This window comes from Stenotrophomonas rhizophila (genome assembly GCF_001704155.1).
Taxonomy (GTDB): Bacteria; Pseudomonadota; Gammaproteobacteria; order Xanthomonadales; family Xanthomonadaceae; genus Stenotrophomonas; species Stenotrophomonas rhizophila_A.
Genome location: NZ_CP016294.1, coordinates 729989 through 786096, shown reverse-complemented (window position 1 = coordinate 786096; position 56108 = coordinate 729989). Strand labels below are relative to the sequence as shown.

Here is a 56108-nt window from a genome sequence, read left to right as displayed (position 1 = left end):
CGCACGCTGGCGCGGTGAACTCCGCACGCGCTGCCACTGCAGGTCGGCATGGCGTGCGCAGATCAGATCGATGCCCTGCACGTCCAGCGGCGGATCGGTACGCCCATCCAGGTGGTCGTCGCGGCCAGTGGCCGCGTGCCGGATCAGGTCCAGGATCATAGGGACTGCAACCACGTCAAAAAGCGAGGCGCATTCTAACCGCTGGCGTCGCACCGCCCGTGCCGGCATTGCGCCGGCCGCCGGGCTTTGCTCTACACTGCGCCCACTTTCAGGTGACCTGCGGTGCAAGCCGGCAGGTTGAAACGGGAAGCCGGTGACGCAACAGGTCCTGCCTGCTGCCATTCCGGCGCTGCCCCCGCAACGGTAAGCGTGGAAGCCAGGCACATGCCACTGTGCGCAAGCATGGGAAGGCGCCTGGCGCGATGGTCCGCCATCGGCCCGCGAGCCCGGAGACCGGCCTGGAAGACGACTGGTTGCGATGCGGCGGGCATGGCGGCGGCAAGCGGCGCCGTACCTGCGCCCGCCCACCGTCCCTGCCCCCGTTGACCGCCTCCCACAACCTTGCCGCGCGGGCGTGCGCGGTGTTTGGAGTCAACGATGAAGCTGCAGATCCGCCTTCTTTCCCTGGCCGTACTCTCGGCGCTGCCCGGTGTGGCCGCCGCACAGGACGATGCCATCGCACTGGACCAGGTGCTGGTGACCGCCACGCGGACCCCGATTGCCCTGCAGGACAGCATCTCGCCGGCGCAGGTGATCGACCGCGCCGAGATCGAGCGCAGCCAGGCGCCGTCGCTGCAGGACCTGCTGCGCGGCCGCGCCGGCATCAACCTCAACAACAGCGGCGGACTGGGCAAGCAGAGCTCGCTGTTCCTGCGCGGCACCAATTCGGCCCACACCCTGGTGCTGGTCGATGGCGTGCGCATCAACACCGGCGACCTTGGCCTGGCCATGCTGCAGGACCTGCCGCTGGCGCAGATCGAACGCGTGGAAATCGTGCGCGGCCCGCAGTCCAGCCTGTACGGCGCGGACGCGATCGGCGGCGTGATCCAGATCTTCACCCGCCGCAATGCCGGCGACTTCGCCCCCCACCTGCAACTGGGCGGCGGCAGCAACGGCCTGCGCGAAGCCAGCGGCGGCTTCGGTGGCACCGGCGCACGCGGCTGGTTCGGCACCGACATCGCCTACCAGCACACCGACGGCATCAACTCCTGCAACGGTGATCCGGTCACCTTCGCCGGCTGCGGCGCCAACGAACCCGACCGCGACGGGTACCGCAACCTGTCGATGAGCCTGCGCGGCGGCTACACGCTGACCGACAGCCTGAGCGTGGAAGGCACCGCGCTGCGCGCCGAAGGCGAGAACCACTACGACGGCTACTACAACTACTCCGAAACCCTGCAGCAGGTGCTGGGCGGCAAGGTCCGCTACACGCCGAGCGAGCGCTTCACCCTGACCGCCAACGTCGGCCGTGCCGACAACGAGTCGGACAACTACAACGACGACACCTGGCTGGGCGCCGCGCAGACCCACCGCGACAGCGCCTCGGTGCAGGCCGACGTGGGCATCGCCGACGGCCAGCTGCTCAGCGCCGGCGTGGACTGGAGCCAGGACAACCTGGACGGCAGCAGCGCCGGCTATCTGGTCGACAGCCGCGACAACACCGGCGTGTTCGTGCAGTACCAGGGCCGCTTCGGCGCGCACCACCTGCAGGCCAGCGTGCGCAACGACGACAACGAACAGTTCGGCAACCACACCACCGGCAGCCTTGGCTGGGGCATGGAACTGGGCGGCGGCTTCCGCCTCAATGCCAGCTACGGCACCGCGTTCAAGGCGCCGACCTTCAGCGACCTGTATGACCCGTGGAGCGGCGTGCCCGGGCTGGACCCCGAGAAATCCAAGAGCGCCAACCTTGGCATCGCCCAGCAGGGCGACAGCTGGCGCTGGGGCCTGGATGTGTATGAAACCCGCATCGATGACCTGATCACCTACGACGCCACCACCTTCATGATGTCGCAGGTGGAAAAGGCGCGGATCCGCGGTGCCGAGCTGACCGGCTCGCTGACCGTGGCCGGCGTTGACCTCAGCGCACAGCTGAGCCACACCGACCCGCGCAACCGCACCGACGGCAGCGCCCAGTTCGACAACTGGCTGGCCCGCCGCGCGCAGGACACCGCACGCCTGGACATCGACCGCCGCTTCGGTGGCTTCCGCGCCGGCGTCACCGCCTTCGGTGCCGGCAAGCGCTACGACAATGCCGACAACAGCGTGCGCCTGGCCGGGTATGGCACCGTGGACCTGCGCCTGGAATACGCGATCAGCCGCGACTGGTCGGTGCTGGGCCGGGTCAGCAACGTGTTCGACCGCGATTACGAAACGGTGGCCTGGTACAACCAGCCCGGCCGCGAGTACCGCCTGAGCGTGCGTTACCAGCCGAAATGATCCGGGGTTGGCCGGCATCGCGAGGTGCCGGCCAACGGCCGGCGCTACCGGGTGCACGAGCACGGCTCGGCGTCACCGCCGCTCTACGAGCACGGTACGGCGTCATGGCCGCTCCACGAGCACGGTAGGTGCCGACCGTTGGTCGGCACGGCGCCACCGCCGCGCTACAACCCGGGCAACGACCGCAGGTCGTCCACCACCGCCACCGCGTCCACCGTGTTCAGATCCAGCCCGCGCGGATACCCGTAACGCACCAGCGCCACCGGCATGCCTGCATCCACCGCAGCGCGATAGTCGGTGATCGAATCCCCCACCATCAAGGCGGCCGTGGGGGCCACCCCGAACGCAGCTGCGATATGCCGCAGCGGCACGCCACTGGGCTTGCGCTCGGGCAACGAATCGCCGCCCAGTACCATCGCGAAGAAGTCCTGCACGCCCAGGTGGGCGAGCAGCGGCGCGACCATGGCCGACGGCTTGTTGGTGCAGATCGCCAGGGTCACGTTACGCGCGCGCAACGCTTCCAGCGCCGGTACCACGCCGTCGTACAGCCGCGGGCTGCGCAGCAGGCACGCTTCGTAGTGGCGCATGAAACCGGGCATCACCCGATCCAGGTCGATGTCGCTGCGGGCCGCAGTGAAGGCCTGCTCAACAAGGCGGCGCACGCCATCACCGATCCAGGTCAGCACCGTCGCCTCGGGCACGCGCGACAACTGCCAGTCTTCCAGCGTGCGGTTGAGCGCCTCGGCGATATCGGCCGCGCTGTCGACCAGCGTGCCGTCCAGATCAAAAATCACCAGCGGGTAGGGATAGGACAAGGCAAGGATCGCTTCTGAACATGGGGGACCACCGATTGTAGAGCCACGCCCTGCGTGTCCCACGCGAAGTCAGATCGAGATGCATCAGATCCGCGCCAGGAACTCCTCCCCCGCAAACCGTTCCACCAGGAAATCCAGGAAGCTGCGCATCACCGCCGGCAACTGCCGCCGCGACGCATATACCGCATGGATGCCCATCTCCTCCACCTGGTACTCCGGCAACACCTCCACCAGCGCACCCGAACGCAGCAACGGCGCGATCTGGTACGTCGGCAACATCGCAATCCCCGCCCCCGCCCGCACCGCCTCCAGCAACAGCGACGCCTCGTTCGCACTGATGTTGCCGCCCACCGCCACCGAAATCGCACGCCCCTGCCGCTGCAACTGCCACACGCTTTTACCCACGTAGTGATGGGTAAGGCAGTTATGCCCCGCCAACCCATCGGCACTGACCGGCGTGCCCCGCTCGGCCAGATACGAAGGCGCCGCGCACAACACCGACCGGCACGGCGCCAGCCACCGAGCGATCAGGCTCGGATCAATCGCCCGCGAAATCCGCACCGCCACATCCACCCGCTCCTCCACCAGGTTCACCACCCGGTCCACCAGCAACAGCTCCACCCGCGTCAAGGGATGCCGACGCACGAACTCCGCCACCGCCGCCGCCAGGTGCAGCTGCCCGAACGACACACTCGCCGTCACCCGCAACACCCCATGCGGCTCCGGGTTGTCGCTGGCCACCTCGCCCTGCAGCTCATCGCCGATGGCCAGCATCTGCCGGAACCGCAGCAGCGCCGCCTCCCCCGGCCCGGTCAGGCTGATCCGCCGCGTGGTCCGGTGCAGCAGCCGCGCCCCCAGCCACGTTTCCACCTCCGCCAGGTACCGCGTCACCATCGCCCGCGACATATCCAGCGCCTCCGCCGCCGCCGTCAGGCTGCCGCGCTCGGCCACCTCCACGAACACCTGCATTGCCGTAAGCCGGTCCATTTGATCGATCCGCGCAACAAATTAGGCCGTTATACGCGGTTTTTCGTCCACTTTCAGGCGCATATGCTGGCCTTCCTCCCACAACGGACCCTGCCCCATGAAGATCGCCCTCGTCGGTGCCACCGGCAACATCGGCCGTGAAATCACCCGCCAGGCCCTGGCCCGCGGCCACCAGGTCACCGCCATCGTCCGTCGCGACAGCGGCCTGCCCGCCGAACTCGACGGCGCCCAGCTCGCCGTCGCCGCCCTCGACGACACCGACGCCCTGGCCGCCGTGATTGCCGGCCACGACGTCCTGGCCAGCGCCTTCGGCCCGCGCCCCGGCGATGACCCGTCCACCGTCACCACCGTCACCGCAGAACTGGTCAAGGCCGCCCGCCAGGCCGGCGTCCCGCGCTTCCTGATGGTCGGCGGCGCCGGCACCCTCGAAGTCGCCCCGGGCGTGCAGCTGGTCGACACCGAAGGCTTCCCCGATGCCTACAAGCCGGTCGCCCTCGCCGCCCGCCAAGCGTTCAACCTGCTGCAGAACGTGGATGACCTCGACTGGACGTTCTATTCGCCGGCGGCTGAAATTGGCCCGGGGCCGCAGAAGGGTGGTTTCCGCACGCAGGCCAAGCAGTTCCTGGTTGGCGCCGATGGGCATAGCCGGATCAGTTACGCCGATTACGCCGATGCGTTCGTGAGCGAGATCGAGAAGCCGCAGTACGTGCGGACGATTGCGACCGTGGCGTATTGATCGAGAGTGGTGATGCGCGGCATGTGGTGATTTTCATGCCCCACCGCGCGTTGCATTGCGATCGGCGGTCGATTGGGATGCGACCCTACCGACCAGCCCGCCACCCACCCGGCATTCGGCCCGGTGACCGGTCACCACCGCGACAGTGCCGCGATCGGCCGGCTCGTCCCGCCGACCTGAGAACAGTGCGTTCAAGTTGCCGCCCGCCATCGGTTGCAATGCGCGGTTGCTCCCGCTGTTCATTGGGTGCCAGCCCAGCTTGGGCGGGCCGGCGGGGGCGGGTTGGCGGGACTGTAGAAAACATGGATGTTTTCTACAAGCCCCCAAGGATGGGTTCACGGCGTGTCCCGCCAACCCGCACCCGCCGGCCCGCTACCCGGAGCAATGAAACGTCGCAGTTGCTGTTGCTGTTGCAGTTGCTCTTGCTGTTGCTTCAGTCAAACAGCCCCATCTGGCTCACTGGTTCACGCTCGCGGAACCCGCCCAAGCCAACCCCCACCAACCGATAACGTGTCTCCGCCGGCAGATCCACGCGCGCGCGTAACGCAAGCGCGATATCGCGCAGCTCCTCCAGCGTTTCCGGCGGCGATTCCGGCGTGAAACTGCGCGTAATGATCCGGAACTGCGACGTCTTCAACTTCAGCACCACCGTGTGCCCCACCCGGTCCGTCTTGCGCGTTGCGTTCCACGTCTTGCCCGCCAGCTCCACGATCGCCGGCTCCAATGCCTCCAGTGGCAGATCCTCCGCGAACGTATCCTCCGACGAAATCGACTGCACCGGCTGGTCCGGTTCCACCGGACGCTCATCGATACCGCGCGCACGCCGGTACAGACTCGCACCGAAACTGCCGAAGCGCCCTTCCAGCTCCTCCAGCCGCAACCCACGCAGATCGCCCACCGTCACGACGCCAAGCTCCGACAGCTTGCCCTCCATCACCTTGCCCACCCCCGGCACCCGCTTCACCGGCAGCGGCATCAGGAACTGATCGATCCGGTGCGGTGGCACCACGAACTGCCCGTCCGGCTTGCGCCAATCCGACGCGATTTTCGCCAGGAACTTGTTCGGCGCGATCCCCGCCGACGCCGTCAACTGCGTCTCCTCCCGGATCTGCGCGCGGATCAACGCCGCGATCTCCGTCGCCACCGTCATCCCGCCCTTGTGCACCGTCACATCCAGGTACGCCTCATCCAGCGACAACGGCTCCACCAGATCCGTATGCCGCAGGAAAATCTCCCGCACCTGCCGCGACACCGCCTTGTAGCGCACGAAATCCGGCGGCACGAACACCGCATCCGGGCACAACCGCTCCGCCCGCATCGCCGGCATCGCCGAACGGATCCCGAACACCCGCGCCTCGTACGACGCCGCGCATACCACCGAACGCGCCCCCTTCCACGCCACCACCACCGGCAGCCCGCGCAGCGACGGATTGTCGCGCTGCTCCACCGACGCGTAAAACGCGTCCATGTCGACGTGGATGATCTTGCGTTGTGCGGACACGGCGGAAGCTCAAGGGCCCAAGCGGCGGGAATAGATGAACAAGATTACAGCCACACGCCTGAGTATGGTCTTTTCATAACAACAACATGCGTTTTTCAAGCTGAAAACACTACGCCGGCGTACGGTTAAAACGTTTGATTGAATGGAAATTACTCTGCACTCTTGGGTGCTTTCAACGGCAACAAACCGCCGCCCTCCATCTTCAGGATTGCGTTTTCCATGACTCGTCTCAACGCGTTCTCGCGCGAACAGCTGCTGGCCAGTGCCCGTGGCGAACTGTTCGGGCCGGGCAGCGGTCGCCTGCCCAATGACCCGATGCTGATGTTCGATCGCATCACCGACATCCGCGATGACGGCGGTCCACACGGCAAAGGCTACGTGCGCGCGGAACTGGATATCCGCCCCGACCTGTGGTTCTTCGGCTGCCATTTCATCGGCGACCCGGTGATGCCCGGTTGCCTCGGCCTGGACGCAATGTGGCAGCTCACCGGGTTCTACCTCACCTGGCTGGGCGCGCCCGGCCGTGGCCGCGCACTCGGCTGCGGTGAAGTGAAGTTCACCGGCCAGGTGCTGCCCGACGCAAAGCGTGTCACCTACGAAATCGACATCACCCGCGTCATCAACCGCAAGCTGGTCATGGCGCAGTCCGATGCCCGCATGCTGGTCGACGGCCGCGAAATCTATACCGCCAAAGACCTCCGCGTAGGTCTGTTCACTTCCACCGAGAACTTCTGATGCGTCGCGTCGTCATTACCGGAATGGGCATCACCTCGTGCCTGGGCAACGATCTGGACACCGTGTCCACCGCACTGCGTGAAGGCCGCGCCGGCATCCGCAACCTTCCCGACCACGCCGACGCCGGTCTGCGCAGCCACGTGGGCGGCAACATCGAACTGGACCTGGACGCGCAGATCGACCGCAAGCTCAAGCGCTTCATGAGCGATGCCTCGGCCTACGCCTACATCGCCATGCGCGACGCCATCGCCGATGCCGGCCTGGACGAAGCGCAGGTGGTCAACCCGCGCACCGGCCTGATTGCAGGCTCCGGCGGCGGCTCCAGCCAGTGGCAGGTCGAATCGGCCGACATCCTGCGCGCGCGTGGCGTGCGCAAGGTCGGCCCGTACATGGTGCCGCGCACGATGTGCTCCACCGTGTCGGCCTGCCTGGCCACCGCCTTCCAGATCAAGGGCCTGAGCTACTCGCTGTCCGCTGCCTGCGCGACCTCCGCGCACTGCATCGGCGCCGCCGCCGACCTGATCCGGCATGGCGCGCAGGACGTGATGTTCGCCGGTGGCGGTGAAGACCTGCACTGGTCGATGAGCGTCATGTTCGATGCGATGGGCGCGCTGTCCACCCGCTTCAACGACACCCCGGCCACCGCATCGCGCCCGTACGACAAGGACCGCGACGGCTTTGTCATCGCCGGTGGCGGCGGCATGCTGGTGCTGGAAGATTACGACCACGCCGTGGCACGCGGTGCACGCATCTATGCCGAACTGGTGGGCTACGGCGTCACCTCCGACGGTGCCGACATGGTCGCCCCGTCCGGTGAAGGCGCGGTGCGTTGCATGAACATGGCCATGCAGAACCTCAGCGGCCCGATCGACTACCTCAACACGCACGGCACCTCTACCCCGCTGGGCGACGTGACCGAGTTGAAGGCGGTGCGCGAAGTGTTCGGCGAATCGATTCCGCCGCTGTCGTCGACCAAGGCGCTGTCCGGTCATTCGCTGGGTGCGGCCAGCGTGCACGAAGCGATCTACTGCCTGCTGATGATGCGCGATGGCTTCATTGCCGGTTCGGCCAACATCGGCGAACTCGACCCGGCCGTGGAAGGTTTCCCGATCGTTCGCGAGAGCCAGGACAAGCAGTTGAACACGGTGATGTCCAACAGCTTCGGCTTCGGCGGCACCAACGCAGCGCTGGTGTTCGGACGGGTGTGATTCCGCGCGGCATCGACATGAAAAACCCGGCCACGTGCCGGGTTTTTTGTTGGTTTACGGGCGGAATAATGCGGGTGGAACGGCGTGAAATTCCCGGTAGAGCCGACTGTTAGTCGGCTGCCTTTGGCGGGGTCTATGATCGCGCTTCGCGCTTAGCCGACTAACAGTCGGCTCTACCCTTCAGCTCTACCCTTCGGCTCTACCGTCCGCTTTGCAGCAGCGGCAGCAGCAGTGCGTGGGCGTCGGTGAGCGATTCCACGATGCGGTGGCCGAGCGCGCGCAGGTCGGCATCCGGATGCACCAGGTCCGGCACCTGGATCGCGGTCATGCCGGCGCCTACCGCCGCGCGGATGCCGGCCGGCGAGTCTTCCAGCGCCAGGCAGCGCGCGGGATCCTTGCCCAGTTTCCGCGCAGCCAGCAGGTAGATGTCCGGCGCCGGCTTCGGGTGGGCCACGTCGCTGCTGGTGACCACGTGGTCGAAGTAACCCAGCAACCCCGCCGCCGCCAGTTTGCGCGACGCGCGCGGCTCGCGGGTGGACGTCGCCACCGCTCGCGGCAGGGCGTGTGCCTGCAGCAGCTGCAGCAGCGCCAGTATGCCGGGACGCAGCGGCAGCCCCTGCTGGGTGCGCGCTTCATACAGGTCGTGGCAGCGCGCATACAGCGCGGCCACCTGCCCGGCATCGATGTGGCGCAGCAGCCGCTGTTCGCAGTCGCGGTCGCCCAATCCGACCATGCCCAGCCAGAAGTCATCGGCGAACGGCAGCTGCAGTTCCCGTGCGGCCTGCGACCAGCACGCAATGGACACCCGCTCGCTGTCGATCATCAGGCCATCCATGTCGAAGATGACCGCTTCGGGCAGGAACGGCAGGGCGGCGATGGCAGTCATGACGCGTCGGTGAGGTGCCCGGTGAACAGCGTTTCCAGGTCCGCCGCATCCAGCATGCGCCACTCGCCCTCGGGCAGGTCGCCCAGCGACAGCCCGCCGATGCGGCTGCGGTGCAGTGCCTGCACGTGGTTGCCCACCGCCGCGAACATGCGCCGGGCCTGGTGGTAGCGGCCTTCATGCAGCACCAGTTCGGCCTCGCGCGCCGAGCGCACGTGCAGTTCGGCCGGCAGCAGCGGCTTGTCGTCCGCTTCCAGCATCAGCGCGCCACTGGCGAAACGTGCCACCTCGTCACCGCGCAGGTCTTCGGCCACGGTGACCTGGTAGGCCTTGTCCAGCCGCGATTTGGGCGACACGATCCGGTGCAGCAGCGCGCCGTCGTCGGTCATCAGCAGCAGGCCGCTGGTGTCGCGGTCCAGCCGGCCCACCGACGACAGCACCGGCGAACGCTCGCGGAAGCGCGGCGGCAACAGGTCGTAGATCAGCCGGCCCTTGTCCTTGGTCGAACAGGTGTAGTCACGCGGCTTGTGCAGCATCAGGGTCAGCCCCTGCGGCGGATCCAGCGGCTCCCCCTCGACCCGGATCGCTTCGTGGGCGACCTGGTCATCGGCGTACAGCACCTCGCCGTCCGCATCGGTGATGAGCCCCTCGCGGAACATGCCCTGCACCTGCTTGCGGCTGCCATAACCCAGGTTGGCCAGCAGTTTCACCAGCTTCATGCGCGGCCCCCGCGGCCCCACTTCGGCTCGTCGCTGCGCGGGGCCCTGGTGGGGGTGGGGCTCTTGCTGGCCTTGGTCGCCTCGATCAGCTTGAAGCCGTCGCGTTCTGCAGCCACGCGCACCTGGCCGAAGCTTTCGTTGAGGATCTGCTCGTACGGCAGGTGGCGGTTGGCCACCAGCCACATCCGCCCACCCGGGCGCAGCGCCTGCGCGGCCACGGCGATGAAGCGCTGGCCGATGTCCGGGCGGTCGGCACGCGAGGGAGTGTGGAACGGCGGGTTGGTGACGATGAAGTCGTACTGCGCCTCGATGCCGGCGGTGACGTCCTGCCAGTGGAAGCCCAGCTTGGCCGGCTTGCCCAGTGCCTCCAGATTGACCCTGGCCAGCGCCAACGCGCGGCCTTCTGCCTCGAACAGGTCCAGCGCGCTCACCTGCGGGCAGCGCTGCAGCACTTCGCTGGACAGGTAGCCGAAGCCGGCGCCCAGGTCCGCGCCGCGCCCGGCCAGGTCGGCCGGCAGCTGTTCCACCAGCAGCGCCGAGGCCGGGTCGATGCGGTCCCAGGCGAAGATGCCCGGGCGGCTCTGGAAGCGCCCGCCCAGGATCGCGCGCGGCGCGTCCAGCGCGGCCCAGCGCTGGGCCAGGGCGGCGTCATGCTGACCCTCCAACGGCGCGGTCCAGTACACCCGGCAGTGGTTCTTGGTCATCTTGCCGCCCAGCCCGGCCAGCTGCTGCAGGTCGCCTTCGCCGGAGCGGGCGCCTTCGTTGTTGTGCTGGCAGGCCACCACGATGCCGCCCGGGGCGGCCAGCGCCAGCGCGCGGGCAAACAGCGCGCGGGCTTCTTCACGCTGGCGCGGCGGCAGCACCAGCACCAGCGCGTAGCGGGTGCTGTCGTCGGCCAGCTGCTGCTCGTCGCGCACGGTCCAGCCGCTGGCTTCCAGCGCATCGGCGAAGGGGCGGAAGCTCTGCTCGCAGACCAGCTGGCCCGGTTGGGCGTGCTCGCGCAGCGGCCAGCCATCGCGGGCGCGCAGGAACAGCACCGGCCCGGCCGGCCAGGACAGCGCGCCGCCGAACGGCAGGAACAGGGTTTCCAGGGGGGCGTCGTGCTGGGCAGCCATGGGGGCACATCTTGAAAAGAGACCGCCATTCTACCGTTTCGGCCGATCGGCCCCGTTCGGCGGCCGATTTGCGTTTATTCAACGCTGCCTTGATGCCATCGCAACAGGCTGTCGGTCAGGGTGAAGGCTCATCCGCAACGGAGGTAGCTCATGCGCGCATTGTTCGTCGGTGGCGTGGTCGACAACAGCGAAATGGATCTGGAGGGCGCACAGCCGCCGGTGCACTACCCCGAGGACACCGGTGGTGGGCATTCGAGGTACCGGTTGCACCAGGTGGGCAAGCAGGCCGATGGTGCCGTGGCCTATGCGGTGTACGGCGCGCCCGACATGGCCGATGACGAAGTCGCCCGGATTGCGGATGAGCGCGCCTATGCGCGCCGCTTCGAAGCTGAGCCGGAAGTCTTCACGCATTGAGGAAAGGCGCGTGCCGGGCAGGGCCCGGCACGGCCCGGAGGGTCATTCCACCGGGGGCAGCTGGCGGACCGTGCTGATCTCATCCAGCCACAGCACATGCTGCTGCACCGGGGCATCCAGGTCATCCAGACGCAGCTGGCCATTGCTGCCTTCGTTCTCTTCCGCATTTCGGTACTGCTGCACGGTGGGCTGTACCGCCACGGTGCCGAGCAGGCGGCGGCCGTCTTTCAGCGTGACTTCGACCTGGGTCTGGCCTTTGAGCTGGGGCAGCAAGGCCTCGAGCTCGGCAATGTCGGCCGGGTTGGTGTGGATGCGGGGGGCGATGCGGGACATGCGGTTCCTTTGATTCAATTCCGTCCGGCCAGGACGCTGCGTACCGCGGTGACCAGCTGGGCGACCGAATAGGGTTTGGCCACGTGTTCCTGGAAGCCCGATGCCAGCGCGCGCTTGCGGTCGTCGGCACGGGCCAACGCGGTCACCGCCACGATCGGCAGCGCGTTGGCATCCAGGCCGAAGTCCTGGCGCAGCGCACTCACCAGCCCATACCCGTCCATGCCCGGCATGCCGATGTCGGTCAGCAGCACATCCACCGCCTCATGGCCGCCGGCATCCAGCAGTGCCAATGCTTCGCCGGCCGAAGCCGCCGCGGTGACCTGCGCGCCCTGCTCTTCCAGCAGCCGGCGCAGGTATTCCAGCACTTCGGGTTGGTCTTCCACCGCCAGCAGGCGCAGGCCCTTGAGCGGGTACGGCTCGATCAGCTGTTCGCGGATCGGGCCACTGAACACTTCGCGCAGCGGCCGGCCATCGGCCTGGGGCTGGTAGCGCGGCAGCTGCACGGTGAATTCCGCACCCTGGCCCTGGCCTTCGCTGTTGGCCGTGACCGTGCCGCCGTGCAGTTCCACCAGCTGCTGCACGATCGCCAGGCCCAGGCCCAGCCCGCCATGGCGGCGGGTGGTGGTGCCATCGGCCTGGCGGAAGCGGCTGAACAGATGGCGCAGGAACTCCGGCGCAATGCCGTCGCCCGAATCGGCCACGGTCACTGTCCAGTGATCACCGTCGGTGGCCAGGGTGACCGTGACCGAGCCGGCGGCAGGGGTGAACTTGATGGCGTTGCTGAGCAGGTTCCACAGCACCTGCTGCAGGCGCGTGGCATCGCCCAGCACCAGCGCCGGTTCGTCAGGCATGACCAGCCGGGTTTCCAGCGCCTTGCCTTCGGCTACCAGTTCCTGGGCGCGCATGGCCTCGGTGAGCTGGACGCGCAGGTCCAGCACTTCCACTTCCAGCTGCACCTTGCCCAGCAGCATGCTGCTCAGGTCCAGCATGTCCGAGATCAGCCGCTTCTGCGCCATGGCGCTGTTGGCGATCACGCCCAGCCCCTTGAACAGCGGGCTGGTGCTGTCCACGCGCTGCAGCAGCAGCTCGCTCCAGCCCAGGATGGTGGTCAGCGGCGTGCGCAGCTCGTGCGAGAGCGTGGCCAGGAATTCGTCCTTCAGCCGCGCCATGCTTTCAGCGGCATTGCGCGCGGCGCGCTCGGACTGCAGCAGCTCTTCGCGCGCCATTTCGATTTCGCGGCGGTCGGTGACGTCGGTGCTGCTGCCGGCCAGGCCGATGAACCGGCCCATGCGCGAGAAGCGTGGCTGGGCGCTCATTTCCAGCCAGCGCCACTGGCCATCGGCGCGCAGCCCGCGCACCAGCACCTGCATGGAGCGCTGCGCCTTGATCGCGGCCTGCAGCTCGTAATCGAACACGGACACATCGTCGGGGTGGACCACGCCGCGCCAGACATCTTCCGGCACGCGCTGTTCGTCACCGCCGAAGAATTCGCTGAAGGCGCTGTTGACGAAGCGCGCGTGCGCGCGTTCGTCCAGCACCCACACGGGCATGGGCAGGCCATCGGCCAGCGCGCTGAAACGCGCCTCGCTTTCGGCCAGCTCCACTTCGATCTGCTTGCGGTTGGTGATGTCGAAGAAGAGCACAGCGACGCGATGTTCGTGCGGCTCGCCTACCCGCATCGCCTCGACCGCATACCAGCGGCCCAGCGCGCGTGCTTCCAGCTCGAACTGCTGGGAGCGCCCGGTCAGGGCGATCTGGCCGTACACCCGGTACCACTCCGGCTCGTGGGTCGGCTGCAGTTCGCTCATCAGCCGGCCCGAGGCCTCGTTCAAGCCGGTGTTGCGCTCGAAGGCATCGTTGACTTCCAGGAACCGGTAGTCGACCCCCACGCCGTCTTCGATCATCACCTCGATGATGCAGAAGCCAGCGCTGAGGCCTTCCAGCACGCTGCGGTGCAAGGAAGGATCGGACGCCGAAGGCACGTACGGGGCGCGTTCCAGGGTTGAGGCGGGCAGGCTGGGCAAGGGCGTCAAGAGGGGCAACTGGTGGAACGGAGGGAGACAGCATCTTCCAGAGCGCGTATTCGTAGCGTCAAGCGCCCCTTGCCGGTTTGACGTAAGTGAATTGCCGGCTACCGGGGATCCTGCCTGCCGTTTCCGGCAATTGTCCCGCTGGCGGATCAGGATCACACTCAGTACCGACCTTCTTCCGCCGCTCCGACCGAGGCAACGCCATGAACCGCAAACCCTTGCTGGCTGGTGCTCTGGGCTGTCTGCTGCTGCTTGCCGGCAGCGCGTCGGCCGCCCCGCGCACCGTCACCGACCCCAAGGCGCCCCGCGCGCTCACTGGCGAAAGCCCGGTCCAGGTGAAGTGGACGGACCCGGCCCAGTTCACTGAAATCCGCAGCAGCACCAACCGGTTCGAGGCCCAAAGCGGCAACTGGGTGCAGCAGCTTGCCGACTACCTGCGCAGCAGCGCCAGCAAGCGCCTGCCCCCGGGCCAGACCCTGGACGTGGAGATCACCGACATCAAGCGGGCCGGCGAGTTCGAGCCGCAGAACGGCCCGCGCGGCAATGACGTGCGGATCATGCGCGACATCTATCCGCCGCGGATGACCCTGACCTTCACCCTGCGCGACGCCACCGGTGGGGTAGTCCGCCAGGGCGAGGAGAAGCTGATCGACATGAACTACCTGGGCAACACCGGCCTGCTCAGCAACAACGACCCGCTGCGCTATGAGAAGCGGATGATCGATGACTGGCTGCGGCGCCTGCTGCCGCCTACGCGCCGCTGAGCACCCGCGCCACGCGCTTGACCGCGCACGGCAGCTGGTACGCGCTGACCTTGCACAGCGGGGCCAGCACGTCCAGGCGCGGGGCATCGCCCCACAGGGTGACGGTGCTGCCCACCCCGGTCTGCGGCAGGTCGGTCAGGTCCACGGTCAGCATGTCCATCGAGACCCGGCCGATCAGATGGCCGGGCTGGCCATCGATCTGGACCGGGGTGCCGTTCGGGGCGAACTGCGGGTAGCCATCGGCATACCCCAGCGCCACCACGCCCACGCGGGTGGGGCGTTCTGCCACGAAGCGTGCGCCGTAGCCGACCGGTTCGCCCGAAGCGATCTCACGGACCGCGAAGATCTTCGACTGCATGGTCATCACCGGGCGCAGGCGCTCGGTAAAGGCATTGTGCTTCTGCAGCGGGTTGGCCCCGTACAGCATCAGGCCCGGGCGCACCCAGTCGCTGCGCACGTCCGGCCAGCCCAGCAGGGCCGGTGAATTGCACAGGCTGGTTTCGCCGGCCAGGCCGTCGATGGTGGCGGCGAACAGGTCGGCCTGCTCTCGCGTACGCGGGCTCTCCAGTTCGTCGGCCCGCGCCATGTGGCTCATCAGCACCATCGGTGCCACCTGCGGCAGCGCCGACAGCCGCGCGTGCGCGGCGCGGAAATCTTCGGGCGACAGGCCCAGGCGGTGCATGCCGCTGTCCAGCTTCAACCAGATCTGCAGCGTGGCGTCGGTCTGGAACGCTTCCACCGCGTCCACCTGCCACGGCGCGGCCACCGCGAACCACAGGCTGTGCTGCACGATCAGCGGCAGCTCGTCGGCATCGAAGAACCCTTCCAGCAGCAGGATCGGCGAGGTGATGCCGGCCGCGCGCAGTTCCAGCGCCTCTTCAATGCAGGCCACGCCGAACGCATCGGCTTCGCCGTCCAGCGCGCGCGCGCAGGCGACGGCACCGTGGCCATAGGCATCGGCTTTTACCGCGGCCAGGGTCTTGCGGCCGCCGCCCAGTTCACGGGCCAGGCGGAAGTTGGAGCGCAACGCCTCCAGGTCAATCAACGCGCGGGCTGGGCGCATGCATTCGGTTCACTGTGTTGGACGGACGCGGCGTGGTGGCCGCCATAACGGAAGATATCCAGGCCTTCGGTGCTGATCTGCGGCTGGCGCGCGCTCATCAGGTCGGCCAGGTAGCGGCCCGAGCCGCAGGCCATGGTCCAGCCCAGCGTGCCGTGGCCGGTGTTGAGGAACAGGTTGCGGTACGGGGTGGCGCCGATCACCGGCGTGCCATCCGGGGTGGCCGGGCGCAGCCCGGTCCAGAATTCGGCGCGCGACAGGTCGCCGCCCTCCGGGTACAGATCGCCCACCACCTTTTCCAGGGTGGCGCGGCGGCGCGGCGACAGCGACAGGTCGAACCCGCCCACTTCGGCCATGCCGCCCACGCGGATGCGGTCGTCGAAACGGGTCACCGCCACCTTGTAGCTCTCGTCCAGGATGGTCGAGGTCGGCGCCATCGCCGCGTTGGTGATCGGCAACGTCAGCGAGTAGCCCTTCAGCGGGTACACCGGCAGGTGCATGCCCAGCGGTGCCACCAGCGACGGCGAATAGCTGCCCAGCGCGACCACGTAGCGGTCGGCGGTTTCGACCTTGCCGTCGATGCGCACGCCGGTGATGCGGTCGCCGTCGGTTTCCAGCCCGGCGATGTCCTGGTCGAAGCGGAATTCCACCCCCGCATCCATCGCCATCTGCGCCAGGCGGCGGGTGAACAGCTGGCAGTCGCCGGTCTGGTCGCGCGGCAGCCACAGCGCGCCCACCAGCTTGTCGGCCACGCTGGCCAGCGCCGGTTCGTGGGCGATGATGCCGGCGCGGTCCAGCACTTCATACGGCACGCCGTACTGGGCCAGCACTTCGATGTCCTGCGCCGAGGCATCCAGCTGCTGCTGGGTGCGGAACAGCTGGGTGGTGCCCAGGTCGCGGCCTTCGAACTCAATGCCGGTCTGCGCACGCAGCTCGTTGAGGCAGTCGCGGCTGTATTCGGACATGCGCACCATGCGCGCCTTGTTGATGGCGTAGCGCTCGTGCGTGCAGTTACGCAGCATCTGCGCCAGCCAGCGGTACTGGTTCAGGTCCAGACCGGGGCGGATCGCCAGCGGCGCATGTTCGGAGAACAGCCACTTCACCGCCTTCAGCGGCACGCCCGGGGCGGCCCACGGCGAGGTGTAGCCGAACGAAAGCTGGCCGGCGTTGGCGAAGCTGGTTTCCAGCGCCGGGCCGGGCTGGCGGTCCACCACCGTGACTTCAAACCCGGCCTGCCGCAGGTACCAGGCACTGGTCGTGCCGATTACCCCACTGCCTAGGACTAGAACGCGCATGAGACCTCTCCAACCCGATCATTCCCTGCACTGGAGCGTGCCGGGACCATAATTGAGGAAGTATATTCCGGCCAAACCAAGCAATTTTGCTGTTTTTGGCGCCTCAGGCAGGATATTGTCCCGCCAACACCACTGAGAGGCTGACGCCATGGCCGCCCGTGCCCGCGAGCTGGACAAGATCGACCGCAAGATCCTGCGCATCCTGCAGGAGGAGGGGCGCATTTCCTTCACCGAACTGGGCGAGCGCGTCGGGCTGTCCACCACCCCCTGCACCGAGCGGGTGCGCCGGCTGGAACGCGATGGCGCCATCACCGGCTACTACGCACGGCTGGACCCGCAGTACCTCAAGGCCAGCCTGCTGGTGTTCGTGGAGATCAGCCTGGCCTACAAGTCCGGCGACATCTTCGAGGAGTTCCGCCGCGCAGCGCTGAAGCTGCCCAACGTACTGGAATGCCACCTGGTCTCGGGCGATTTCGATTACCTGCTCAAGGCGCGCATCAGCGAAATGGCCTCCTACCGCAAGCTGCTCGGCAGCACCCTGCTGACCCTGCCGCACGTGCGCGAATCCAAGAGCTACATCGTGATGGAAGAGGTCAAGGAAACGCTTACCCTGCCGATTCCGGACTGAGCTGACCCGGACCGCCCCTCGCAAATGCAAAAGGCGGCGCGCTTGCGCGCACCGCCCGTGTAGCTGCCGACCAGAGGCATCAACGCTGCTGTTTCTGGTCCTGGTGGCGCTGGTCCTGCTGTTTGCCACCCTTCTGGTTCTGCTGATCCCATTGCTGCTGGTTCTGCTGGCCGGATTTCTGGTTCTGCTGGCCCTGCTGTTCCTGCGGCATCTTGCCGGGATTGCCCTTCTGCTGATTAGCCATAACTGCACCTTCTGAGCTTGGGGATGCGCGTTGTTGCGGCGCACGTAGAGACTCGGCGAAGGGCGGTTAATCGCAGGCGAAATTGCAGTGAGCTGCGGCGTTGACACCGATGACTGCGGGCATTGGTTGTGAAACGTTCATGCATCAGGGCTTGATGCGTTGGCCATCACCGGTGGGCACCGCGTCGTAATAGCGGCCGGTGCGCGTATCCAGCACGCGGTTGGGGCCGGCCTGCTTCATGCCCGGCACGATGCGGCCGTGTCGGTCATACACCTTGGGTGGCGCGGTGGTGGCCGGCGGCGGAGGCGGCACCACCTGGGCCGGCCCCTGGCTCTGGATGGGGTGGGTGCGCAGCTGCTGCGTCGTCTGCGCCGGGGTGTTCACCGGCGCGGGCGACGGCGCCTGCGCAGGTACCACGGGGGTGGGCGGGCGGGTATCGGTGGGTTTGCGTGGCGCGGCCATCTGCGCCACCGCGACCAGCGGCAGCAGCACGGCCAGCGACACGACACCCCGGAAGAAGCGTTTCATGGCGGCGGACTCACGACGGGACATGCATTCACCCTGCGCCAGCGCGCGTGTCAGCACCATGAATGCCATCGGCGCTTGCCCCCGGGCGCCGCCGCCCCCATTTTCCTGCCATCCCCACGAGGACCACCCATGACCGCATTCGATCTCTCCCCGCCCAGCGACGCCCAGCGCGACGCGCTGGTGGCCGGGCTCAGCGCCGACGAGCGCCGCGTCCTGCTCCAGCACGGCACCGAAGCCCCGTTCTGTGGGGTGTTCCTGGACAACAAGCAGGACGGTGTCTACGGCTGCCGCCTGTGCGGCCTGCCGCTGTTCCGTTCCAGCACCAAGTTCGACTCCGGCACCGGCTGGCCGAGCTTCTTCGCCCCGTTCGACCCGGACCATGTGCGCGAAATCCGTGATGTCAGTCATGGCATGGTGCGAACTGAAATCGTTTGCGCCCGCTGTGACAGCCATCTCGGCCACGTGTTCCCGGATGGCCCGGCGCCGACGTTCGAGCGGCACTGTCTGAATTCGGTTTCGCTGTCGTTTACCCCGAATGGCCAGCCGTATCCGGATCCGTTGCAGCGCGGTGGAGCCGAGGCCCAGCCAGCGGGTTGAGCGCCCCGGCAATGCGTGCCCACCAACGGTGGGCACCTACCAGGGGGGCGGGCACCCTACGGGCGACGTACCGCGCGCCGACCAAAAGTGTGACGCCCGACCACGCCCCCCTTCAGAATGCGCGCGCCAGGCCGACATGGTGATATCCCCACCGCCGCGCCCGCCCCATGCTCATCATTGTTGGCTTCCTCATCGTCATCCTCAGCGTGCTCGGCGGCTATGTCGGCGCGCACGGCAAGCTCGGCGCGCTGTGGCAGCCCTATGAGCTGGTCATCATCGGCGGTGCGGCGCTGGGCGCGTTCCTGGTCGGCACCCCGCTCAAGACCGTCAAGCAGACCCTGCAGGCCACGGTGGGCGTGTTCAAGGGCCCGCGCTACAAGCAGCAGGACTACATCGATGTCCTGAGCCTGCTCTATGAACTGCTCAACAAGGCGCGCCGCGAAGGCTTCATGGCGCTGGAAGACCATGTCGAGCGCCCGGCCGACAGCGCCATCTTCGCCAACTATCCCAAGGTGCAGGCCGACCACCACCTGGTCGACTTCATGACCGACTGCCTGCGCCTGATGATCGGCAGCAACATCGAACCGCACGAGCTGGAACCGCTGCTGGAAATGGAGCTGGAAAAGCACCACGCCGAAGCCATGCAGCCCTCGGCCGTGCTCAACAAGGTCTCCGACGGCCTGCCCGGCTTCGGCATCGTGGCCGCGGTGCTGGGCATCGTGATCACCATGGGCTCGATCGGTGGCGAAATCACCGAAGTGGGCGCGCACGTGGCCGGCGCGCTGGTGGGTACCTTCCTGGGCATCCTGCTGGCCTACGGCTTCGTCAGCCCGCTGGCGGCGGCCGTGGAAGCACGCGCCGAGCAGGACAGCCGCATCTATGAGTCGGTCAAGACCGCCCTGCTGGCCTGCCTGCGCGGCTACAACCCGAAGATCGCGCTGGAATTCGCGCGCAAGACCCTGCCGTCCAACGTGCGTCCGGGCTTCAGCGAATTCGAACAGCACCTCAAGACGGTCAAGTAAGGCACCGCCATGGCCGAGAACAAACCCACCGTCATCGTCCGCCGGGTCAAGAAGGGCGGCCACGCCGCGCACCATGGCGGCGCCTGGAAGGTGGCCTACGCTGACTTCGTCACCGCCATGATGGCGTTCTTCCTGGTGCTGTGGCTGATGGCGGCCACCACCAAGCCCGAACGCGCGTCCATTTCCGAATACTTCCGCAACCCCAGCCCGCTCACCGGGCAGAGCCCCACGCCCGCCCCGGGCATGGCCGGCCCGGGTGGCGCCAGTACCTCGATGATCAAGCTGGGCGGCGCCACCGATGTGTCGCGCGGCAACAGCAACGACCCCTTCCAGAACCACCAGGCCGAGCGCCCGGTGCCGCAGGAAGACGAGCGCGAGCGTGAGAAGAAGCAGCTGGAAGTGCTCAAGCAGGAACTGGAAGAAGCGATCAGCAAGAGCCAGGCGCTGGAACCGTTCAAGGACCAGCTTCTGCTGGACCTGACCCCGGAAGGCCTGCGCATCCAGATCGTGGACAAGCAGAACCGGCCGATGTTCGACATGGGCAGTGCCGCGCTGAAGACCTACACGCGCGACATCCTTCGCGAGCTCTCGCAGTTCATCAACCACGTGCCGAACCGGATCAGCATCACCGGCCATACCGACATCACCGCGTACAACGCCGCCCACGGCTACAGCAACTGGGAGCTCAGCGCCGACCGCGCCAATGCCGCCCGGCGTGCGCTGCTCGATGGCGGCATGGCCGACGACAAGGTCACCCGCGTGGTCGGCCTGTCCTCCTCGGTGCTGTTCGACAAGACCCAGCCGGACAACCCGATCAACCGCCGCATCAGCATCGTGGTGATGACCAAGGCCGCCGAAGCCGCCGCGCTGGCCGGTTCGGGCCAGGAAGTGGCGCTGTCGCCGACCGCCCAGGACGCCGACATCCAGGCGGCCCAGGGCGCGCCGGCACCGGCCGCAGTGCCCCCCACCGCCTCACCCTGAGGCGGTGGGTAGGGCCCCAGCCGACTGCACGCGCACCCGGCAACGCTCGATTCCGGCATGAAAACGCCCGGAAACGGCTCTGGCCTCTACAATGGCCCCTTTCCGATCCAGAACGAACGAACCCCATGTCCAAGCAGTCCAAGGCCAAGCGCGACAAGCGCAAGAAGCTCCAGCCCAAGCGCCCGATCAACCGCCTCAACGCCCAGCAGCCGGTCCAGAACCATGCCGTGCTGACCAACGAAGAAGGCCAGGTGGTCGCTGCGATCGGCCTGCAGGGCACCGAATGGCTGCTGGCCATCGGCGGCCAGACCATGGGCAACGCCGACAACCCGGTGCCGATGCTGGCCATGCTCAAGCACCTCTCCAATGTCCAGGAGAAGGAAGGCCGCAAGGTCACCCTGGAATACTCGACCCAGCTGCAGCAGCTGATCGACGACCTGGCCGCCGATGAAGGCAAGACCGCCGACGAGTACCTGAGCCAGCTGGTCTCCGAGTTCGAAGGCGTGGAAGGCCAAGAAGGCGAAGAAGGCGAAGAAGGCGACGACGCTGACACCGCTGCCGAAGACGCCCCGGCCGCCGAACCGGCTGCCGACAACGCCGAAGCCACCCCGGCCGCCAGCGACGACAAGCCGCAGGCCTGAGCCACGGCCACCCGGTGACGGTCTATATCGACGATGCGGTACACCCCTGGCGCGGCGAGCGCTGGGCGCATCTGATGGCCGACACCCTGCCCGAGCTGCACGCCATGGCGGCGCAGCTCGGGATTCCCCGGCGGGCCTTCCAGAACCGCCGCAGTGGCGCCCATTACGACGTCCCCGCGCCCCTGCGCCTGCAGGCCATCGCGCTGGGTGCGACCGCCATTTCCCGGCACACCGACCGGGCGCTGGTGAAAGCCGTCATCGCCAACGCCAGATCGCAATACACGGCCTGATCCGCCGGTAGCCCCCGACCGTGGGTCGGGTGACCTCTCAGAACGGATCCGAGCCCGGCCGCACTTCCACCCCCAGCAGCGAACACAGCGCCAGCATGGCGTCATCATCGCGCTGCAGTGCCATCCAGCCGGCCAGGCCGCCGTTGCCGGTATCCACGCTCCACAGCGAGTAATTGTGCTCGCGCAGGCGGTCGTAGGCGGTGCCCATCAGCCGCGGCGCGTCGACGTGGGCGGCAAAATCCTCGTCATCCAGGTCGCCACCCCAGTCCAGCTGCAGGTTCCAGCGCGCGGACAGCTCGTTCACCGCCGACACCAGCGCATCGGTGTCTTCACGCTCCACCTCGAAGCCGGACTGCCAGGCAATGGCGGCCATCAGCGGCGGCAGCCAGTCGGCCTCCTCGTCGATCTCCTCACCGTTCTCCAGCAGCGCCTCGCGCCAGCGGTTGAACTGCTGCAGGCCCAGTTCCTCGTCGCCCGGGTTGATCAGCACGAACAGGTTCCAGATCCGGGCCTCGAAATCGTCTTCGTCGAAATCGCGTTCGTCTTCTTCGAAGTCGAAATAGTCGCTGTTGTCGGGCATGGCCGGTATTCCTGGAGACAGGCAGGCATTCTGCCACGGCCACCCTACGGTTATCCTGTGCGCCTGAAGATGGCCGTGGTGGCTGTCAGCATCCAATGACCATGAGCGATACCCCTCCCGATCACCTGGCGATCAACCCCACCAGCCCCTTCCACGATGCTGCAGCGCTGGAGCGCGGCGTGGGCATCCGCTTCAACGATGTCGAGCGCGACAACGTCGAGGAATACTCGGTCAGCGAAGGCTGGATCCGGGTGCAGGCCGGCAAGGCCCGCGACCGCCGGGGCAACCCGATGACCATCAAGGTCAAGGGCACCGTGGTGGCGTATTACCTGGATCAGAAGCCGGAATAATCGGTCAACCGACCCACGGTCGGTTGCTACCCGGGATTGACGGCTGCGCCGTCAATCCTTTTGCCGGGTTTCCAGCAGGTCCAGGTTGCGGATCAGCTTGCGCGAGATCTCGTCGGAAATCCGCCCGCGCCGGGTCAACCGGAACAGTTCTTCGCGTTCGGCGGTCAACCCGGCACTGCGCAGCTGCCGGTAGCCCTGCTCCATGCGCCGCACCTTTTCCGGGTCCGCATCCGGGCCCTGGTCTTTTTCCAGGTTGCGCTGGTACAGCAGGCTCACCCGTGAGGCCGCATCGTTGTACAGCTGCACGTTGTCGGTGGTCTGGTTCTGCACCAGTTGCTGGCGCATGCGCTCCACCCCGGCCAGCGCCGCCTTCGAGGCCAGCCGCCGCGCCAGGTCTTCTTCCTTGCGCTCGCCCGAGTCCGCCGGCAGTTCCAGCCCCTTGAGCAGGCGCGGCAGCGCCACGCTGGCACCGACCAGCGACACCAGGATCACCGCCGCGGCCAGGAAGATCACCAGGTCGCGCGCCGGGAAGGCGCTGCCATCGGGCAGGAACAGCGGCAGGGTCAACACACCGGCCAGCGTGATCGCACCGCGTACGCCGGCCACCGAGGTGGCCACCACGATCCGCCACGAGGTGCCTGGCCGCGCTTCACCGCGATGCTTCGCACGCAGCACGCTCCAGCGCAGCGACAGCCACACCCAGGCCAGGCGCAGCAGCACCAGGGCCAGGTTGATCACCACCACGTAGACCAGCAGCCACCACGCACTCTGGTGCCCGCTTTCGCTCACCGTGGTCATGGCGCGGTCCACGATGCCCGGCAGCTGCTCGCCCAGCAGCACGAACATGATGCCGTTGAAGGAGAACTGCAGCATGTTCCACACCGCCATGCGCTGCACGCGCATGCTGCCGGACACGCGGCCGGTAAGCTCCACGTAGCTCATGGTGATACCGGCGGCCACTGCCGAGAGAATGCCCGAGGCGTTGGCCTCTTCGGCCAGCAGGTAGGCAGCGAACGGAATCAGCAGGTTGACCAGCAGCGCCGCGCCCGGCTCTTCGCCGAAGCGCCGCCACAGCCAGCGCTGGAAGGTGGACACACCGAGCGTCACCGCCACGCCGATCGCCAGGCCGGCCACCGCCACCCACAGGAAGGTCACCGAGGCCGTTGCCAGCGAGAAGGTACCGGTCATCACCGCGGCCACCGCGAAGCGGAAGCAGACCAGGCCGGAGGCATCGTTCAACAGCGATTCGCCCTCCAGGATGTGCATCAGCCGCTTGGGAATCGGCGCGCGCGACGCGATCGAACTGACCGCCACCGGGTCGGTCGGCGAGATGATCGCCGCCAGGGCGAACGCCACCGCCAACGGCATCACCGGAATCATCCAGTGGATCAGCAGGCCCGCGCCGATCACGGTAAACACCACCAGCCCGAAGGCCAGCTCCAGGATCACGCCCTTGTCGCGGAACAGGCCCTGCTTGGGAATGCGCCAGCCGTCCAGGAACAGCAGCGGCGGCAGGAACAACAGGAAGAACATCTCCGGTTCCAGCGCGTGGCCACGGTTGAATACCCCCGCAATCACCGCACCCAGGCCGATCTGCACCAGCGGCAGCGGCAGCGACAACGGCAGTACGCGGACCAGGTAGCCGCTGGCGACCACCGCCACCAGCATCGCCAGGACGACTTCAATCGTATGCATGCATTTTCCAGAGAGCCTGGAAAAAAATTACCACACCCACCCCGAACCGCGTCCTACAACGGCGAACTCAGGCCGCCTGCCCGTCGAAGCGGTAGATGTCCATCGCCAGCATGCCCGCATCGATGCCGGCATCGATGCGCTGCGCGCCCAGCACCTCACCGCCGGCGGCACCAAGCGCGAAATGCAGCGGTTGGAAGTGCTCGTCGGTGGGGTGCGCGCGTTCGGCATACGGCGCCTGCCGGCGGTAATCGAGCAGCGCGGCGCTGTCGTTGGCCTGCAGGCGCTGCTCCACCCATTCGATGAAGGGGCGCACATAGGGCGCTTCGCCGCCGCTCTGGTAGTCGCGGAAGTCGTGCAGGTTGTGGGTGATGCTGCCCGAGCCGACCAGCAGCACGCCCTGTTCGCGCAGCGGCGCCAGCGCGCGGCCCAGCGCGAACTGGTGGGCCGGGCCCTGCAGCGGCTGCAGCGCCAGCGGCACCACCGGAATGTCAGCCTGCGGGTAGAGCAGGCGCAGCGGCACCCACGCGCCGTGGTCGAGGCCACGGGTCGGGTCCACGCCGGTGGGCAGCCCGGCGGCCACCAGCCGCTGCGCGACCTCCTCGGCCAGGGCCGGGTCGCCGGGCGCCGGGTACTGCAGGTCGAACAACGCCTGCGGGAAGCCGCCGAAATCATGGATGGTCGGCGGCTGCGGGTGCGCGCCCACCACCGGCTGGCGGGTCAGCCAGTGCGCCGAGGCCATCACGATCGCCCGCGGGCGCGGCAGCTGCGCGGCCAGCTCAGCCAGGCGCACCCCGACCAGCCCCGGCTGCAACGCGGTCATCGGCGAACCGTGGGAGATGTACAGCGAGGGCAGGCGGGTCATGGGGGGCTCCAGCAGGCGAATGCACCGAAAACGATGCCGACGCAGCTTATTGCTTTCACCGGTGATGATAAACGCCAAAACCAGTGCGCATTGTTCCACTGGTGGCGCACCATGGGTGACATCTACTGAGTGATATCTACCGGGTGACATCTACTGGGTGGCATCTACTGGGTGACATCTACTGGTGACATCTACTGGTAGCGCCGACTGTTAGTCGGCTGCTCTTCGCCACAGCATATGGCTGCCCGTAGCCCTGCGCCTGGTGATGCAGCCGACTAACAGTCGGCGCTACCGTTCGGCATGCCGGCCGCCGTTTTACGCGGCGGCGGTTTCCAGCCGTCCTATCACGTCGGCCAGCGGCGCCGGCCGGCCCAGCAGGAAGCCCTGCACCTGGTCGCAGCCGTGCGCGGCCAGCCATTCGTGCTGGCCCGGGGTTTCCACGCCTTCGGCGATCACCGTCAGGCCCATGCTGTGGCCCAGCGACAACAGCGCGCGGCAGATCGAGGCGTTGCGCGGGTTGGTTTCCACATCGGCCACGAAGCTGCGGTCGATCTTCAGGATGTCCAGCGGCAGGTGCTGCAGGTAGGACATGTTCGAATAACCGGTGCCGAAGTCGTCCAGCGAAATATGGATGCCCTGTTCGTGCATGCGCTGCATGGTCTGCTTGGCCTGGCCCGGCTTGCGCATCAGGCTGCTCTCGGTCAGCTCCACGTGCAGCGCGCCGCGCGCCAGCCCGAACTCTTGGCTGGCGCGGCTGAACTCGGCCACCAGGTCGCTGTTGAAGAACTGCACCGCCGAGACGTTCACCGCGATCGGCAGGTCCCAGCCGGCATCCACCAGCTGGCGCTGCGCACGCGCTGCTTCACGGATCACCCAGCGGCCCAGCGCCAGGATCAACCCGGTGTCTTCGCACAGCTGGATGAACTCGCCCGGCGGAATGAAGCTGCCATCGGCCTGCGGCCAGCGCAGCAGCGCCTCCAGCGCCGCCGGGCTGCCATCGCTGGCGTGGCAGATCGGCTGGAAGTACAGCGCGAATTCGGCGTCGATCGCGCTGTGGATGCGCCCGGCAAGCCGCAGCCGGTCGGCCAGCCGCGAACTCACCGCGCTGTCGAACCAGGCAATCACGCTGCCTTCGTCGCGCGCGGCATGCGCGGCCTGCGCGGCCATGCCGATCACCTGTTCGGCACTGACCACATCGCCGTCGAACTTCACCGCCACGCCAATGCGCGGTTCGAACTGGTGCAGCCAGTCCTGTCCGCGCACGGGTTCGGAGACGGTCTGCACCAGCGTATCCAGCGCAGTCTGGCGCTCGTGGTCGTCGCGGATGGCGAAGATGAAATCCTCGGCCGGCTGGAACGCCAGCAACCCATAGCGCACGCCCAGCCCACCCAGGCGCTTGGCCATGGCCTGCAACACCACGTCGCCCACTTCGCGGCCCAGCGTATCGGCCACCAGCTGCAGGCCACGGAACTGCACGTAGGCGATGGTGTAGCTGCCGCCTTCCTCATCCAGCTGCGCGGCCAGCGCGCGCGTGTTGAGCAGCCCGGTGGCCGGGTTGTGGGTGGCGTGGTAGGCCAGGTCGCGCTCATAGGCCATGCGGTCGCTGATGTCCTCGGCCAGCACCAGGCAGGCCTCTCGCCCGTCAAAGTCCAACCGCGCCAGGTGCGCGCGCACTTCGAATACGGTGCCGTCCTTGCGCCGGTGCAGCCGCACCTTGGCATCCTGCAGGTCGCCGCTGCTGGCGTTGGCAATCGCGCCGCGGATTTCCTCCCAGCCTTCGCGTGGGCGGATGTCCAGGATGCTCATCGCCAGGAATTCATCGCGGCTGTAGCCGTACTGGCGCACCGCCGCTTCGTTCACTTCCAGGAACCGCAGCGTGTCCGGATCGAACACCCAGAACGGTGCCGGGTTGCGATCGAACAGCAGGCGGAACTGGCGCTCGGCCTGCTGCGCGCGTGCCAGCGCCTGGACCCGCTCGCTTACGTCGGTGAGCGCGCCGATCATGCGCCGCTCGCGGTCACTGCCACCCACCTGCTGGCCACGCGCCGATACCCAGTGCGTGGCACCGCCCGGCAGCACGATGCGGAACATCTCATCCAGCACGCCATTGCCGGCAAACGCATCGTCGAACGCCGCCTGCAACCGCTGTGCATCCTCGTGGTGCACGCGGTTGAAGAAATCGGCCACCGGCAGGGAATCGAGCGGGATGCCGAATATTTCCCGCGCCAGCGGCGACCAGCGCAGCACCGAGGCGTCCTCGTCCACCGTCCAGGTGCAGATCTTGCCGACCTGGTGGGCCATGCGCAGCTCGGCATGGCCGGTGCGCAGCTCCTCGCTCATCGCATCCTGGCGGCGGGTGGCACGGCGCAGGCTGGTGTAGACCAGCGCGAACGCCCCCCAGTACAGCAGGTACAGGCCGATCGAGGCCTGCACGTAGGGCCACCACGGCGCCAGCACATCCTGCCGGCCCAGCCCGGCGTACACCGCCAGCGGGTACTCGGCCAGCGTGGTGAGGGTGGTGATGCGCTCGACCTTGTCGATGGGACTGTGTTCGACGCCCAGCGGCAGCACCGTATCGCTGCCCAGCAGGTCGCGCCGCTGCAGTTTGAACTGCTGGCCGGTCAAGCCGTCGTTGTCGGGGCTGCGCGCCAGCAGGTGGCCGGTGACATCACTGATGGAGAGCACGCCGTGGAGGCCGATATCCAGCCCGCTGATGATCGACTGCAGCTCGCTGGTATGCAGCCGGCTGAGCAGCCATCGGTCCTCGCCCATGCGCAGCGCCAGCGGCAGCACCCAGCGGCGCATGCCCAGGTCCTGCGGCGGGCCCAGATACAGCTGGCTGTCCTGGCCACGATGGGCCTCCACCGCCCACAGCGGCAGGGTCAGGTCACCACCGCCGCTGGTCAGCGCACGGCCGAACTGGTCCACCACCACGATGCTTTCCAGCTCCGCATGCCGCTGCAGCACCCCATCGATGGCTTCGTCCAGCAGGTCCGGCGCCTGCGCCGGCACGTGCTCGAACAGCTGCGCGCCGTCGGCGGCGATGCCGCGCATGGCACGTTCCAGGTTGCGCAGTTCCAGTCGCAGCAGGCGCTGCGAACCGGTGGCCAGCGCGGTGCTCTGCCGCTGGGCGGCCTCCAGCCGGCGCTGGTAATCATTGGCCAGCATCACCACCAGGCCCACACCGAGCAGCAGGCCCAGGCCGATGCCCAGCCACACGATGGTGCGCAGCGGCCGCGCCATGGGCTGGCTCAGCGCGGGCATCGCGTACCTCTACCTCGGTGACGGCCTGACTTCATGTAAACGCTTCCTGGTTTCCCCAAACCTGAGCGGCCGACGTCGCAATTTCTTGACGTCTCTCTTGCCCGTTCCCAACGGGCAAGGCCTTGGCCCTGCGCCTTGCCCCCAGCATGCACCAGCCCGCCCGGCTCGGGAAGGGGTGCGACAGCCGTCACACCTTGACGCAGCCCAATGCGGCCACAACTCCCGCCAGATCCCGCCGGTTCCCGGGCCGGGCGGCGGATTAGACTTGAGGTTTCCCCGTTGCCTGAGAAGTCCATGTCCAAGCTGCGCCGCCCCACCCTGATGCTTGCCATTGCCGCCAGCCTGTCGCTGGGCCTGGCCGCCTGCGACCGCGATGCGGCCGCGCCGACCGCCGCCCCGCCGGCCGATACCGCCGCCCCGCCCGCCGCGCCCAAGCCGCAGCTCGGCAGCTTCGGCTTCGATGCCGCCGGCATGGACCGCAGCGTCGCCGCCGGCGATGACTTCTTCGGCTTCGCCAACGGCAGCTGGGTCAAGAACACCGAAATTCCGGCCGACCGCTCCAGCTACGGCAGCTTCAACGTCATTTCCGAGAAGACCCTGGCCGACACCCGCGCCATCCTCGAAGGCGCCGCCGCTGATACCAAGGCCAGCGGCGAAACCAAGCTGATCGGCGATTACTACGCCGCCTTCATGGACGAGGCCGGGATCGAATCGCGCGGCATGGGCGCGATCAAGCCCGAGCTGGATGCCATCGGCGGCATCGGCGACAAGGCCGCGCTGGCCACCGCCCTGGGCGGCACCCTGCGCGCCGACGTGGACCTGCTCAACGCCACCAACTTCTACACCGACCGCCTGTTCGGCACCTGGGTGTCGGTGGACCTGCTGCAGCCGGACCGCAATGCGCCCTACCTGGTTCAGGGTGGCCTGGGCCTGCCTGACCGCGACTTCTACCTGCAGGGCGGCCGCATGGCCGAGATCCGCAAGCAGTACCAGGCCTATATCGCCCAGGTGCTGCAGCTGGCCGGCGTGGCCGACCCGGCCGCCAAGGCGCAGCGCATCGTGGCGCTGGAAACCCGCATCGCGCAGGCGCACGCCACCCAGGAAGAAACCAACGACGTGGCCAAGGGTGCCAACGCGTGGAAGCAGGCCGACCTGAGCGCGAAGGCGCCGGGCATGGACTGGGCCGCGTTCCTGGCCGCCGCCGGCCTGGACCAGCAGGACGACTTCATCGTGTGGCAGCCCAAGGCCGTGGCCGGCATTTCGCGCCTGGTCGCCACCGAACCGCTGGATGTGTGGAAGGACTACCTGACCTTCCACGCCCTGGACCGCGCCGCGCCGTACCTGCCCAAGGCACTGGCCGATGCGCGCTTCGCCTTCCACGGCACCACCCTCAACGGCACCCCGCAGCAGAGCGAGCGCTGGAAGCGTGCGGTGGATGAGAGCAACAACGCCGTGGGCGAAGCGATCGGCAAGCTGTACGTCGAAAAGCACTTCGACCCGGCCACCAAGGCGCGCGCCGATGAAATGGCAAAGAACATCATCGCCGCCTTCGCCAAGCGCATCGACGCGCTGGAATGGATGTCGCCGGAAACCAAGGCGCACGCCAAGGCCAAGGTCGAAGGCCTCACCGTGGGCATGGGCTACCCGGACAAGTGGCGCGATTACACCGGCCTTGAAGTGAAGCGCGACGATGCGCTGGGCAACGCCGAGCGCGCCAGCCAGTTCGAGTACCGCCGCAACCTGGCCAAGCTGGGCCAGCCGGTGGACCACAGCGAATGGGCGATGCTGCCGCAGACCATCAACGCCATGAACGTGCCGCTGGAAAACCGCCTGGTGTTCCCGGCCGCGATCCTGCAGCCGCCGTTCTTCGACGGTGCCGCCGATGATGCGGTGAACTACGGCGCGATCGGCGCGGTGATCGGCCATGAGATCAGCCATGGTTTCGACAACGCCGGTGCGCTGTTCGATGAAACCGGCAAGCTGCACAACTGGTGGACGGCCGAGGACCTGAAGAAGTTCAATGCCGCCGGCGATGCGCTGGCTGCGCAGTTCAGCAGCTACCAGCCGTTCCCGGGTGTGTCGGTCAACGGCCGCCTCACCCTGGGCGAGAACATCGCCGACGTGGCCGGCCTGGCCACGGCCTACGACGCCTACCAGCTGTCGCTGCAGGGCAAGCCGGGCCAGACCCTGGAGGGCTTCACGCCTGACCAGCGCTTCTTCCTGGGCTTCGCTCAGGCGTGGCGCAGCAAGGCCCGCGAACAGGCCCTGCGCAACTCGCTGCTCACCAACGTGCACGCCCCCGGCCAGTTCCGCGCGCTCACCGTGCGCAACCTGGACGCGTGGTACCCCGCCTTCGAGGTGAAGGACGGCCAGAAGCTGTACCTGGCCCCGGAAAAGCGGGTCAAGGTGTGGTGACAGGAACGGGCGCTTCGGCGCCCGTTTTTTTGGGGGGCATGTGCCCGCTGGTAGCGTCGGTTCCCAAACGACTGCCGATGGCGATGATCGGCACGGGGACGCATGACGTTGAACGGAGAGACGCCTTCGTTTCAGGTCATGCGTAAATGAAATCGCACACGTTATCGGCAGTCGTTTGGGAACCGACCCTACCGATCCGTCATCCGGTTCACCAATGGGCGAGCGTGCTTGTTGGCACGCCTACACGCGCGCAGGCGCGCGCCGCTACGCCGTCCTGCAGCGCGCGGCGGAACAAGGGCGACATGCCCTGCAGCAACCGCGCGGAAGCCCGTGCCTGGGTGCGCTGCAACGGCGTTCGTTCGAGCATCGTCGTGGCCCACTCTGGAAGCAGCGCAGCACCGGCGCCGAGGAACAGTTCGCGCGAAAGCCCCGCCATCGGTACCGGCAGCCGGATGCTGGACAACACCGCCAGCACTTCACGTGAGCGCGCATCGAACCGCAGCAGCGTCTGCTGCCGCGCGAAATACGCTTCCACCTCCGCTTCCGAAGCCGGCACATCGGTGGCACCCAACGCTTCGGCCACGCGCCGGTACTCGTCGTAGTACCGGTCGGCGATGGGCTCCGGCACCTCGCGGCAGTAACGCCGGTAGCCCTGCAGGAAGCCGTATGCCTCGGTGACATGCACCCAGGTCAGCAACGCCGGATCATCGGCCGAATACGCCTGCCCATCCTGCGTCTGCCCGCGCACGTGTGCGTGGATGCGCTTCACCTTCCCGACCAGCGCCTCCACTTCGCCCGACGCCGCGTAGCTGGTACATGCCACGAACGCCGTGGTGCGGCGCAGCCGCCCCACCAGGTCGTCGCGGAAGTTGGAGTGGTCATACACCCCGGCCAGTGCCAGCGGGTGCAGGGTCTGCAGCATCAGCGCGCACAGCCCGCCGGCCAGCATCCCCGGAAACTCGGCATGCACCCGCCAGGTCACGCTATCGGGCCCGAACCAGCCCGGGTCGCCCAGCGGGTGGTCGTAATCGATGCCGCTCTGCCCGCGCGGGAACGCCCCCAGCACCCAGCGCCGGATCGGCACGGTAGCGGGGGCGGTGAGACGGTGCAGCAGTGACGACATCAGGGGCCTTCCAGGGGGTTGAGAGGACCGCGATCCTGCGCGGTTGCGTCAATTCTGCGTGATCTACGCCGCCCGGGCCACGCTGTTGCGCCACCCCGTCCGCGAATTGTGCGAGTGCAGCAGAAAACCCGGCCGATTTTTCGGTTTTTCGAGCACTTTTCGATGCCGCACCGCGCAAAAAAATCCGCGTCTTGCGTATTCAGTTATCTCCCCTGCGGCGCTTTGTCGCACTGCCCATTGCCAAGCGAAATGAAAGTGCTAGAACTGAACCCGCCTCACCGTCCGTCCAAATGCGCCGCTGCACGTTCCCGAAGGAGCCCGTGATGATCGCTTTGTTCAAAGGTTTAGGTTTACTGCTCCAGGACAACGAGCTCTACGGCAGCCCGTTCGAAAAGCAGGTCGCACATTGGCGCAACAAGAGTGAGCAGCAGATCCGCGAAGAAGTGGCCACCCTGGCCAAGGCCAAGGGCCAGTGGCTGATGGCGTCCATCGTCGGCTGGCAGGCGGCCTCGCTGCTGATCCTCGGACTGATCGCCAACTACCTGTGGAAGGACGACTTCCATATCACCTTCACCCGCGTGGTGATCGTGTTCGGCTCGTGGGTCTCGATCCTGTTCGTGATCTGGTTCATGGCCAACATGTTCGACCACACCGCCGGCTTCGAGCGCTGGATGAAGGCGTTCAACAGCCGGGCGCGGATCACCTCCGATGCGGACACCGTGGAGTGCGTGGCCGAAGCGCTGGACATGGCCCAGCTCTACCCGGAAGTGCTCGATTACAAGCAGGCGGTCACTGCCAGGCGTGAGCTGCGCCACGAAGACATCCGCATCATGCGTGAGATCGGGCGCATGAAGCAGCATTCGGAACTGGTCGGCCAGCTCAACCACGTCGGCGAACCCGACCCCGGCCAGAACCTGCACCTGCAACCGGCCTTCTGACCCCACCAGGTCCAGGGGGATCCCAATGCCACCGTGCGCGAACACGGTGGCATTGTTTCTTTACATGCCGCGGAACAGGCTCATGAACGGCTGGCTCACGTTGAGCACCTCCGGCCGCTGCTTCAGGCGCAGCTGCCCGCGGCCGGTGTCATCGCGGCTCACCGCCGCCACCGCTTTCATGTTCACGATGGTGGAGCGGTGGATCTGGCGGAAGCGCTGCGGGTCCAGCACTTCCAGCAGCTCGCGCAGCGGCGTGCGCAGCAGGCTTTCGCCGGCCTCGGTCACCACCGTGGTGTACTTGCTGTCGGCGCGGAAGTAGACCACGTCTTCGAGCATGATCAGCTGCGTATCGCGGCCATTGCTGGCGGTGATCCACGCCAGCGGCGGCGCGTTCGAGTGCGCCCCGGGCTGCTGGCCCAGGCGCTGCAGCAGCTGCTCCAGCATCGCGTTGTCCGGCCGGCCCATCTGCATGCGCGCCAGGATGCGCTCGCGCGTGGCCAGCAGCCGCTCGTCGCTGACCGGCTTGAGCAGGTAATCCATCGCGCCCTGCTCGAAGGCATCGATCGCATACTGGTCGTAGGCGGTCACGAACACCACCTGGGTGCGCGGGCTGATCTCCGGCAGCGCGCGCGCCACCTCGATGCCGCTGATGCCAGGCATGCGGATGTCGAGCAGGGCCAGGTCCGGTTTCAGTTCGGCCAGCCGCTCCAGCGCACTGGCGCCGTCTTCGCATTCGGCCACCAGCCGCAGTTCCGGCCACAACCGCTGCAGCTGGGCCACCAGCGACTGGCGCAGCAGGTCTTCGTCTTCGGCAATGAGGGCATCAAGCAGCATGGATCGCCTCGCGTGCGTCGCGCGGCAAGGTGATCGTTGCCGCCACGCCGCTGGGGAAGTTGGACACGATGGCCACGCCGGCGCGTTCACCGCAGGTCAGGCGCAGCCGTTCGCGCAGGTTCTTCAGGCCGATGCCGGTGCCGCTGCTGCCCTGGCCGAAGCCCAGGCCGTCGTCGGCCACGGTCAGGGTGACGTGGTCATCGAAGGCGCGCGCGATGATCCACACCGTGCCGCCACCGGGCTTGGGCTCCAGCCCGTGCTTGATCGCGTTCTCGACCAGCGTCTGCAGCGCCATCGACGGCAGCGGTACGGTTTCCAGCGCCGGCGGCACATCCACCTGCAGTGCCAGCCGCGCGCCCATGCGGATCTTGAGGATTTCCAGATAGGCCTTGGTGCGCTCCAGCTCCACGCCCAGGGTGGACATCGATTCGTCCACGCTCGGCAGCGAACTGCGCAGGTACTGGATCAGGTGCCCCAGCATCTGGTCGGCGCGCGGCGGGTCGGTACGGGTCAGTACCTGCGCGTTGGCCAGCGTGTTGTACAGGAAGTGCGGTTCCACCTGGGCGTGCAGCAGGTTCAGCCGCGCCACCGACAGTTCCTTTTCCGTGGCGGTCTGTTCGGCCGCTGCCTGCTCGTCGCGGCGCTGTTCGGACACGCGGCGGGTGATGGCGCGGCTGACCGCTTCGGCGTTCTCGTAGTTGCTGCCCTCGTCCACCGCCAGCAGGTCGGCCCACACCCCGGCATCGGGTTCGAAGACCAGGGTCACGCTGCTGGTGCCCTGCCCCGGGCTGACCGTGGCCAGCACGCTGTTGCGCTTGATCGCCCAGCGCGCCGGCAGGTTCCAGCGCGACGGCGGGCGGCCGTTGTAGGGGTCCACGCGGCGCACGTAGGCGCGCACCTGCAGGCTGCCGGCGGCGCTTTCGATGTCTTCCACGCGCGGCAGTTCCTTGATCGCCTGTTCAACCAGGCTGAAGGCCTCGCCGGCGTCCATCGGCAGTTCGATCTGGCGCCGCTGCCGGCTGGACAGGGTGGCCGCATCCAGGCGCCCTGCCAGGGTCGAGACCCGGCGCAGGTGGGTGATGCAGCTGCCCAGCGCGGTGATCATCAGGAACAGCGCCAGCAGTCCGAACACCCAGCCCGGGCCTTCATCCATGCCGTGGAAGAAGCCACTCCACACGAACCCGGCCACGACGATCGCCGCGGCCCAGGCCACCAGAATACGGAGAATCAGGGAAAGGCTGGCAAACACGGCGGCGTCTTCACGATGGGATGGTGTGAGGATAGCCCTGCCCGTGGAGGGCACAAGCGCCATGCGATGGAAGCCGGGAAAGCAGGGATGAAACGGTGCCGGCGCGGCGCCGGGGTGCCAGGCACCGCGTGGACACGCATGGCGTGTCCCTGCGGCCGGTCCGGGGGCGTAGCGACACGCCATGCGTGTCCCACGTACAGCAGGCCGAAGACCATACCCCGCCGGCAGGTGCCGGCGGGGCGTGGTGCTTACTTGCGCTCGGCGGCGCTGGCGTCGCGTGGGGCGCGGAACTGCGAGTCATCGCTCCAGTTCGGCCAGGTGCGGCTGTTGGCCAGCTGGTTGCCCAGCGTGTACAGCACTTCCAGGTCGCGGGCAGCGCCGGCGAACTTCCAGTCCGGCTGCCACTCGTCGCCCTGCTGGTGGTAGCGCTTGGCGGTGTAATCGTCCGAGGCCGCCTTGCCTGCGGCCACGCCGCCGTCCACCCAGTCCTGGCCGGCCGAGTAGGACACCGCCGGCACGCCACGCTTGGCGAACGGGAAGTGATCGGAACGGAAGAACAGGCCGGCTTCCGGCTTCGGGTCCGGGGTGTAGCGGATATCCCAGCCCTTGGCCACGTCCTTCAGCTGGTCCAGCAGTTCCAGCTTGGCCGAGCCATAGATGCCGAAATCACGCGACGGGCCGAACGGCGCCATACCATCCATGTTGATCACCGCCACCGTCTTGGCCAGCGGGTACAGCGGGTGGCTGGCGTAGAACTCCGACCCCAGCAGGCCCTTCTCTTCGGCGGTCACGGCCAGGAACAGCACCGAACGCTCCGGGCGCTTGCCCTTGGCGAAGCCACGGGCCAGTTCCACCAGCGAGGCGGTGCCGCTGGCGTTGTCCAGCGCACCGTTGAAGATGGTGTCGCCGTTCGCATCCGGCTTGCCCACGCCGATATGGTCCCAGTGCGCGCTGTACACCACGGTTTCATCCGGGTGCTTGCTGCCTTCCAGGCGCGCGGCCACGTTGTGCGAGGTGATCACCTCGGTCTTCACCGCGTACTTGGCCGACAGGGTTTCGCCCTTCAGCTCCACCGGCTTGAAATCGCGGCGCTGGGCCTGCTTCTTCAGCGCCTCGAAGTCCTGCCCGGCACGCTTGAACAGGTCCACCGCCAGGTCGCGCTGGATCCAGCCTTCCAGCAGCGGGTGCGCTTCGGCCGGGTTGTCGCGGACCACGTCGAACATGGTGTTGGTGTTGGAACCGGCCACCGTGGCCCAGCCGTAGGAGGCCGGCGCGGTTTCGTGGACGATCAGCACGCCCAGCGCACCCTGGCGGGCGGCCTCTTCGTACTTGTAGGTCCAGCGGCCGTAATAGGTCATGCCCTTGCCGTCGAAGTCGCCTTCGCCGGTTTCAAAATCCGGGTCGTTGATCAGCACGACGGCGATCTTGCCCTTCAGGTCCACGTCCTTGAAGTCGTTCCAATTGCGCTCCGGCGCGTTCACGCCGTAGCCCAGGAACACCAGCGGGGCGTTCTGGATATCCACTTCGGACGCGCCGTTCATGGCCGCGCGCACCGCGATTTCCTGGCCCTGGGTAAGCGACTGCGGCTTGCCCTTGCTGGACAGCGCCAGGCTCGGCGTACCGACGATATCGCCCTTGAGCAGCGGCACGGCCTGGGTCCACAGCCGCTTGCCATCTTTCAGGTCGCCGCCCGGCTGCAGGCCGGCGTCCGCGAACTGCTTGCTGAGGAAAGCGATGGTTTTCGCTTCGCCGGCCGTGGCGGGCGAGCGGCCCTCATAGGCGTCGGAGGCCAGTTCCTTGACGTCGGCGGAGATCCGCGCGCCATCGAATTTCGGCGTCGCCGCCATCAGGGCGCTGGACACCGACAGTGCCAGCACGCTCAAAACCACTCGCTTCATCGTTCTCTCCGCAGTTGGGACAACCCCATCATTCACGGATCATAACCGTCCCGCGCGCGACATGGGCCTCCTGGGCCGGCCAACGGCCAACGGCCGGCGCTACCGCTTGCGGTTGATTGATCCCGATCCCGACCACCACGTAACCATTCGTTGCCCCGGCCGTTGGCCGGACACCGCGCGCAGCGCGCGCAAGCATCCGGAGCCCAAAACAAAAACGCCGGCTGCACTGCAACCGGCGTTTCAACCCAACGAAGCCGCCCATCAGGCGCCGATACACATCACCAGTTCGGATCTTCCGCCGGCGCCGCTGCCTTCGGTGCCGCCGCACGCGCCGGCTTCGGCTTCGCGCTGCCGCTGGATGCCGTCGCCGCCGACGCGGCCGGCTTCACCGCACCGGCCTGCGAACGCAGCTCGATCGAACCGGGCTTGAAGCTCGCGCCGCCCAGGTCCGCCCCACCTTCAATGGTGCCGTAGGAGGTCTGCGACGCCACGCGGTCCACCCGGATCGTGCAGCACGGGGTTTCATTGCGGCCCAGCGAACGCCCGGTCTGCGGGTCCTTCAGCTCCTCGCCCAGCATCACCGCCTGCCAGCGCTGGCCGGCCTTGAGCGATTCACCGCCCTGGCTCAGCACCACCTGGTCGCCGGTCATGGCCACCACCGACACCGGGAAGATCTCGGTGATGATCGCCGTGCCGATCTGCCCGGACAGCGAATCCATCATCGCCGCCGCCATGCCCTTGCCATCCACCACGCGCGGCAGGGTGCTCGGGCCCGTCGAGGCCAGCTGGTGATCGAAGCTGTCGGACATCACCACCTCACCGGTGGTCGCGTTGATCAGGCGCAGGGTGATGCGCCCGCCGCCCGAATACGAGGTCACCTGGCGGTCGGACATGCGCAGGTTGCGCACGCTGCGCGGGTACTCGAAGCGTTCGATGGTGGGAATCAGGATCAGGTCGGTGGCCAGCTGCTGGCCCAGCCGCGCGGTGTCCTGCAGGCGCACGTTGCCGCTGTTGATGTGGTCGATCTCAGCCTGCATCTCCTCGCCGAACTCACGGTCCAGCACGATGAAGCGCTTGGTCTGGGTCAGCGTGTCGTTCAGGCGCGCGCGAATGGCCGCGGCCACTTCATCGCTGGCCACCCGGCCATCGCCGACGGCATAGGTGCCGCTGCGCACGTGTGGCTGGGCCACCACGATCTTCGGCCGGCCCTGTTCGTCCGGGGCGCGGTATTTGGCGATATCGGCGCGCACGCGCACCTTCCAGTAGCTGCGCATCGTGCGGCGGCTGACATCGGATTCGAACGACTGCGCGCCGCGCTTGGCGTCCACGCTGGCCTGTTCCTTGTAGCTTTCCTTGATGCTGGCCGATGCGGAACTTCCGCCACCGGCAGCTTCTGCCTGCGCCTGCGCCGAGCCACTGGCCGAGGCAGACGCCGAATAACTGTAGCCGGCGTCGCTGGCGCGCACGCGGGCAATCACTTCTTCATCCAGCTGGCTGACTTCTTCCTGCGAGAGGATCTCGTAGCCCAGCACCGCCCCTTGCGAAGCGGCAATCATCTGCTGGGAAAACGCGTCGGCGCGGATATCGCCGACGTGTTCCCCATCCACGTCCACATGCAGGCCCGCACGCAGGCTCTGCATCTGGCTGGCGACACGCACGCCATTGACCTGCGCGACCGCCGACTGCAGCGCGGCCAGCACCGCCAGCTCCGGGGTGCTGCCGATGCCCTCGGCTTCGCGCGCCACCTGGGTGGTGCCGCCGAAATCCGGAGCGTCGCGCAGCGGCTTTTCAGCCGGTGCGTCCAGCTTGGATTCGGCCTTCGGCGCCGCGGTCTCCACCGGTGCCTCCTGCTTGCCGCAGGCGGCAAGCAGGGTCACGGTGAGGGCCAGGCTCAACAGTCGGTATGGGGTCTGCATGCGTGGCGTTCCTTTCGATTACAGGCTGTCGAGCATCGACTCGGCGTTGCCCGGCACCTTGATCTTGGCGGCGCGGGCGAAGGTCAGCGCGGCCTTCGACGAGGAGTACAGGCCCTTCAGGTAGCCCGGCGATTCCTTGGCCACCCACGCACCGGCAGCCAGCTTGCGGCCCACGGTGACCAGCTGGGTGCCGCTCAGGCTCTTCATGCCGTTGGCGAAGTTGCTGGCTTCACCGCTCAGCTTCTGGCCTTCGGCAGCGGAGGCGACCAGGGCGACCAGGCCGGTGGTGTAGTGCTGCTTGGATTCGGCGCTCAGCTCCGGCTGCGCGGCCACGCGCTCATCGATCGCAGCCTGGGCTGCTTCGCTGACCGACACCGACTTCTTCATCTGGTCCACGTTGACCGAACCGGACGACAGCGCCATGCGCTCGGCTTCCAGCAGCTTGACCTGCTCGGCCAGGCCGAAGGCCTTGGCGAAGGAGGTCTGCGCGTCGATCGAGTGCGACTGCGAGGACACGAAACGACGCACCAGTGCTTCCTGCGCGGCTTCGTCCGGGGCGCCGGCCGAAGCGGCCGCGGCGCTGTTGCCGCCGCCAGCCAGGTCCTTCAGCTTACCGAACTGCGCGTGCGCCGGGGCGGCGAAGGTGGTGGCGATGGCCAGGGCGATGAGGGTCTTGCGGATCATTGTGTAATTCCTTGTTGGAAAATGTTGGCGCGAACCGGTGGGTAGCGACCTTGGTCGGTACGCCTTAACGCACGGCCTTGACGTTCAATTCGTTGATCATCTGCTGCGCACCCTTCTCGGCGGCGATCTGCAGCGCATTGGTGCGGGCCACGGTCTCGTTCGGACCGGTGCCGGAGAACTGCACCGGACCCACCGACGACACGGTCTTCGGGAAGCGGCCGCTCACGTCCAGCACCTTGCCGGTGACGGTGACGAACACGCGGGTGTTGCCGCTGACCGGATCGCGGTCACGCATGCCCACGTCCAGCGTGCCGACCGCCAGGTACGGGATGTTGGCCGCCTTGATGCCATTGGCGGTATCGCGCAGGGTGGCGGCCGACAGGTCGTTGCCGGTGCTGAAGTCCTTGCGGATGCGTTCGATGCTCAGCAGGCCACGCGATTCGCCTTCCACGTATTCCGCTTCCACCACTTCATAGCCGGCTGCGCTGAACGCACCGGTCATCGCGGTGTTGATCTCGTTGGCGTTGGCCACCTTCCAGGCGATGTTGTCGCTGCGCGCGGTGGTGCTGCCACCGGCGGTGATCGACACCGACGCGTTCTGGTTGATGCTGCCGTTGGTGCTCACCGAGTTGCCACGGAAGCTGTCGCCTTCGCGGGTCTTCTCGTCGTAGCTCTGGCTGGCGTCGACCCGGCGGTATTCCTTGTCCTGGAACGACTGCACGGTGTCCTGCGAGCGCGCCATGAACAGGAAGGTCAGCATCGACCGCTCGTTGCTGCGCGCACCGGCGGTGGCCGAGCCGGCATCCAGCTTGGTCTGCAGCAGGGTGGTGTTGATCTCGGCGCGGACGCTGACGGTGTAGGTCTTGGCCTTCTTGTCTTCGGTATCCGACAGCGGCACCGCCGACAGCACGTAGCGGTCGATTTCACCGATGAACTCGGCGCGACGGTCTTCGAACAGGCGCAGCTTGGCCGCGCCGGATTCGGCGATGTACGCCTCCAGTGCATTGACCTTGGCCTTGTTCAGGGCCTGGGCACGGGTGTCGGCACTCAGGCGCAGGCCATAGCTGGCCGAACCGGTACCACGGGAACTGGCGGTCTGCGCCGCAACCGGCGCGGCAACCATCAGTGCAATGAGAATCAGCAGTACGGCACGAATCAACGGCATGAGGTGATCAACTCCTGGAGGGCTTGGGTCTGTTGCTGCAGCGGCTTGCCGCCGGGCTTCTGTTCGTCCAGCCACGCTTTCGAATCCGCGCGCTTGGCGGCGGCGCCGGCGAAGGCGTCCAGGCCGGCCAGCGTGGTTTCGTAGCTGGCCGACCACTGGTCAACATGCCACTGGGTCGACGGCACCACCTTGGTGGCGCCCTTGCGCAGCGGCTGGTCGAAGAACACCTTGCCCGAGAACGGCTCCACCACCGTGGCCTGGAAGAACGCGCCGAACAGCATCGTCTTCATCGCCGGGGTTTCATTGATCACGCCGTTCTTCAGCGCATCCAGGCGCAGCTTCACCACGTAATCCGGCTCGGGGATCTTCAGCTGGTACACCTTGCCGTCGGCAAAGCGCGCGGCCATCGCACCGCCGATCGCCTGGCCGGTGGCCGGCGGCAGCAGGCCGATACCGGTGTTGGACGACAGCGTCTTGGACAGTTCATGGGCCAGCGTGGCGCGCAGCACCTGCTCATCCACCGCATCGGGCAGCTTGGCGCGCACCGCATCGGAAAGGGTTACCTCGCCCACCTGCAGGCGGCGCGTCGACGCGGCCGGCAGCTTTGCCTTGGCCAGCGTATCGGCCAGCACCTGCGGCAGGCCGGTGGCGGCCTTGCCGTACAGCAGGTCGGCCACGATCGCGTCGATGTCGTCCTCGTCCGGCAGGAACTCCATCACGTCGATGCGCTGCAGCGTGATCGGGTAGGACGCCACCACCTGGCGTTCGCGGAAATCGAAGAACAGCGCCTGCAGCGCCACTTCCACCAGCACCTTGTACTGGCCACCGATCGGTTCGATCGACACCAGCTCGCGGTCCAGCGCGGTGGCCAGCACCGTGGCACTGGTGGTGCCATCAAGCATCGCCAGCGGTTGGTCGATCAGTTCCAGGCTGGCCGGGCGCTGCGCCTGCAGCCGGGCCCACAGGGCCTGGTTGAGCGGGGCCAGGCCACGCGCTTTCAGCACCGCAGCCGCACGCGGGGTGCTGGCTTCAACGGCGCTCTGGTCGGCGGTGTAGGCAAAACCGGCCCAATAGGCCTGCTGCGATTTGTCGGCAGCCTGCGCGGCGCTGGCGAAGGTGGCAGTGCCAACCAATACGAACCCGCACAACAACAGCCACGCGCTACGCGCGCGCGTACGCTTCTTCCCTGAAACCATCGTCCCGCAATCCTTCTCGAACGGACCCGGCAAGGCGCCCGGTCACTTTTGTGAGGCGCCACCATAGTGCCTGTTCAGGTTTCGGGCAAGAGGAGAATTGTGTCAGTCCGGCTGCAGCCGCGCCGCCCGGGCCTGCAGCAGCGCGCGTTCGCGCGCGTTGGGAGTAAGCCGCGCCGCCCGCGCGAAAGCATCGGCCGCCTCTGCGTGCCGGCCCATCTGCGACAAAAGGTCACCCTGCACTGCCGCCATCGGCGCGTAGTCGCGCAACCGTGGATCGTCGGCCAGCTGCTCCACCAACGGCCATGCGGCTGCCGCCCCTTCCGCGCGCGAAACCGCCACCGCGCGGTTGAGTTCCACCACCGGTGACGGCTGCACTTCCGCCAACCGCGCATACAGCGCGGCCATGCGCGCCCAGTCGGTCGCATCGGCGTGGCGCGCGCGCGCGTGGCAGTCGGCGATGGCCGCCTGCAGCACGTAGCCATCATCGGCCCCGCCCAGCGCCACGGCCTGCTGCAAGGCCGCCTGCCCGCGCGCCACCTGCAGGTGGTCCCAACGGCTGCGGTCCTGGTCCGGCAGCAGGATCGGGTTGCCGTGCACGTCCACGCGCGCGGCCGCGCGCGAGGCCTGCAGTTCCATCAGCGCCAGCAGGCCGTGCACCTGCGGCCAGGTCGGCAGGCGCTGCTGCAGCACCCGCCCCAGCCGCAGCGCCTCCTCGCACAGCGCCGGGCGCATCCAGTCATCGCCGCTGCTGGCCGCATAGCCTTCGTTGAAGATCAGGTACACCACCGCCAGCACCGAGCCCAGCCGCTCCGGTATTGCCGCCTGGCGCGGCACTTCGAACGGCACCTGCTTGTCGGCCAGCGTGCGCTTGGCCCGTACGATGCGCTGGGCAATGGTCGGCTCCGGCTGCAGGAACGCGCGCGCGATCTCATCGGTGGTCAGCCCGCCCAGCAGGCGCAGGGTCAGCGCCACCCGTGCATCGGCCGACAGCACCGGGTGGCAGGCCACGAACATCAGCCGCAGCAGGTCATCGCCGATGTCGTCCTGCAGGGCGTCGCTGTCGTCGGGCAGCGGCAGCGGCTGTGGTTCGAGTTCAGTGCCCCACTGCGCATGCTGGCCGGCCACGCGCTGGTGCTGGCGCAGCACGTCGATGGCGCGATTGCGTGCAGTGGTCATCAGCCACGCTCCCGGATTATCCGGAACGCCCTGGGTGGGCCAGCGCTCCAGCGCGGCCAGCCAGGTGTCCTGGGCCAGTTCTTCGGCACGCCCGATATCGCCGCCCAGCATCCGCGCCAGGCGTGCGATCAGCGCCGGCGACTCCATGCGCCAGAGGGTATCCAGTCGTTGTGTCAGCGCAGCTTCCATGCGGCGAATGAGAGCATCCGTCACCGCGCCGCACAAGGTGCGGCGCGGCACTTGGCATCAGCCGGGTTCGCCATCCATGTGCGCCACTTCCCACAGGTGGCCATCCAGGTCCTCGAAGCTGCGCTGGTACATGAAGCCGTAATCGCGCGGCGGCGTCGGTTCGCTACCACCGGCCTTGAGCACCTTCTCCAGGGTTTCATCCACCGCCGGGCGGCTGGGCGAAGACAACGCAAGAATCACCTGCGCCTGCTTGCGCGCATCGGCGATGGGCCGGTTGATGAAGGTGGCGAAGAACGGCTCCAGCAGCAGCATCAGCATGATGGTGTCGCTGATGTTGAACGAGGCCGCCTTGTCATCGGTGTAGGTCAGGTTGGGCGTGAAACCCAGCGCGGTGAAGAACGCCTTGCTCCTGTCCAGGTCGCGGACGGGCAGGTTCACGAAGATCATCTGGGGCGTGTCGGTCATGATGGGTTTCCCGTGATCAGTAAGGTTTCATGCAGTTGACCATCCACGGCTTGCCGTAGCGGTCTTCCAGCATGCCCCAGCGCTTGGCCCAGAACGTTTCGCCGATCGGGAACGTCACCTTGCCGCCCTCGGACAGCGCCTTGAACACGCGCTCGGCTTCCTCCTCGGTCTCCACCTCGATGTTGATCGTGGTGGTGCCTTGGCCCGAAGAAGGCGGGCCATCAGCCGCCATCAGGATCGCGCTGCCCACTTCCAGCTGGCTGTGCGCGATCAGGTTCGGATCGGACGGGCCAGGGTTGTCGCCACAGCCGTCCATGTTGTCGCTGGGCGGCATGTCGCTGTACTTCATTTCCGAGGTGACCTTGCCGCCCAGCACCTGGGCATAGAACGCCATGGCTTCGTGGGTCTGGCCGCTGAAGCCAAGGAACGGAATCAGTTTCATGGGAATCTCCTGAAAAGCACGGGGGGGTCAGTCGGCCTGGCCGATCTGGTCGCGCAGACGCTGTTCCTGCGCACGTAATTCCGGGGTGAAAGCCTCGCCAAAATCTTCCTCCGTATAGAACGGGCGGATCTCCACCACGTCGCCGGGCAGGAACGGGGCGCGCTTGAGCCATTCGGTGGCTTCGTCCACCGAGCGCACCTGCCACAGCCAGAAACCGGCCACCAGCTCGCGGGTTTCCGCGAACGGCCCGTCGATCACCTGCGGTGCCGTGCCTGTGTAGGCGACCCGGCGGCCGTGGCTGCTGGGGCGCAGGCCATCGCCGGCCAGCATGATCCCGGCCTTGACCAGCTCCTCGTTGAAGGCGCCCATGTCCCGGAACTGCGCTTCGGTGGGCAGCACCCCGGCCTCGGTGGCCTCGGTCGCCTTCACGATCACCATGACTTTCATCGGCTCTCCTCGTTGTCGGCCCGGTTGGCGGGCCCTTCATGAGATACGACGCCCCAGTGGAACGGAAATCGACATGCCTGCCAAAAAATATTCCGATGCCGGCAGCTGTTGACGGTCACGGCCCTGAACGGGCCGGCAGCGCTGCACTGCAACAGGACCGCAGCGCAGGCTGGGGCATCATGGGCATCCCCTGCCCAGCGGTGCGCCGGCCATGCAATTCCTGCTGCTGATCTATATCGACGAAGCCCTGATCCAGGACGTGCCCGCCGAGGAATACGACGCCATGATGCGCGGCTGCATCCAACACGCTGACAAGCTGAAGGCCGAAGGCACGCTGGTCGCCTCGCAGCAGCTCGAGCCGGTCGCCCAGGCGCGCACCCTGCGCACGCGCCAGGCGCAGGCGCGCATCACCGACGGCCCATTCGCCGAAACCCGCGAACTGCTCGCCGGCTTCAACCTCATCAACGCCAGCGACCACGATGAAGCCCTGCGCATCGCCCAAGGGTTCCCGTGGTCGCGCTACGGCAGCATCGAAGTCCGCCCGGTAGCCGACTTCGAAGCAGAACGCCGCCGGGTCGGCGCCTGAGGTTGCCTGGAAATCACGGCAACACCGTAACCTTCAACTCGCGCTCTCCGATCGCCTCGTTCCCGCTGTAATCCCGCGCGCTCCCACGAATGATGTAATCCCCCACCGGCAATGCCTCCGGCTGCCAGCGCCCGGTCTCCACCAGGCCATCGCGCACCGTATTGGTCACCAGGTAGCGGAACCGCGTCACCGCACTGCCGTGCACGGTAATCCCACTGTCCGGCGCATACGCCACCACCGTGGCACTGTCCTCGCGCGGCATCCGGTTGAACACGATGTTGAAGCGCGGCTGCTCGTACCCCACCAGCGGCGTGCCAGCCGCGTCCAGGATCTGGTACCCCACCTGATACGCCCCCAACCGACGCCGCGGCAGGTTGTTATCCACCTGGTCCCACGCCTCCACCACGATCTGCACGCCCGGCCCAACGCGCGGAATCGGCACGCGCCCGTTCGCCCCGGCCTTGATCGGCTGGTCCAGGTCATCCAGCACCGCGACGTCCGTAATGCGCGGCGCGAAGCTGTCGGCGTAGCCCACGAAGCCCAGTGCCACCGCATTGCGCTGGAAGCCTCCGGCGCCGACGCTCAGGTGCACGTGCGCCATGCGGTTGATGCTGCCCAGCGGCTCACCGGCCTTGAAGCGCGTGCCCCGGCGAACGCGTACCCGCTCCAGCTTGCCGTCCAGGTCGCGCAGCTGCGGCCAGCGCGCGTCGAACGCGCGGTCGCGCGCATCGCGGCCCACCTTCATGTGGATGTAGCGCAGCCGGTCCAGCGACAACCCTTCGGCCTGCCCGCCCACCGACCAGCTCGGGAAGGGACTGCTCACCTTCGCATCGGCCATCGCCAGCACCGTCTGCCCGACATCGCCACGGATATCAAAGCCATCGTGCAGGTGGTGGCGGCTCTCACCACTGAAGTTGCCGCGCACCTCACCCAGCGTGCCCACCACCTCATGCCAGCCGAGCTGCGGAGCCAGCGGCCAGCGCCCACCGGTATCCGGCAGCGCGGCATCGGCGGCCGGACCGATCAATGACGGCGCCGGCGTGGCGCCGGCCGCCAGCGCACGCAGGCGATGCACCCGGTATGACGCCGCATCGGACACATACAGCCCGCCATCGGCATCCAGCGCCAACCCGCCCGGCCGCGAGAAGCGTGGCTGCGCCGACGCGCCGGTGAGGTCCACCACATGGCCCAGTGCCGACAACTGCACTACCTTGCCGTCGAAATCGCTCGCATACACCACGTCATCGTGGGTTACTGCCAGCGCCAGCGGCCCGTTGAGCAGGCTGCCGCGCGCCAGCAGCGTATCCAGCGTGCCGTCCGGCGCCAGCCGGCGGATCGCACCATTGAGCAGGTCAGCGATCAGCAGGTTGCCATGCGCATCCAGCGCCAACGCCACGGGCGTATCCAGCCGCGCGCCCACCCCTGCCCCATCCACGTTGCCCGGCGCATCACCGCCGGCCAGCGTGCGCACCTGGCCATCGGGCTCGATCACGCGGATGCGGTCGTTCCAGGTATCGGCCACGAACACACGGCCACCGGCATCCACCGCCACGCCCATCGGCCCGTCAAAGCGCGCCTGTGCGGCCGGGCCATCGGCGTAACCGGCGGTGCCATCACCGGCAATCGTGCTGACCACACCATCGGTGCCGATCCGTCGGATCACATGGTTGCCGGTATCGGCGACGAACACATTGCCGGCACCATCCAGTGCAATGCCTGACGGCGTATTGAACTGCGCCTGCAGCGCCGGGCCATCGCGCCAGCCCTCGCCCTGCCCGGCCAGCGTGTCCACCCGCCCATCGGGAAACACCCGGCGGATGCGATTGTTGTCGCCCGCATCGGCCACATACAGCACGCCGTGCGCATCCAGTGCGAGGCCATAGGGATCGGCAAACCGGGCCTGCGACGCCGCGCCATCGCGCAGCCCGCCCACGCCGTCACCGGCCAGCAGGCTCACCTGCGGGGTCCAGCCGAGCACCGTGGCCACCGGGCCCGGCGGCGGGGCCGGCGCGGCCGGTTCGCGCAGGAAGGTCCACGTCAGTGCCGCCGCCACCGCCACGCCTACCAGCGCCACCATTGCCCATCGTGCGCGCGTCATCGCTGTCCTTGCCTGCTCGTTCGGGACACGACCTTAGCCGCTCGCCGCGTGCCTGCAAACCCTGCGTGCGTCCGCAGCGACTTGTGTGGATGCCGCGTTCCGGTTTCAATCGAGGCTTACGCCAAGGAAGGATGCACCGCATGACCCGCCGTACCGGCACCGCCCTCGCCCTGTTGTTCTCGCTGTGTGCCGTGCCTGCAGCCGGCATGGCAGACACGGCGGCCCCCGCTGTCGTGGACCTCACGCCCCAGGCAGCCGGGGCCGGTACCGCGTATTTCAGCGAAGTGGTCGACGCGGTGGACGTGGCGCGGCGGGGTGACACCCTGGGCGCATCCATCACCATCGACCGCCTGCTGGCCGATCCGCGCCTGGCGCTGCTGGATACGTTCGCGCAGAGCGACGTGTGGGCCTACGCCGCACTGGTTTCTTCGGCGCAGGAACAACCCAGTGTGGCGGAGAAGCGGCTTCGGCGCGCCGTCGCGCTCAACCCGCGCAACAGCGACGCCCGCCTGCGCCTGGCCCGCTACCAGATGGCGAACCAGCAGGATGCAGCCGCCGTCGAAAGCATCCTGCTTGCACTGGCCGACGCCGGCCCGGAACCGGAGGTGGACAGCGACATGGTCTGGCACCTGGACATGGCCTTGAAGCAGCAGCCCACCCGGCGCCTGGCCCTGCTGCAGGCCCTGTTCGACAACGGCTGGAAGAACGAAGGGGTCGAGCCGGTTGACCAATGGGTCAACCTGGCCACCCTGCAGGTGGAGGCCACCCAAGGCGACAAGGTCGCCGCGACCCTGGAGCGCATCGACGCACCCAATGCGCTGATGCAGCTGCGCAGCGACAAGCGGTTCGACCCCTACCTGCGCCGCGACGACCCGCGCTACGATCCCGTGGCCGCTGCGCGCCGGCATATTGATCGCCTGCGCGTCGACGCCATGCTCTCGCCCGGCCTGAACGAAACGGCGCTGGAACTCGCCAACGCACTGATGGTGGCCGGGCAATCGCAGGAAGTGGTCGGCATGACCGACCGCTTGGCAGACGCGGCCACGAAGGCCGATGCCGCACCGCCCGAACAGGCCCGCTACATCGCGTGGATGCTCGACACCCGCAGCCGTGCGTTGCGGCGGCTTGGCCAGGACGAAGCAGCGATAAACGCCCAGCTGCTGGCCCTTCGCATGACCGATCCGGAAGGCGACACGGTCAGCCAGACCCTCAACCTTGCCGACCTGTACGTCTCCCTGGGCAAGCCGCAGTTGGCACGCCAGACCACCCGGGGCGTGGAAGACCTCAGTGGATACGGCCAGAGCGCACGCGCACTGATCGACCTCAAGGCCGCGCTGCAGCTCAAGGATCGCGCAGCGGCACAGTCCGCACGTGAGCTGCTGTTCGCCAATCGCGTCCAGACCCCCGGTCATTACCGCGATGCCCTGCTGCTCGACGACCGGCTGGATGATGCCGCTGCAAGCCTGATCCAGGCGCTGGCCGATCCCATGGAGCGTGGCGCGGTGCTGCTCCAGTTGCAGGCGGTGCTCACCCCACCGCTGCTGCCGGCGGATGCGGCACTGCTTGGGCGTTGGGACCAGCTCAAGCAGCGCGCCGATGTGCAGGCTGCGGTGGCCCGTGTGGGGCGTATCGACACCTACCCGCTGTTCGTTGATTGAGTAACCGCAAAGGACGCACTGCATGACCTGCCGTATTCCTCACCTCCTTGCCCTGCTGCTGTCGCTGTTAGCCCTGCCGATGGCCGGCGCGCACGCCGCCGTGCATGACACCGTGGATGCTGCTGTCAGCACCGCACCTGCCGCAGACGCTGGCTTCCTGGCCGAAGTGGCGGCGGCCGGCGAACAGAGCGATCGCGGCGACAGCCTGGGGGCGTCACTCGCTTTCGAACGCCTGCTCGCTGATCCACGCCTCGCACAGCTGGACGACGCGCAGCGCAGTAACGTGTGGCTGGCCGCGGCAAGGGTGGCCGGACTGCAGCGGCAGGACGCCCTGGCCGCGCAGCGCCTGAACACCGCGCTGTCGATCCATCCGGGCAACGCCAGCGCACGCTTCCTGCTGGCCAGCGGCCAGCTCGTAGACAATGAAGTGGAAGCTTCTGCGCGCAACATCATCCGCGCGATCGACGATACCGACGGCGTGCTGGACCTGCACAAGGACATGGTCTGGCAGCTGGACCTGCTCCTGAAGGACACCCCAGCGACCCGGCTGGACCTGCTGCAGGCGCTGTTCGACCGCAACTGGAAGAACGACGACATCGATCCGGCCGCACTGTGGGTGACCCTGGCGACGCTGCAGGTCGAAGCCGGGGAGCGCGACAAGGTGCCCGCAACCTTGGAGCGGATCGACCAGCCGCTGGCACTGATCACCCTGCGCAGCGACAAGCGCTTCGACCGCTACATGCCGCGCACCGATCCCCGCTTCGATCCGGTGGCATCGGCGCAACGGCATATCGACCGCCTGCGCGTGCAGAGCATGCTGGCGCCGGCGCTGGATGAGGTGGCCGTGGAGCTGGCCTACGCGCTGTTGGTGGCCGGCAAGCCGCAGGAAGTGATCGGCATGACCCAATGGCTGGCCGATTTCGCACCCAACGCCACCACCGTGCCCGCCCCGGAAGAGGTGGAATCGATCGGCTGGCTGCTGGACCTGCGCTCGCGTGCGCAGCACCAGCTGGGCCAGATCGATGAAGCCGTGGAGACCCAGCAGCTTGCCGTGCGCATGACCTCCCAGAGCGGCCTGGCCAACCAGCCGCTTGGCCTGGCCGTGCTGTACATCGGCCTGCACCGCCCATCGATGGCGCGCCAGCAGGTCAAGGACCTGGAGCACCTCAACGCGCTGGGCGAAGGTGCCCGGCAGCTGGTGCAGCTGCTGGCCGCGCTGCAGCTCAAGGACGACGCCGCTGCGCAGGAAGCGCGCGATGCGTTGTTCGCTGCGCGGGAAGCGGACGCCGCCCACTACATGGCCGGGCTGGTGGCCGACAACCGCCTGGATGACGCCGTGGTGGCACTGACCGCACGCCTGGACGACCCCATGGAACGCGGTACCGCGCTGCTGGAGCTGCAGGACACCCGCATGTCGCCGCTGTTGCCGGGCGAGATCGAGTCCAACGCCCGCTGGGAGCAGTTTGCGCAGCGTGCCGATGTAAAGAAGGCGGTACGCCGTGTGGGGCGGGTCGACAGCTACCCGCTCTACAACGAGTGATGTGCGATTCCCCAGCTATCGCGCCGGGGTTTCCGGTTTGAAGCCCATCGCCTCGCGGTAGCGCGCGTACAGCGCGCCCACTTTCTCCACGTAGGCCAGCGTTTCCGCATACGGCGGCACGCCCTTGTAGCGGGTCACCGCTCCGATGCCCGCGTTGTAGGCGGCCGCCGCCAGCGTGCGGTCGCCTTTGTAGCGCGCCAGCAGCGCCTTCAGGTACCGCGCGCCGCCATTGATCGACTGCTCGGCGGAAAGCGGATCGGACACGCCCAGTTCGGTAGCGGTATCCGGCATCAGCTGCATCACCCCCTGCGCGCCCTTGGGCGACACCGCGCCGGCATCGAAGCCGCTTTCGGCATGGGCGATCGCGCGCAGCCAGGCATCGTCCACGCCCGTGGCCCGCGCCGCCGCCTTGAACTGTTTCGCATGGCGGTTGAGCTGCGGCGCGCCGACCTTGCCCAGCCCTTCGTGCGCGGGTTCGCCTGGTGGGGTGGCCACAGTGAATTTCAGGAATACCCGCGAACCGGGAAGGTTGCGGGTGGAGTACACCAGCTGCCCGTCCTGTTCGCGCTCATACAAGGTGCCGCTGAACACCCCCATGTTGCCCCACAGGTTGGGCGCCTGCACCGCGTTGTCGTCGATCTGCTGCGCCTTGCACTTCGAACCCGGCTCCGGCGCCGTGGCCAGGCTGACGGTGTTGTTCTGTACGCAGCGATACACCGTGCGCGCGGACGCAGTGCCGGGCAACAGCAACGGCAACAGGGCCAGCACGGCAGGCAGCAGGGGCTTCATGGCTCCGGGGCCGCCGGGGGTCGGCCAGATCGAGGGGTGGCGCGATCATCCGGCGGGCAGTGCGAACCGCAGGTAAAGCCCTGTGCGGCTGGTGGAGAAAATGCCGCTGTTGGCCGACGGGGTGAAGCAAGCACCAGCCATGGCTGCCGGGGTGACGGCTTCACCTCCCTCATGCGACCTGATGCCGACACTGGGGAAATACCGACAGGAATCTACGTGAAGCCCTGTTCCAAACCGACGTTCCAGATGGTCATATAGGGCTCATTCCACGCCCGCCGGGCAGAGAGGTCCGCTTGAAGCGCGCCAGCACCATCGCCGCCATCGCGCTTGCCGCCCTTCTGGGGGCCATCCTGCCTGTGGCCGCGCTGGTCTACATCAGCTGGAGCCGCGCCCAGGTCGCCGAGACCGACCGCCTCGAGCGCACCGCCGAACGTACACTTCAACGTGCCCACCGCGCCTACGAGGCCGGCCTGCTGGCGCTGCGCAAGCTCAACCAGGCGCAACTGCCTGGCTGCTCGCCCGAGCACCTCAAGCTGATGCGCAGCCTCACGCTGAGCACCACCTCCGCCGAACAGGTGGGGTATTTCGAGGAAGGCCGGCTGCGCTGCACCTCCTGGGGCATGGTCGAGGACCTGGTGCCCGAACCCACCCCAGACCACATCACCGCCGACGGCGCCTCCATCACCCTTGGCGTGCGGCCGGTGGCCGGCGATGGTGCCGCCTCGCTGCTCTCCCTGCAGCTGGGCCGCCACGACATCCTGATGGACCCCTCCCGGTTCGTGGATGTCATCGCCGAACCCAACGTGCGGCTGGCGGTGGCCACCCCCGATGGCCGCCTGATCGCCCAGCAGCCCATGGCCGACCCGGAACTGCTGCAGCGTCTGCTGCGCGAACCGCACAACGGGCATACCCCGCGCACGCTGTTTGCCAGCGCGCAGGACCAGGAATGGCTGGCCATCGCCATCGCCCCACGGGTCGGGCTGGTGGCAGCCTTCCAGCAGCAGCTCTGGCAGCTGGTGCCGCTGGGCGTGGTGGGCGCGGTGCTGGCCACCGTCGCCGGCATCTGGCTCTCGCGCCGCCGCCTGTCGCTGCGCAACGAACTGGCCAGCGCGGTGCGCCGCCGTGAGTTCCGCATGGACTACCAGCCCATCATCGAACTGGACACCGGCATCTGCGTGGGCGCCGAAGCGCTGGTGCGCTGGTCGCGCGCCGACGGCACCCAGGTGCGGCCGGATCTGTTCATTCCTGTCGCCGAAGAAACCGGCCTGATCGAAGCGCTCACCGACCACGTGATGGACTTGGTGATCAGCGACATGCGTGAGCTGCTCATCCATGATCGCAGCGCGCATATCGCCATCAACCTGTCCGCCGGCGATGTCAGCAGCGGGCGGGCATTGAAGGTGCTGTCCGGCAAGCTGGTCGGCAGCGGCATCCACCCGCAGCAGATCTGGCTGGAAGCCACCGAACGGGGTTTCCTCGATATCCAGGGCGCGCGCACCTCGCTGGCTGCCGCGCGGCGTGCCGGGCACTGCGTGGCCATCGACGACTTCGGCGTCGGCTATTCCAGCCTTCAGTACCTGCAGCAGCTGCCGCTGGATGCGTTGAAGATCGACAAGTCGTTCATTGATTCCATCGGCACCCACAGCGTGACCAGCCCGGTCACCTCGCACATCATCGACATGGCCAAGACGCTGGGGCTGTTCACCGTGGCCGAGGGCATCGAAACCTCGGCCCAGCTCGCCTACCTGCAGTCGCGCCAAGTGGAGTTCGGCCAGGGCTGGCTGTTCTCGCGGCCGCTGCCAGCCCCGGAGTTCGTGGCCTTCCATGAGCAGCGGCGCATGCAGTATGGGAAGGCGCCGGAAGACATGCAGAACCCCAATTCGATCACCGAGTAGCGGGTTCATCGGCCGGTTGGAATGCAGCCCTATAATGGGCACGCGGCATCCAGCCGTCCCCGTCATGAGGTGTGCCTGCATGCGCCAGTAATGCCGCCGTCGTTTGACGGCCAGTCTCCTTCCCGCCTGTTCGCAGGGGGAGTCCTTGGCATTGCTGGAGGTCGCATGACCGCATTCACCCTCACGCTCGACCGCGTGACATTCACCCTGCCCGATGGCCGGGTGCTGTTCCCTGAACTTTCTGCCTCGTTCGATACCACCCCTACCGGCCTGGTGGGTCGCAACGGCGTGGGCAAGAGCGTGCTCGGCCGCCTGCTGGCCGGGCAGCTCCAGCCCAGCAGCGGGCACATCCAGCGGCAAGGCCACGTGCACCTGCTTGCCCAGCACAGTGGCGTGCTGCCCGGCCGCATCGTCGACCTGGCCGGCGTCGCCCCGCAGTTGGATGCACTGGACCGGATCGAAGCCGGCAGCGTGGACCCGCACGACTTCGCCGTGGTGGGCGAACGCTGGACCCTGCGCGAGCAGTTGCAGGCGCAATGGCAGCGGCTTGGCCTGCCCGAACTGGATCCCGCGCAACCGGCCGCCACGCTCAGCGGCGGCCAGGCCATGCAGGTGGCGTTGGCCGGTGCCCTGCTCTCAGACGCGGATGCACTGGTGCTGGACGAGCCCAGCAACCACCTCGACAGCGCACATCGAACCCGGCTGATCGAGGCGCTGGCGCAGTGGCGTGGCGGCCTGATCGTCATCAGCCACGACCGCGCGTTGCTGCGGGAGATGCAGCGCATTGTCGAACTCACGCCCAGCGGGTTGCGCAGCTACGGCGGCAACTACGACCTGTATGCCGCGCAGAAGCAGGCCGAACAGGCCAGCGCCGAAGCCGAGCTTGCCCTGCGCAAGCGCGAGCGCCGGCAGGAGCAGGCCGCACTACGCGAACAGCGCGAGCGGCAGGAACACCGCCAATCACGCGCCCAGCGCGATGCCCGCACCGCCAACCAGGCCCCCATCCTGCTGGGCGGCATGAAGAACCGCGCCGAGCACAGCGCCGGCCGGCTGCAGGCGCAGCAGCTTGAACGGCGCGCAGCGGCCGACAACCGGGTACGGGAGGCGGCAGCGGGGGTTGATGAGGCCGTCCAGATTGCAATGCTCGGGCCCAGCCTGGCCGCGCCCGGTCCGCAACAGGTCGCCACGCTTGCCAACGTGCACCTGCCATGGGTGGAGGCGCCTTGGCGGCGCATCACCCTGCATCTCCAGCGCGGCGACCGCATCGGCGTGCGCGGCCGCAACGGCAGTGGCAAGTCCACCCTGCTGCGGGTGCTGGCCGGTGAGGTGGCGCCGCTTGGTGGCGAGGTCAAGCGCGCGGCTGGCATCGCCCTGCTTGACCAGACGTTGTCCGCGCTTCCCGCGCAGGATTCCGCGCTGCAGCTGTTGCAGCGCGCGAACCCGATGGCCAGCGAGGGCCCCCTGCGCACCCAGCTGGCCCTGCTCGGCCTGGATGCCGAGCGCAGCCTGCGCCCGCTGGCCAGCCTGAGCGGTGGCGAACGGGTCAAGGCCGCGCTGGCCGCCGTGCTGTATGCGGACGTCCCGCCGCAGCTACTGCTGCTCGACGAGCCGGGCAACCACCTGGACCTGGCCTCGCTGGCCGCGCTGGAGCAGATGCTCAATCAGTACCGCGGCAGCGTAGTGATCGTCTCGCACGACCAGGCACTGCTGGATGCCGTGCAGCTGACCCATCATCTGGATGCCGGCGAGGAGGGGTGGCAGTTGAAGCTGCTGTAGTCGCGTACCTCAAGCACGCGCCCAGGCAACCGGCAGGCGGGAGTCGAAAGGGATGGCAGAGGCCGTCATGGTGGCGAAAGCCTGGACGTGGATTGAAATGTTACTATATAACACCAATCGTTCCAGACCCTTCCCCCATGAAGACCACCAACGCCCTGCTCGACGCCGGCGCCATCGCCCTTTCCAGCCTGTGCCTGCTGCACTGCCTGGCCCTGCCGCTGCTCGCCGCCGCCCTGCCGCTGATGGGGGTGTGGGCTGAAGCGGAGTGGGTACACATCGTGTTCGTGGCCATCGCCGCCCCGACCACCGGCTTCGCGCTATGGCGCGCCCACCGCAAGCAACCGCTGCCGGCCGTGGCGATCATCAGTGCAACCGCCGGTCTGCTTTTGCTTCTGGCGGGCGCAGCCGGGTGGCCGAGCCACGAAGCGGAGACGCCGATGACGGTAACCGGCAGCCTGCTCCTCGCCAGCACCCACATCTGGAACGCCTGGCGCCGCCACCGTCATTGAACCTGCATGGGGCAACGCCGCATGCTTGGCGTTACAGGCGGAGCAACATTCCTGCGAGGAACAGGAGCAGCGGCAAGGCGCTGATGATGGCGCCCACAATGCCCACCCATGGCCAGCTCTCGCGACGTACGCGCGAGCCGATGGTCAGCAGCAGGCCCAGTACCGACGACGCCAGTACGCCCACCGCTACTCCGGCACTTCCGACCAGCAGACGCCCCATTTCAGGTGATGCCTGCGCCACTGCGTAGGCCGCCGTCAGGATCACCGGGGCTACCAGCCAACTGGCGGTGCCGAGCAGCGGCCAGCGCTGGCCAGAGGCGCGGGAATCGACACGGGTGTGCAGCGGCTGGGAAGTCGGTTGCGGCATGTACGTGCTCCGTAGGTCTCTCCAACCGTACACCCAA

The 56108-nt window shown here is 67.6% G+C and carries 53 protein-coding genes and 1 riboswitch (1 of these 54 cut by a window edge); of the genes, 21 read left to right on the top strand and 32 right to left on the bottom strand.

The features are described 5' to 3' along the window. Nucleotides 1-159, bottom strand: partial view of a histidine phosphatase family protein gene (locus tag BAY15_RS03425; protein WP_068848994.1) — the beginning only. Its footprint begins 426 nt before the window's first position; 159 of the gene's 585 nt are visible here — the first part of the coding sequence; the start codon lies at nt 157-159; the stop codon falls past the left edge of the window. 94 nt (nt 160-253) lie between these two features. Further along, a riboswitch (cobalamin riboswitch) is annotated at nt 254-476 on the top strand. Nucleotides 477-597: 121 nt separating this feature from the next. On the opposite strand from BAY15_RS03425, the gene btuB reads away from it, so the two are divergent. Further along, nucleotides 598-2439 (top strand): TonB-dependent vitamin B12 receptor, encoded by a 1842-nt coding sequence (gene btuB, locus BAY15_RS03420; RefSeq protein ID WP_068848992.1) that lies wholly within the window; start codon nt 598-600, stop codon nt 2437-2439. A 164-nt stretch (nt 2440-2603) separates the two neighbouring features. On the opposite strand, the gene gph is transcribed toward btuB, so the two are convergent. Both gph and BAY15_RS03410 read right to left on the bottom strand, forming a co-directional pair. Further along, nucleotides 2604-3254 carry a phosphoglycolate phosphatase gene (gene gph / locus BAY15_RS03415; RefSeq protein ID WP_068848990.1) on the bottom strand — a complete coding sequence of 217 codons (651 nt, stop codon included), beginning with the start codon at nt 3252-3254 and terminating at the stop codon, nt 2604-2606. Nucleotides 3255-3338: 84 nt separating this feature from the next. Then, nucleotides 3339-4241: a LysR family transcriptional regulator gene (locus BAY15_RS03410; RefSeq protein WP_068848988.1), complete on the bottom strand. Its 903-nt coding sequence runs from the start codon at nt 4239-4241 to the stop codon at nt 3339-3341. A gap of 97 nt (nt 4242-4338) precedes the next feature. On the opposite strand from BAY15_RS03410, the gene BAY15_RS03405 reads away from it, so the two are divergent. Next, nucleotides 4339-4977 carry an NAD(P)-dependent oxidoreductase gene (locus tag BAY15_RS03405; RefSeq protein ID WP_068848987.1) on the top strand — a complete coding sequence of 213 codons (639 nt, stop codon included), beginning with the start codon at nt 4339-4341 and terminating at the stop codon, nt 4975-4977. A 433-nt stretch (nt 4978-5410) separates the two neighbouring features. On the opposite strand, the gene dinB is transcribed toward BAY15_RS03405, so the two are convergent. Beyond that, the gene (gene dinB / locus BAY15_RS03400) at nt 5411-6478 is read right to left on the bottom strand and encodes a DNA polymerase IV (RefSeq protein WP_068848985.1); all 1068 of its coding nucleotides are present in this window, start codon (nt 6476-6478) and stop codon (nt 5411-5413) included. 219 nt (nt 6479-6697) lie between these two features. On the opposite strand from dinB, the gene fabA reads away from it, so the two are divergent. Both fabA and fabB read left to right on the top strand, forming a co-directional pair. After that, on the top strand, nt 6698-7213 hold the full coding sequence (gene fabA, locus BAY15_RS03395) for a 3-hydroxyacyl-[acyl-carrier-protein] dehydratase FabA (RefSeq protein ID WP_068854535.1): 516 nt from the start codon (nt 6698-6700) through the stop codon (nt 7211-7213). Continuing rightward, nucleotides 7213-8421, top strand: a complete 1209-nt coding sequence (gene fabB, locus BAY15_RS03390; RefSeq protein ID WP_068848982.1) for a beta-ketoacyl-ACP synthase I — start codon at nt 7213-7215, stop codon at nt 8419-8421. The genes fabA and fabB overlap by 1 nt, the downstream gene beginning before the upstream one ends. Before the next feature lie 199 nt (nt 8422-8620). Here the strand turns inward: fabB and BAY15_RS03385 are convergent, their stop codons facing one another. The 3 genes from BAY15_RS03385 to BAY15_RS03375 are packed head-to-tail and all read right to left on the bottom strand — an operon-like array spanning nt 8621 to nt 11138. Beyond that, the gene (locus BAY15_RS03385) at nt 8621-9307 is read right to left on the bottom strand and encodes an HAD family hydrolase (protein ID WP_068848980.1); all 687 of its coding nucleotides are present in this window, start codon (nt 9305-9307) and stop codon (nt 8621-8623) included. Continuing rightward, the gene (locus BAY15_RS03380) at nt 9304-10023 is read right to left on the bottom strand and encodes a pseudouridine synthase (RefSeq protein WP_068854534.1); all 720 of its coding nucleotides are present in this window, start codon (nt 10021-10023) and stop codon (nt 9304-9306) included. The genes BAY15_RS03385 and BAY15_RS03380 overlap by 4 nt, the downstream gene beginning before the upstream one ends. After that, the gene (locus BAY15_RS03375; RefSeq protein ID WP_068848978.1) at nt 10020-11138 is read right to left on the bottom strand and encodes a class I SAM-dependent methyltransferase; all 1119 of its coding nucleotides are present in this window, start codon (nt 11136-11138) and stop codon (nt 10020-10022) included. The genes BAY15_RS03380 and BAY15_RS03375 overlap by 4 nt, the downstream gene beginning before the upstream one ends. 150 nt (nt 11139-11288) lie before the next feature. Between BAY15_RS03375 and BAY15_RS03370 the strand changes: the two genes are divergently transcribed. Continuing rightward, the gene (locus tag BAY15_RS03370; RefSeq protein ID WP_068848976.1) at nt 11289-11552 is read left to right on the top strand and encodes a hypothetical protein; all 264 of its coding nucleotides are present in this window, start codon (nt 11289-11291) and stop codon (nt 11550-11552) included. A 42-nt stretch (nt 11553-11594) separates the two neighbouring features. Here BAY15_RS03370 and BAY15_RS03365 read toward each other — a convergent pair whose 3' ends face one another. Both BAY15_RS03365 and BAY15_RS03360 read right to left on the bottom strand, forming a co-directional pair. Then, entirely contained in the window at nt 11595-11885 is a 291-nt protein-coding gene (locus BAY15_RS03365) for a DUF3247 family protein (protein ID WP_068848974.1), read from the bottom strand. A 14-nt stretch (nt 11886-11899) separates the two neighbouring features. Continuing rightward, nucleotides 11900-13909 (bottom strand): hybrid sensor histidine kinase/response regulator, encoded by a 2010-nt coding sequence (locus BAY15_RS03360; protein WP_428999293.1) that lies wholly within the window; start codon nt 13907-13909, stop codon nt 11900-11902. Between the two features lie 209 nt (nt 13910-14118). On the opposite strand from BAY15_RS03360, the gene BAY15_RS03355 reads away from it, so the two are divergent. Further along, nucleotides 14119-14679: a DUF3016 domain-containing protein gene (locus BAY15_RS03355; protein ID WP_068848972.1), complete on the top strand. Its 561-nt coding sequence runs from the start codon at nt 14119-14121 to the stop codon at nt 14677-14679. Here BAY15_RS03355 and alr read toward each other — a convergent pair. Both alr and BAY15_RS03345 read right to left on the bottom strand, forming a co-directional pair. After that, nucleotides 14666-15742 carry an alanine racemase gene (alr, locus tag BAY15_RS03350; protein ID WP_068848970.1) on the bottom strand — a complete coding sequence of 359 codons (1077 nt, stop codon included), beginning with the start codon at nt 15740-15742 and terminating at the stop codon, nt 14666-14668. The two genes, BAY15_RS03355 and alr, sit on opposite strands and share 14 nt — an antisense overlap. Then, nucleotides 15721-17034: a D-amino acid dehydrogenase gene (locus tag BAY15_RS03345; protein ID WP_068848968.1), complete on the bottom strand. Its 1314-nt coding sequence runs from the start codon at nt 17032-17034 to the stop codon at nt 15721-15723. Before BAY15_RS03345 ends, alr begins: the two co-directional genes overlap by 22 nt. Nucleotides 17035-17182: 148 nt before the next feature. Here BAY15_RS03345 and BAY15_RS03340 point away from each other — a divergent pair, with 148 nt between their 5' ends. Beyond that, nucleotides 17183-17662 (top strand): Lrp/AsnC ligand binding domain-containing protein, encoded by a 480-nt coding sequence (locus tag BAY15_RS03340; protein ID WP_068848966.1) that lies wholly within the window; start codon nt 17183-17185, stop codon nt 17660-17662. 79 nt (nt 17663-17741) lie between these two features. On the opposite strand, the gene BAY15_RS03335 is transcribed toward BAY15_RS03340, so the two are convergent. Both BAY15_RS03335 and BAY15_RS03330 read right to left on the bottom strand, forming a co-directional pair. Continuing rightward, nucleotides 17742-17906 carry a lana protein gene (locus tag BAY15_RS03335; protein WP_068848964.1) on the bottom strand — a complete coding sequence of 55 codons (165 nt, stop codon included), beginning with the start codon at nt 17904-17906 and terminating at the stop codon, nt 17742-17744. Between the two features lie 144 nt (nt 17907-18050). Then, entirely contained in the window at nt 18051-18458 is a 408-nt protein-coding gene (locus tag BAY15_RS03330; protein ID WP_237334312.1) for a classical arabinogalactan protein 4, read from the bottom strand. A 105-nt stretch (nt 18459-18563) separates the two neighbouring features. Here BAY15_RS03330 and msrB point away from each other — a divergent pair, with 105 nt between their 5' ends. The 5 genes from msrB (at nt 18564) to BAY15_RS03305 (ending at nt 21965) form a co-directional block, all read left to right on the top strand. Further along, entirely contained in the window at nt 18564-19031 is a 468-nt protein-coding gene (msrB, locus tag BAY15_RS03325; protein WP_068848962.1) for a peptide-methionine (R)-S-oxide reductase MsrB, read from the top strand. A 167-nt stretch (nt 19032-19198) separates the two neighbouring features. Continuing rightward, on the top strand, nt 19199-20053 hold the full coding sequence (motA, locus tag BAY15_RS03320; protein ID WP_068848960.1) for a flagellar motor stator protein MotA: 855 nt from the start codon (nt 19199-19201) through the stop codon (nt 20051-20053). Nucleotides 20054-20062: 9 nt separating this feature from the next. Further along, nucleotides 20063-21034, top strand: coding sequence for a flagellar motor protein MotB (gene motB, locus BAY15_RS03315; RefSeq protein ID WP_068848958.1), 972 nt, complete (start codon nt 20063-20065; stop codon nt 21032-21034). A 125-nt stretch (nt 21035-21159) separates the two neighbouring features. Next, nucleotides 21160-21675: a hypothetical protein gene (locus BAY15_RS03310; protein WP_068848957.1), complete on the top strand. Its 516-nt coding sequence runs from the start codon at nt 21160-21162 to the stop codon at nt 21673-21675. 14 nt (nt 21676-21689) lie between these two features. Then, nucleotides 21690-21965 carry a DUF4031 domain-containing protein gene (locus tag BAY15_RS03305; RefSeq protein WP_068848955.1) on the top strand — a complete coding sequence of 92 codons (276 nt, stop codon included), beginning with the start codon at nt 21690-21692 and terminating at the stop codon, nt 21963-21965. A 37-nt stretch (nt 21966-22002) separates the two neighbouring features. Here BAY15_RS03305 and BAY15_RS03300 read toward each other — a convergent pair whose 3' ends face one another. Next, complete coding sequence (locus BAY15_RS03300) at nt 22003-22545, bottom strand: DUF6630 family protein (protein WP_068848954.1); 543 nt, start codon at nt 22543-22545, stop codon at nt 22003-22005. A gap of 101 nt (nt 22546-22646) precedes the next feature. Here BAY15_RS03300 and BAY15_RS03295 point away from each other — a divergent pair, with 101 nt between their 5' ends. Further along, nucleotides 22647-22895, top strand: a complete 249-nt coding sequence (locus BAY15_RS03295; RefSeq protein ID WP_068854531.1) for a DUF3297 family protein — start codon at nt 22647-22649, stop codon at nt 22893-22895. Nucleotides 22896-22946: 51 nt separating this feature from the next. On the opposite strand, the gene BAY15_RS03290 is transcribed toward BAY15_RS03295, so the two are convergent. The 3 genes from BAY15_RS03290 to BAY15_RS03280 form a co-directional block, all read right to left on the bottom strand. Next, entirely contained in the window at nt 22947-24590 is a 1644-nt protein-coding gene (locus tag BAY15_RS03290; protein ID WP_068848952.1) for a Na+/H+ antiporter, read from the bottom strand. 67 nt (nt 24591-24657) lie between these two features. Beyond that, a complete protein-coding gene (locus tag BAY15_RS03285; RefSeq protein ID WP_068848950.1) occupies nt 24658-25452 on the bottom strand; it encodes a dioxygenase family protein in 795 nt (264 codons plus the stop codon). 315 nt (nt 25453-25767) lie between these two features. After that, nucleotides 25768-28716 (bottom strand): bifunctional diguanylate cyclase/phosphodiesterase, encoded by a 2949-nt coding sequence (locus BAY15_RS03280; RefSeq protein ID WP_068848948.1) that lies wholly within the window; start codon nt 28714-28716, stop codon nt 25768-25770. A 294-nt stretch (nt 28717-29010) separates the two neighbouring features. Here BAY15_RS03280 and BAY15_RS03275 point away from each other — a divergent pair, with 294 nt between their 5' ends. Further along, a complete protein-coding gene (locus tag BAY15_RS03275; RefSeq protein ID WP_068848947.1) occupies nt 29011-31131 on the top strand; it encodes a M13 family metallopeptidase in 2121 nt (706 codons plus the stop codon). A gap of 208 nt (nt 31132-31339) precedes the next feature. On the opposite strand, the gene BAY15_RS03270 is transcribed toward BAY15_RS03275, so the two are convergent. Continuing rightward, a complete protein-coding gene (locus BAY15_RS03270) occupies nt 31340-32254 on the bottom strand; it encodes an oxygenase MpaB family protein (protein ID WP_068848945.1) in 915 nt (304 codons plus the stop codon). A 323-nt stretch (nt 32255-32577) separates the two neighbouring features. Here BAY15_RS03270 and BAY15_RS03265 point away from each other — a divergent pair, with 323 nt between their 5' ends. Further along, nucleotides 32578-33192: a hypothetical protein gene (locus tag BAY15_RS03265; protein ID WP_068854530.1), complete on the top strand. Its 615-nt coding sequence runs from the start codon at nt 32578-32580 to the stop codon at nt 33190-33192. 60 nt (nt 33193-33252) lie between these two features. Here the strand turns inward: BAY15_RS03265 and BAY15_RS03260 are convergent, their stop codons facing one another. From BAY15_RS03260 to BAY15_RS03210, 11 genes are all read right to left on the bottom strand, one after another. Next, nucleotides 33253-34026 (bottom strand): LytR/AlgR family response regulator transcription factor, encoded by a 774-nt coding sequence (locus BAY15_RS03260; RefSeq protein WP_068848943.1) that lies wholly within the window; start codon nt 34024-34026, stop codon nt 33253-33255. Further along, nucleotides 34016-35275, bottom strand: coding sequence for a sensor histidine kinase (locus BAY15_RS03255; protein WP_068848941.1), 1260 nt, complete (start codon nt 35273-35275; stop codon nt 34016-34018). Before BAY15_RS03255 ends, BAY15_RS03260 begins: the two co-directional genes overlap by 11 nt. A gap of 248 nt (nt 35276-35523) precedes the next feature. After that, nucleotides 35524-37173, bottom strand: coding sequence for a M28 family metallopeptidase (locus BAY15_RS03250; RefSeq protein ID WP_068848939.1), 1650 nt, complete (start codon nt 37171-37173; stop codon nt 35524-35526). Nucleotides 37174-37451: 278 nt separating this feature from the next. Then, the gene (locus BAY15_RS03245) at nt 37452-39089 is read right to left on the bottom strand and encodes a CsgG/HfaB family protein (protein ID WP_068848937.1); all 1638 of its coding nucleotides are present in this window, start codon (nt 39087-39089) and stop codon (nt 37452-37454) included. Between the two features lie 18 nt (nt 39090-39107). Then, the gene (locus BAY15_RS03240) at nt 39108-39773 is read right to left on the bottom strand and encodes a hypothetical protein (protein WP_068848935.1); all 666 of its coding nucleotides are present in this window, start codon (nt 39771-39773) and stop codon (nt 39108-39110) included. A gap of 64 nt (nt 39774-39837) precedes the next feature. Further along, nucleotides 39838-40938 (bottom strand): hypothetical protein, encoded by a 1101-nt coding sequence (locus BAY15_RS03235; RefSeq protein ID WP_068848933.1) that lies wholly within the window; start codon nt 40936-40938, stop codon nt 39838-39840. Then, nucleotides 40929-42134 carry a hypothetical protein gene (locus BAY15_RS03230; protein ID WP_237334311.1) on the bottom strand — a complete coding sequence of 402 codons (1206 nt, stop codon included), beginning with the start codon at nt 42132-42134 and terminating at the stop codon, nt 40929-40931. The genes BAY15_RS03235 and BAY15_RS03230 overlap by 10 nt, the downstream gene beginning before the upstream one ends. Nucleotides 42135-42236: 102 nt before the next feature. After that, on the bottom strand, nt 42237-43499 hold the full coding sequence (locus BAY15_RS03225) for an RNA polymerase sigma factor (protein ID WP_068848931.1): 1263 nt from the start codon (nt 43497-43499) through the stop codon (nt 42237-42239). A 57-nt stretch (nt 43500-43556) separates the two neighbouring features. Further along, nucleotides 43557-43964, bottom strand: coding sequence for a VOC family protein (locus tag BAY15_RS03220; RefSeq protein WP_068848929.1), 408 nt, complete (start codon nt 43962-43964; stop codon nt 43557-43559). Between the two features lie 16 nt (nt 43965-43980). Further along, nucleotides 43981-44406, bottom strand: a complete 426-nt coding sequence (locus BAY15_RS03215) for a VOC family protein (RefSeq protein WP_068848927.1) — start codon at nt 44404-44406, stop codon at nt 43981-43983. Between the two features lie 27 nt (nt 44407-44433). Continuing rightward, nucleotides 44434-44853, bottom strand: a complete 420-nt coding sequence (locus BAY15_RS03210) for a YciI family protein (RefSeq protein WP_068848926.1) — start codon at nt 44851-44853, stop codon at nt 44434-44436. Between the two features lie 211 nt (nt 44854-45064). Here BAY15_RS03210 and BAY15_RS03205 point away from each other — a divergent pair, with 211 nt between their 5' ends. Then, nucleotides 45065-45439: a YciI family protein gene (locus BAY15_RS03205; RefSeq protein ID WP_068848924.1), complete on the top strand. Its 375-nt coding sequence runs from the start codon at nt 45065-45067 to the stop codon at nt 45437-45439. Nucleotides 45440-45452: 13 nt separating this feature from the next. Here BAY15_RS03205 and BAY15_RS03200 read toward each other — a convergent pair whose 3' ends face one another. Further along, entirely contained in the window at nt 45453-47537 is a 2085-nt protein-coding gene (locus BAY15_RS03200; protein ID WP_068848923.1) for an NHL repeat-containing protein, read from the bottom strand. Nucleotides 47538-47677: 140 nt separating this feature from the next. Between BAY15_RS03200 and BAY15_RS03195 the strand changes: the two genes are divergently transcribed. Next, complete coding sequence (locus BAY15_RS03195) at nt 47678-49195, top strand: tetratricopeptide repeat protein (RefSeq protein ID WP_157771687.1); 1518 nt, start codon at nt 47678-47680, stop codon at nt 49193-49195. A 22-nt stretch (nt 49196-49217) separates the two neighbouring features. Further along, nucleotides 49218-50735, top strand: coding sequence for a hypothetical protein (locus BAY15_RS03190; RefSeq protein WP_157771686.1), 1518 nt, complete (start codon nt 49218-49220; stop codon nt 50733-50735). Nucleotides 50736-50750: 15 nt separating this feature from the next. Here BAY15_RS03190 and BAY15_RS03185 read toward each other — a convergent pair whose 3' ends face one another. After that, a complete protein-coding gene (locus BAY15_RS03185) occupies nt 50751-51524 on the bottom strand; it encodes a lytic transglycosylase domain-containing protein (RefSeq protein WP_068848916.1) in 774 nt (257 codons plus the stop codon). Nucleotides 51525-51817: 293 nt separating this feature from the next. Between BAY15_RS03185 and BAY15_RS03180 the strand changes: the two genes are divergently transcribed. The 3 genes from BAY15_RS03180 (at nt 51818) to BAY15_RS03170 (ending at nt 55704) form a co-directional block, all read left to right on the top strand. After that, nucleotides 51818-53419 (top strand): EAL domain-containing protein, encoded by a 1602-nt coding sequence (locus BAY15_RS03180; RefSeq protein ID WP_068848914.1) that lies wholly within the window; start codon nt 51818-51820, stop codon nt 53417-53419. A 165-nt stretch (nt 53420-53584) separates the two neighbouring features. Further along, nucleotides 53585-55195: an ABC-F family ATP-binding cassette domain-containing protein gene (locus tag BAY15_RS03175; protein WP_068848912.1), complete on the top strand. Its 1611-nt coding sequence runs from the start codon at nt 53585-53587 to the stop codon at nt 55193-55195. Between the two features lie 137 nt (nt 55196-55332). Continuing rightward, entirely contained in the window at nt 55333-55704 is a 372-nt protein-coding gene (locus BAY15_RS03170) for a MerC domain-containing protein (RefSeq protein ID WP_068848910.1), read from the top strand. Between the two features lie 31 nt (nt 55705-55735). On the opposite strand, the gene BAY15_RS19500 is transcribed toward BAY15_RS03170, so the two are convergent. After that, a complete protein-coding gene (locus tag BAY15_RS19500; RefSeq protein WP_068848909.1) occupies nt 55736-56071 on the bottom strand; it encodes a hypothetical protein in 336 nt (111 codons plus the stop codon). Nucleotides 56072-56108 lie beyond the last annotated feature (37 nt).

Coding starts and splice junctions, on each gene's coding strand:
- btuB (WP_068848992.1), top strand. CDS start 598: ATGAAGCTGCAGATCCGCCTTCTTTCCCTGGCCGTACTCTCGGCGCTG.
- BAY15_RS03410 (WP_068848988.1), bottom strand. CDS start 4,241: ATGGACCGGCTTACGGCAATGCAGGTGTTCGTGGAGGTGGCCGAGCGC.
- BAY15_RS03405 (WP_068848987.1), top strand. CDS start 4,339: ATGAAGATCGCCCTCGTCGGTGCCACCGGCAACATCGGCCGTGAAATC.
- fabA (WP_068854535.1), top strand. CDS start 6,698: ATGACTCGTCTCAACGCGTTCTCGCGCGAACAGCTGCTGGCCAGTGCC.
- fabB (WP_068848982.1), top strand. CDS start 7,213: ATGCGTCGCGTCGTCATTACCGGAATGGGCATCACCTCGTGCCTGGGC.
- BAY15_RS03385 (WP_068848980.1), bottom strand. CDS start 9,307: ATGACTGCCATCGCCGCCCTGCCGTTCCTGCCCGAAGCGGTCATCTTC.
- BAY15_RS03380 (WP_068854534.1), bottom strand. CDS start 10,023: ATGAAGCTGGTGAAACTGCTGGCCAACCTGGGTTATGGCAGCCGCAAG.
- BAY15_RS03375 (WP_068848978.1), bottom strand. CDS start 11,138: ATGGCTGCCCAGCACGACGCCCCCCTGGAAACCCTGTTCCTGCCGTTC.
- BAY15_RS03370 (WP_068848976.1), top strand. CDS start 11,289: ATGCGCGCATTGTTCGTCGGTGGCGTGGTCGACAACAGCGAAATGGAT.
- BAY15_RS03365 (WP_068848974.1), bottom strand. CDS start 11,885: ATGTCCCGCATCGCCCCCCGCATCCACACCAACCCGGCCGACATTGCC.
- BAY15_RS03355 (WP_068848972.1), top strand. CDS start 14,119: ATGAACCGCAAACCCTTGCTGGCTGGTGCTCTGGGCTGTCTGCTGCTG.
- alr (WP_068848970.1), bottom strand. CDS start 15,742: ATGCGCCCAGCCCGCGCGTTGATTGACCTGGAGGCGTTGCGCTCCAAC.
- BAY15_RS03345 (WP_068848968.1), bottom strand. CDS start 17,034: ATGCGCGTTCTAGTCCTAGGCAGTGGGGTAATCGGCACGACCAGTGCC.
- BAY15_RS03340 (WP_068848966.1), top strand. CDS start 17,183: ATGGCCGCCCGTGCCCGCGAGCTGGACAAGATCGACCGCAAGATCCTG.
- BAY15_RS03335 (WP_068848964.1), bottom strand. CDS start 17,906: ATGGCTAATCAGCAGAAGGGCAATCCCGGCAAGATGCCGCAGGAACAG.
- BAY15_RS03330 (WP_237334312.1), bottom strand. CDS start 18,458: ATGTCCCGTCGTGAGTCCGCCGCCATGAAACGCTTCTTCCGGGGTGTC.
- msrB (WP_068848962.1), top strand. CDS start 18,564: ATGACCGCATTCGATCTCTCCCCGCCCAGCGACGCCCAGCGCGACGCG.
- motA (WP_068848960.1), top strand. CDS start 19,199: ATGCTCATCATTGTTGGCTTCCTCATCGTCATCCTCAGCGTGCTCGGC.
- motB (WP_068848958.1), top strand. CDS start 20,063: ATGGCCGAGAACAAACCCACCGTCATCGTCCGCCGGGTCAAGAAGGGC.
- BAY15_RS03310 (WP_068848957.1), top strand. CDS start 21,160: ATGTCCAAGCAGTCCAAGGCCAAGCGCGACAAGCGCAAGAAGCTCCAG.
- BAY15_RS03300 (WP_068848954.1), bottom strand. CDS start 22,545: ATGCCCGACAACAGCGACTATTTCGACTTCGAAGAAGACGAACGCGAT.
- BAY15_RS03295 (WP_068854531.1), top strand. CDS start 22,647: ATGAGCGATACCCCTCCCGATCACCTGGCGATCAACCCCACCAGCCCC.
- BAY15_RS03290 (WP_068848952.1), bottom strand. CDS start 24,590: ATGCATACGATTGAAGTCGTCCTGGCGATGCTGGTGGCGGTGGTCGCC.
- BAY15_RS03285 (WP_068848950.1), bottom strand. CDS start 25,452: ATGACCCGCCTGCCCTCGCTGTACATCTCCCACGGTTCGCCGATGACC.
- BAY15_RS03280 (WP_068848948.1), bottom strand. CDS start 28,716: ATGCCCGCGCTGAGCCAGCCCATGGCGCGGCCGCTGCGCACCATCGTG.
- BAY15_RS03275 (WP_068848947.1), top strand. CDS start 29,011: ATGTCCAAGCTGCGCCGCCCCACCCTGATGCTTGCCATTGCCGCCAGC.
- BAY15_RS03270 (WP_068848945.1), bottom strand. CDS start 32,254: ATGTCGTCACTGCTGCACCGTCTCACCGCCCCCGCTACCGTGCCGATC.
- BAY15_RS03265 (WP_068854530.1), top strand. CDS start 32,578: ATGATCGCTTTGTTCAAAGGTTTAGGTTTACTGCTCCAGGACAACGAG.
- BAY15_RS03260 (WP_068848943.1), bottom strand. CDS start 34,026: ATGCTGCTTGATGCCCTCATTGCCGAAGACGAAGACCTGCTGCGCCAG.
- BAY15_RS03250 (WP_068848939.1), bottom strand. CDS start 37,173: ATGAAGCGAGTGGTTTTGAGCGTGCTGGCACTGTCGGTGTCCAGCGCC.
- BAY15_RS03245 (WP_068848937.1), bottom strand. CDS start 39,089: ATGCAGACCCCATACCGACTGTTGAGCCTGGCCCTCACCGTGACCCTG.
- BAY15_RS03240 (WP_068848935.1), bottom strand. CDS start 39,773: ATGATCCGCAAGACCCTCATCGCCCTGGCCATCGCCACCACCTTCGCC.
- BAY15_RS03235 (WP_068848933.1), bottom strand. CDS start 40,938: ATGCCGTTGATTCGTGCCGTACTGCTGATTCTCATTGCACTGATGGTT.
- BAY15_RS03230 (WP_237334311.1), bottom strand. CDS start 42,134: ATGGTTTCAGGGAAGAAGCGTACGCGCGCGCGTAGCGCGTGGCTGTTG.
- BAY15_RS03225 (WP_068848931.1), bottom strand. CDS start 43,499: ATGGAAGCTGCGCTGACACAACGACTGGATACCCTCTGGCGCATGGAG.
- BAY15_RS03220 (WP_068848929.1), bottom strand. CDS start 43,964: ATGACCGACACGCCCCAGATGATCTTCGTGAACCTGCCCGTCCGCGAC.
- BAY15_RS03215 (WP_068848927.1), bottom strand. CDS start 44,406: ATGAAACTGATTCCGTTCCTTGGCTTCAGCGGCCAGACCCACGAAGCC.
- BAY15_RS03210 (WP_068848926.1), bottom strand. CDS start 44,853: ATGAAAGTCATGGTGATCGTGAAGGCGACCGAGGCCACCGAGGCCGGG.
- BAY15_RS03205 (WP_068848924.1), top strand. CDS start 45,065: ATGCAATTCCTGCTGCTGATCTATATCGACGAAGCCCTGATCCAGGAC.
- BAY15_RS03200 (WP_068848923.1), bottom strand. CDS start 47,537: ATGACGCGCGCACGATGGGCAATGGTGGCGCTGGTAGGCGTGGCGGTG.
- BAY15_RS03195 (WP_157771687.1), top strand. CDS start 47,678: ATGACCCGCCGTACCGGCACCGCCCTCGCCCTGTTGTTCTCGCTGTGT.
- BAY15_RS03190 (WP_157771686.1), top strand. CDS start 49,218: ATGACCTGCCGTATTCCTCACCTCCTTGCCCTGCTGCTGTCGCTGTTA.
- BAY15_RS03185 (WP_068848916.1), bottom strand. CDS start 51,524: ATGAAGCCCCTGCTGCCTGCCGTGCTGGCCCTGTTGCCGTTGCTGTTG.
- BAY15_RS03175 (WP_068848912.1), top strand. CDS start 53,585: ATGACCGCATTCACCCTCACGCTCGACCGCGTGACATTCACCCTGCCC.
- BAY15_RS03170 (WP_068848910.1), top strand. CDS start 55,333: ATGAAGACCACCAACGCCCTGCTCGACGCCGGCGCCATCGCCCTTTCC.
- BAY15_RS19500 (WP_068848909.1), bottom strand. CDS start 56,071: ATGCCGCAACCGACTTCCCAGCCGCTGCACACCCGTGTCGATTCCCGC.